The 57,671-nt window shown below is 65.6% G+C and carries 27 protein-coding genes (1 of these 27 cut by a window edge); 17 read left to right on the top strand and 10 right to left on the bottom strand.

Annotated features, from left to right (window positions below; translation table 11 throughout):
- From G6N51_RS01545 to G6N51_RS01530, 4 genes are all read right to left on the bottom strand, one after another.
- Nucleotides 1-10,624, bottom strand: partial view of a non-ribosomal peptide synthase/polyketide synthase gene (locus G6N51_RS01545; RefSeq protein ID WP_163750612.1) — the beginning only. 14,054 nt of this gene lie to the left of the window's left edge; 10,624 of the gene's 24,678 nt are visible here — the first part of the coding sequence; its start codon is at nt 10,622-10,624; the stop codon falls past the left edge of the window.
- Nucleotides 10,625-11,032: 408 nt separating this feature from the next.
- Nucleotides 11,033-18,679, bottom strand: a complete 7,647-nt coding sequence (locus G6N51_RS01540) for an amino acid adenylation domain-containing protein (protein ID WP_083173559.1) — start codon at nt 18,677-18,679, stop codon at nt 11,033-11,035.
- On the bottom strand, nt 18,676-28,920 hold the full coding sequence (locus G6N51_RS01535) for an amino acid adenylation domain-containing protein (protein WP_083173566.1): 10,245 nt from the start codon (nt 28,918-28,920) through the stop codon (nt 18,676-18,678). The genes G6N51_RS01540 and G6N51_RS01535 overlap by 4 nt, the downstream gene beginning before the upstream one ends.
- Before the next feature lie 40 nt (nt 28,921-28,960).
- Complete coding sequence (locus tag G6N51_RS01530; protein WP_047323580.1) at nt 28,961-29,191, bottom strand: MbtH family protein; 231 nt, start codon at nt 29,189-29,191, stop codon at nt 28,961-28,963.
- A 957-nt stretch (nt 29,192-30,148) separates the two neighbouring features.
- Here G6N51_RS01530 and G6N51_RS01525 point away from each other — a divergent pair.
- The 8 genes from G6N51_RS01525 (at nt 30,149) to G6N51_RS01490 (ending at nt 41,155) form a co-directional block, all read left to right on the top strand.
- Nucleotides 30,149-30,580, top strand: coding sequence for an MmpS family protein (locus tag G6N51_RS01525; RefSeq protein WP_232078506.1), 432 nt, complete (start codon nt 30,149-30,151; stop codon nt 30,578-30,580).
- On the top strand, nt 30,577-33,477 hold the full coding sequence (locus G6N51_RS01520) for an MMPL/RND family transporter (RefSeq protein ID WP_083173558.1): 2,901 nt from the start codon (nt 30,577-30,579) through the stop codon (nt 33,475-33,477). Before G6N51_RS01525 ends, G6N51_RS01520 begins: the two co-directional genes overlap by 4 nt.
- 159 nt (nt 33,478-33,636) lie before the next feature.
- Nucleotides 33,637-36,549 carry an MMPL/RND family transporter gene (locus tag G6N51_RS01515; RefSeq protein WP_083173557.1) on the top strand — a complete coding sequence of 971 codons (2,913 nt, stop codon included), beginning with the start codon at nt 33,637-33,639 and terminating at the stop codon, nt 36,547-36,549.
- Nucleotides 36,550-36,727: 178 nt separating this feature from the next.
- Entirely contained in the window at nt 36,728-37,675 is a 948-nt protein-coding gene (locus tag G6N51_RS01510) for an ATP-binding cassette domain-containing protein (protein ID WP_083173564.1), read from the top strand.
- Nucleotides 37,672-38,412 (top strand): ABC transporter permease, encoded by a 741-nt coding sequence (locus tag G6N51_RS01505; RefSeq protein WP_083173556.1) that lies wholly within the window; start codon nt 37,672-37,674, stop codon nt 38,410-38,412. The genes G6N51_RS01510 and G6N51_RS01505 overlap by 4 nt, the downstream gene beginning before the upstream one ends.
- Before the next feature lie 29 nt (nt 38,413-38,441).
- Nucleotides 38,442-39,203 (top strand): ABC transporter permease, encoded by a 762-nt coding sequence (locus G6N51_RS01500; RefSeq protein ID WP_180134415.1) that lies wholly within the window; start codon nt 38,442-38,444, stop codon nt 39,201-39,203.
- Between the two features lie 70 nt (nt 39,204-39,273).
- Complete coding sequence (locus G6N51_RS01495; protein ID WP_083173555.1) at nt 39,274-40,338, top strand: glycosyltransferase; 1,065 nt, start codon at nt 39,274-39,276, stop codon at nt 40,336-40,338.
- A 10-nt stretch (nt 40,339-40,348) separates the two neighbouring features.
- Nucleotides 40,349-41,155 (top strand): glycosyltransferase family 2 protein, encoded by an 807-nt coding sequence (locus G6N51_RS01490; RefSeq protein ID WP_083173554.1) that lies wholly within the window; start codon nt 40,349-40,351, stop codon nt 41,153-41,155.
- A gap of 9 nt (nt 41,156-41,164) precedes the next feature.
- Here G6N51_RS01490 and G6N51_RS01485 read toward each other — a convergent pair whose 3' ends face one another.
- From G6N51_RS01485 to gmd, 3 genes are all read right to left on the bottom strand, one after another.
- On the bottom strand, nt 41,165-41,896 hold the full coding sequence (locus tag G6N51_RS01485; protein ID WP_083173553.1) for an FkbM family methyltransferase: 732 nt from the start codon (nt 41,894-41,896) through the stop codon (nt 41,165-41,167).
- A 110-nt stretch (nt 41,897-42,006) separates the two neighbouring features.
- Nucleotides 42,007-42,969 carry a GDP-L-fucose synthase family protein gene (locus G6N51_RS01480; RefSeq protein ID WP_083173552.1) on the bottom strand — a complete coding sequence of 321 codons (963 nt, stop codon included), beginning with the start codon at nt 42,967-42,969 and terminating at the stop codon, nt 42,007-42,009.
- Nucleotides 42,970-42,974: 5 nt separating this feature from the next.
- A complete protein-coding gene (gene gmd, locus G6N51_RS01475) occupies nt 42,975-43,997 on the bottom strand; it encodes a GDP-mannose 4,6-dehydratase (RefSeq protein ID WP_083173551.1) in 1,023 nt (340 codons plus the stop codon).
- A gap of 397 nt (nt 43,998-44,394) precedes the next feature.
- On the opposite strand from gmd, the gene G6N51_RS01470 reads away from it, so the two are divergent.
- Entirely contained in the window at nt 44,395-45,894 is a 1,500-nt protein-coding gene (locus G6N51_RS01470; protein WP_083173550.1) for a glycosyltransferase 87 family protein, read from the top strand.
- 907 nt (nt 45,895-46,801) lie between these two features.
- Here G6N51_RS01470 and G6N51_RS01465 read toward each other — a convergent pair.
- On the bottom strand, nt 46,802-47,692 hold the full coding sequence (locus G6N51_RS01465; RefSeq protein WP_083173549.1) for a class I SAM-dependent methyltransferase: 891 nt from the start codon (nt 47,690-47,692) through the stop codon (nt 46,802-46,804).
- Between the two features lie 445 nt (nt 47,693-48,137).
- On the opposite strand from G6N51_RS01465, the gene G6N51_RS01460 reads away from it, so the two are divergent.
- From G6N51_RS01460 to G6N51_RS01425, 8 genes are all read left to right on the top strand, one after another.
- The gene (locus G6N51_RS01460; protein WP_158086244.1) at nt 48,138-48,275 is read left to right on the top strand and encodes a hypothetical protein; all 138 of its coding nucleotides are present in this window, start codon (nt 48,138-48,140) and stop codon (nt 48,273-48,275) included.
- Complete coding sequence (locus tag G6N51_RS01455) at nt 48,272-49,156, top strand: glycosyltransferase family 2 protein (protein ID WP_083173548.1); 885 nt, start codon at nt 48,272-48,274, stop codon at nt 49,154-49,156. Before G6N51_RS01460 ends, G6N51_RS01455 begins: the two co-directional genes overlap by 4 nt.
- Nucleotides 49,157-49,313: 157 nt before the next feature.
- A complete protein-coding gene (locus G6N51_RS01450) occupies nt 49,314-49,976 on the top strand; it encodes a class I SAM-dependent methyltransferase (RefSeq protein ID WP_083173547.1) in 663 nt (220 codons plus the stop codon).
- A gap of 482 nt (nt 49,977-50,458) precedes the next feature.
- Nucleotides 50,459-51,232, top strand: a complete 774-nt coding sequence (rfbF, locus tag G6N51_RS01445) for a glucose-1-phosphate cytidylyltransferase (RefSeq protein WP_083173546.1) — start codon at nt 50,459-50,461, stop codon at nt 51,230-51,232.
- Nucleotides 51,220-52,308, top strand: a complete 1,089-nt coding sequence (gene rfbG / locus G6N51_RS01440; protein WP_232078505.1) for a CDP-glucose 4,6-dehydratase — start codon at nt 51,220-51,222, stop codon at nt 52,306-52,308. Before rfbF ends, rfbG begins: the two co-directional genes overlap by 13 nt.
- Nucleotides 52,293-52,856, top strand: coding sequence for a dTDP-4-dehydrorhamnose 3,5-epimerase family protein (locus tag G6N51_RS01435; RefSeq protein WP_232078153.1), 564 nt, complete (start codon nt 52,293-52,295; stop codon nt 52,854-52,856). The genes rfbG and G6N51_RS01435 overlap by 16 nt, the downstream gene beginning before the upstream one ends.
- On the top strand, nt 52,853-54,076 hold the full coding sequence (locus G6N51_RS01430) for a class I SAM-dependent methyltransferase (protein WP_083173543.1): 1,224 nt from the start codon (nt 52,853-52,855) through the stop codon (nt 54,074-54,076). The genes G6N51_RS01435 and G6N51_RS01430 overlap by 4 nt, the downstream gene beginning before the upstream one ends.
- Before the next feature lie 72 nt (nt 54,077-54,148).
- Nucleotides 54,149-54,982 carry an NAD-dependent epimerase/dehydratase family protein gene (locus G6N51_RS01425; RefSeq protein ID WP_083173542.1) on the top strand — a complete coding sequence of 278 codons (834 nt, stop codon included), beginning with the start codon at nt 54,149-54,151 and terminating at the stop codon, nt 54,980-54,982.
- Nucleotides 54,983-55,118: 136 nt separating this feature from the next.
- Here G6N51_RS01425 and G6N51_RS01420 read toward each other — a convergent pair whose 3' ends face one another.
- Both G6N51_RS01420 and G6N51_RS01415 read right to left on the bottom strand, forming a co-directional pair.
- Nucleotides 55,119-56,078, bottom strand: coding sequence for an NAD-dependent epimerase/dehydratase family protein (locus tag G6N51_RS01420; protein WP_083173541.1), 960 nt, complete (start codon nt 56,076-56,078; stop codon nt 55,119-55,121).
- 3 nt (nt 56,079-56,081) lie between these two features.
- Nucleotides 56,082-57,083 carry a glycosyltransferase gene (locus tag G6N51_RS01415; RefSeq protein WP_083173540.1) on the bottom strand — a complete coding sequence of 334 codons (1,002 nt, stop codon included), beginning with the start codon at nt 57,081-57,083 and terminating at the stop codon, nt 56,082-56,084.
- Nucleotides 57,084-57,671 lie beyond the last annotated feature (588 nt).

Below are 57,671 nucleotides of genomic sequence, written 5' to 3'. Positions count from 1 at the left end.
CATCCTCGGTCCACCGCTCAGCGAGCGAGAACACCAAATCCATCCGGGCGCTTCGCGTGTCGGTAGACAGCGGGGTGACCTGCAGATCGCCGAGGGCCAGCTCGGCGAGGTCGACGTTTTGCCAGGCGAGGACGACCTGGATCAGGGGGTGGCGGCTGAGGCTGCGGGCCGGGTGCAGCCGTTCGACGAGGACCTCGAAGGGCACGTCCTGGTGTTCGTAGGCGGCCAGGCTGCGCTGTCGCACCTGATCCAATACCTCGGCGACCGTGGGGTTCCCCGACAAATCGGTGCGCAATACCAACGTGTTGACGAAGAATCCGACCAGCTCATCAAGCGCGGGATCACGACGCCCGGCGATCGGAAAACCCACCGCCACATCCGAAGTCGCTCCCAGCTTGGCCAATAAGACCGCCAACGCGGACTGCACCACCATGAAACTGGTCGCATTATGCCCAGCGGCCACCTCACTCACTCGTTGTTGCAACTCCGCGGGCCACTCCACCGCCACCCGCGCACCCCGGTAATCGGCCACCACCGGATACGGCCGGTCCGTCGGCAACTCCAGGCGCTCCGGCATCCCCGCCAACGCATCCAGCCAATACGCCAACTGCGCGGCGATCGCGCTACGCGGGTCATCGAGGTCGCCGAACTGCGCGCGTTGCCACAACGTGTAATCGACGTACTGGACCGGCAATTCAGCCCACCCCGGCGCCCCACCGGCACACCGGCTGGCATACGCCACGCCTAGATCACGCACCAACGGCGTAATCGACCACCCATCGGCAGCAATATGATGAGCCACCGCCACCAACACATGCTCACCCGCACCCACCCGGAAGAGCGTCGCCCGCAACGGAAGCTCAACCGCCAAATCGAACGAGTAACGCGCAGCGGCCTCGACGGCTTCCTCCAGTCGGCTCGCCGACCATCCGTCGGTGTTCACCACGTCCCATCCGACGCGGGTTTGCGAGGGCGGCAGGACGACCTGCTGCGGGGTTCCCTCGGGTGCGGAGAACACCGTCCGCAGGGTTTCGTGGCGGGTCACCACGTCGTCCAACGCGGCGCGCAATGCGTCGGCGTCCAGCGTCCCGACCAGGCGCAGCGCTGCGGCCATGTTGTAGACCGGTGACGGGCCCTGCAATTGGTCGAGGAACCACAACCGGCTCTGGGCGAACGACAGCGGGATCACCGCGGGCCGGGGGCCGGCCACCAGCGGCGCGAGGCCGCCTCCGCCGCCGCCGATGCGGGGTACCAGCTGCGCCACCGTGGGCGCCTCGAACAGGGCGCGCACCGAAAGGGCGGTAGCGAAGCCGCTATTGATCGCCGCGATCACGCGCATGGCCGAGAGCGAGTCGCCGCCGATGTCGAAGAAAGAGTCGTCCACTCCGACCCGTTTGAGACCCAGGACTTGTGCGTAGATGCCGGCCACGATTTCTTCGGTGGGGTTGGTCGGCGCGCGGTACCCGGTGTCGGTGTATTCGGGTGGGGGTAGGGCGCGGGTGTCGAGTTTGCCGTTGAGGGTGGTGGGCAGGTCGGCGAGGGTGACCAGGGCGGCCGGGATCATGTAGCCGGGTAGGCGCTGGGCCAGCGCGGCGCGCAGCGCGGTCGGTTCGGCGGTGCCGGTGAGGTAGCCGACCAGGCGCTTGTCGCCGGGGCGGTCCTCGCGCACGATCACCACGGCCTGCTCGACCCCATCCAGGCCGGCCAGCGCCGCGCGGATCTCGCCGACCTCGATGCGGTACCCGCGGATCTTGACCTGCTCATCGGCGCGCCCCACATACCGCAACTGGCCGTCGGGGCCCCAGCACACCAGGTCCCCGGTGCGATACATCCGCTGCCCGGGCCCGCCGAACGGGCACGCCACGAACCGCGACGCGGTCAACCCCGCCCGACCCAGATAGCCCAGCCCGACCCCGCGCCCGGCGACATACAACTCCCCGACCACCCCGACCGGCACCGGCCGCAACCAGCCATCCAGCACGAACAACCCCGCCCCGGGTACCGCCGACCCAATCGCCGGCGCCCCCGACCTGGCCACCAACGGCGCGCTGGCCGAAGCCAAGATCGTGGTCTCGGTCGGCCCGTAGACGTTGACCATCACCCGCCCCGGCGCCCAGCGATCCACCACCTCCGCGGGCACCGGCTCGGCCCCGATCACCAAGGCCATCCCCTGCAAACCCTGCGGCGAGAGCATCCGCACCGCCGCCGGGGTCTGACTCAACACCGTCACCCGCTCAGCAACCAACAACGCGTGGAAGTCCTCGGGCGAACGCGCCACCGCCTCGGGCACCACCACCAGCCGCCCCCCATGCAGCAACGCCCCCCAGATCTCCCACACCGAAAAGTCAAAGGCATACGAATGGAACTGGCTCCACACCTGCGCGCGCGTCAACGCCACCCCCACCGCCGCCGCGTCGAACAACCGCGTCACATTGGCGTGGCTCACCGCCACCGCCTTGGGCACCCCGGTCGTCCCCGAGGTGTAAATGATGTGCGCCACCTCATCCGCGCCCGGCGGCGGCGGCGCGCTCACCGGCTGGCGCTGCAACACCGGATCGGCCACATCCAACACCGGCAGGCCATACCCGGCCAGCTTCTCGACCAACGCGCCGGTGCTCACCACCGCCACCGGCGCGGTGTCAGCCAGCATGAACTCCACCCGCGCCGCCGGCAACCCCGCATCGATCGGCACATACGCCGCCCCCGACTTGAGCACCCCCACAATCGCCACAATCGCCTCAACCGAGCGCGTAAACATCACCCCCACAGCGCAACCCGGACCCGCACCCACACCGATCAACCAGTGCGCCACCCGACTCGACGCCTCATCCAACTCGCCGTACGACACCGACCGACCCCCACAGGTGACCGCCACCGCCCCAGGCGCACGCCCCACCTGAACGGCAAACAACGCCGGAATCGACACCCCCGGCGGTGCGGGCCGACTGAGCTCGTGTTGGTTGCCGAGGGCACGCAGGCGGGCATGCTCGGGCTCGTCGAGCACGTCAACGGCAGACAGGGGCCGGGCCGTGTCGGTCGTCAACGAAACCAACACGCGGCGCAGCCGCTCGACCAACGCCTCGACGGTGCCGGCGTCGAAAACGTCGGTGCGGAATTCCACCGCCCCACCGATGCCGGCGGGCTGGTCGTCGTCGGTCCAGCGTTCGGCCAGCGAGAACACCAGATCCGTGCGGGCCGTGCGCGTGTGCAGGGGCAGTGCAGTCACGCGCAGATCGCCCAGGCTCAGTTCGGCCGGGTTGTCGTTCTGCCAGGTCAACATGACCTGCACCAGCGGATGGTGAGTGAGGCTGCGGGTGGGGTTGAGTCGTTCCACCAGGACCTCGAACGGCACGTCCTGGTGCTCGTAGGCGGCGAGGCTGCGCTGCCGCACCTGCGCCAATACCTCTGCGAGAGTGGGGTTTCCGGTCAGATCGACGCGGAGCACCAAGGTGTTGACGAAGAGGCCCACCAGGTCGTCGAGCGCCGGATCGCGCCGGCCGGAGATCGGAAAGCCCACCGCCACATCCGCGGTCGCACTGACTTTGGCCAGCAGCACCGCCAGGGCGGCTTGGACCACCATGAAGCTCGTCGCATTGTGCTCGCGGGCAGTCTCGCGCACCCGTTGCTGCAACTCCGCCGGCCACTCCACGGCCACGCTGGACCCGCGATAGTCGGCCACCGGAGGGTAGGGCCTGTCGGTCGGTAGCCGAAGATGCCCGGGCAGCTCGGCCAAGGCCTGTTGCCAGTAGCGCAGCTGGCCGCCGACGGGGCTGTCCGGGTCGTCGAGTTCACCCAGGCTGGCCCGCTGCCACAGCGTGTAATCGATGTACTGCACCGGCAGCGGCGCCCACGCCGGCGCTTCACCCGAACACCGGCTGGCGTACGCCGTCCCGAGATCGCGCACCAGCGGGGCCAGCGAGGAGCCATCGGCGGCGATGTGGTGGACGGCGGCCACCAGTACGTGCCGGTCGGGTCCGACCCTGAAAAGCTGGGCGCGCAAGGGGACTTCGGTGGCCAGATCGAATGTGTGGCGCGCCGCGGCCTCGACGGCCGCGTCGAGACGGCCCGCCGGCCACGCGCTGGCGTCCACCACCCGCCAACCGAAGTCGGCGCGCTCGGCGGGGATGACCACCTGCTTCGGGGTTCCCTCGGGTGCGGCGAACACCGTGCGCAGGCTTTCGTGTCGGGCCACCACATCGCCGAGCGCCGCCCCGAGCGCCTCGACATCCAGGCGCCCGTCGAGCTGCATCGCCGCGGCCATGTTGTAAACCGGTGACGGCCCCTGCAATTGATCGGTGAACCACAACCGGTTCTGAGCGAATGACAACGGCACCACCGCCGGCCGCACCCCGGGCACCACCCGGGCGGGCCGGCCCCCACCCGCCCTGAGCCGCGGCGCCAACTGGCGAATGGTGGGCGCCTCGAACAGGGTTCGCACTTCGAGGTGGGCGTCCAAGCCGGTAGTGATCGCAGCCACCAAACGCATGGCCGACAACGAGTCCCCGCCGAGGTCGAAGAACGATTCCTCGGCCCCGACGCGCTCCAGCCCCAGCACCCGGGCGTAGATGTCGGAGAGGATTTCCTCGACCGGGGTGGCCGGGGGCCGGTATTCGCCACCTTCTTGGTAGTCGGGTGGGGGCAGGGCGCGGGTGTCGAGTTTGCCGTTGATGGTCAGCGGCAGTTCCTCGAGCGCGACGACCGCGGCCGGGACCATGTAGGGGGGCAACCGATCGGCCAACCGCGCGCGGATCGCGGCCGGGTCGGCGGCCCCGGTGACATAAGCGACCAAACGCTTTTCGCCGGGGCGATCCTCACGCACGACCACCACCGCCTGCGTGACGCCATCCAAACCGGTTAACGCCGTGCGGACTTCGCCCAACTCGATGCGATACCCCCGAACCTTGACCTGCTCATCGGCCCGCCCCACATACCGCAGCTGCCCATCGGCACCCCAACGCACCAAATCCCCCGTGCGATACATCCGCGACCCGACCCCACCAAACGGACACGCCACAAACCGCGACGCCGTCAACCCCGATCGGCCCACATACCCACACGCCACCCCACGCCCGGCCACATACAACTCACCCACCACACCCACCGGCACCGGATTAAGCCACGCATCCAACACGAAGAAGCCCAGGTGCGCCAACGGCACACCGATGGGGCTGGCGCCGCTGTCGACGTCCCCGTCGACGATCCTGCGGAACGAGGCGTGCACCGTGGTCTCGGTGATGCCATACATGTTGATCAGCCGCGGCAGCCCCGGCCGGTTGCGCAACCACTTACCCAGCCGCTGCGGTTCCAGCGCCTCGCCGCCGAAGACCACGGTCCGCAGCTTCAGCTGCCGGCCCAGCTCGGGCGCGAGCGCGTAGAACGCCGAGGGCGTCTGGCTGAGCACGCTGACCTGTTCGCGAATCAGCATGGCGTGCAGTTCTTCTGGCGAGCGCACGACGACGTCGGGCACGATCACCAGCCGGGCACCGCGCAGCAGCGACCCGAAGATCTCCCACACCGAGAAGTCGAACGCCAACGAGTGGCACTGCGACCAGACCCGCCCGAGCGCCAGCTCGTCATTGACGGAATCGAGCAGTTCCGTGACGTTGCGGTGCGCTACGGCCACGCCCTTGGGAACCCCGGTCGTGCCGGACGTGTAGATGATGTAGGCGATGTCCTCGGGGGACGGCGCGGGCAGCGCGTCGCTGGGTCGAGTCTCGGCGGCGGGGTCGTCGATATCGATGACGGCCAGGTCGGTTTCGTCGAGCCGCGACCGGACGTCCGCGGCGGTGACGGCGGCGATCGGGGCGGCGTCGGCGAGCATGAAGTCGATTCGCGCCGTGGGCAGGCCCGGATCGACGGGCAGGTAGGCCGCCCCGGTCTTGAGCACCGCCAGGATCGCCACCACCGCCTCGGCACAGCGCTCGGCCACCAGCGCCACACACTCCCCCGGACCGGCACCGTACTCAACGAGCAGGCGCGCCAACCGATTCGACGACTCATCGACCTCCCCATACGTCCACGAACGCTCCCCGAAGCTGATCGCCACCGCCTCGGCGTCGCGAACCACCTGAGCGGCGAACAACTCCGGAATCGACACCCCCACCGGCACCGGCCCACCCAACACCGCCCGATTACCAACCACCCCAAGACGGGCACGCTCACCGTCATCGAGCACCTCAATCGACGACAACAACCGCGCCGGATCACCGGTCATCGCCACCAACACCCGACGCAACTGCTCGACCAACCCCTCCACCCGGGCGGTGTTGAACACATCGGTACGAAACTCCACCGCCCCACCGATCCCCGCCGGCCGACCATCCTCGGTCCACCGCTCAGCGAGCGAGAACACCAAATCCATCCGGGCGACTTGGGTATCCAACGGCACCGGGCTGGCTTGCACGTCTCCCAACGTCAGCCCGGCGGCGGGGCCGCTGTGCTGCCAGGGCAAGTTCTGCCAGGCGAGGACGACCTGGATCAGGGGGTGGTGGGTGAGGCTGCGGGTCGGGTGCAGCCGTTCGACGAGGACTTCGAAGGGCAGGTCTTGGTGTTCGTAGGCGGCCAGGCTGCGCTGGCGGACCTGGGCGAAGACCTCAGCCACGGTCGGATTTCCACCCAAATCGGTGCGCAATACCAACGTGTTGACGAAGAATCCGACCAGCTCATCAAGCGCGGGATCACGACGCCCGGCGATCGGAAAACCCACCGCCACATCTGAAGTCGCTCCCAGCTTGGCCAATAAGACCGCCAACGCGGACTGCACCACCATGAAACTGGTCGCATTATGCTCACCGGCCACCTCACTCACTCGTTGTTGCAACTCCGCGGGCCACTCCACCGCCACCCGCGCACCCTGGTAATCGGCCACCACCGGATACGGCCGGTCCGTCGGCAACTCCAGGCGCTCCGGCATCCCCGCCAGCGCATCCAGCCAATACGTCAGCTGCGCGGTGATCGCGCTATGCGGGTCATCGAGGTCGCCGAACTGGGCGCGTTGCCACAACGTGTAATCGACGTACTGGACCGGCAATTCAGCCCACCCCGGCGCCTCACCGGCACACCGGCTGGCATACGCCACGCCTAGATCACGCACCAACGGCGTAATCGACCACCCATCGGCAGCAATATGATGAGCCACCGCCACCAACACATGCTCACGCTCGCCGACCCGAAAGAGCCTTGCCCGCAACGGAATCTCAACCGCCAAATCAAACGAGTAACGCGCAGCCCCCTCGACGGCCTCGGCCAGCCGGTCGGCCGGCCACCCACTGGCATCCACGACTTGCCACCCGAAATCGAATTGCCCCACGGGGACGACCACTTGCCGCGGGATGCCGTCGGGCGCGACGAAGACGGTGCGCAGGCTTTCATGCCGCGCCACCACGTCGGCCAGCGCCATCCCGAGCACGTCGGCATCCAGGCGTCCGCGCAAGCGCAGCGCCACCGCCATGTTGTGCACCGGCGACGACCCGTGCAATTGATCGAGGAACCACAACCGCGACTGGGCGAACGACAACGGCACCACCCCGGGGCGCACACCGGCCTCCACCCGCGGCAACCAGCCCGCCCCCTCGTGCAGGCGGGGCGCCAGCCGGCGAATCGTCGGTGTCTCGAACAAGGCCCGCACCGAAAGGTTGGCATCGAGGCTGGCATTGATCGCGGCGACCAGACGCATGGCCGACAGCGAATCCCCGCCCAGATCGAAGAAGGAGTCGTCGGCCCCGACCCTGCCAAGGCCAAGAACCTTTGCGTAGATCCCGGCGAGGATCTCTTCGGTGAGGGTGGCCGGGGCGCGGTAGCGATCGGTGTCGGTGTATTCGGGTGGGGGTAGGGCGTGGGTGTCGAGCTTGCCGTTGAGGGTAAGGGGCAGGGATGCCAACGGGACGATCGCGGCGGGGATCATGTAGTCCGGGAGCCGCTCGGCCAGCGCGGCGCGCACCACGGTCGGTTCGGCGCCGCCGGTGAGGTAGGCGACCAGCCGCCGGTCGCCGGGGCGGTCCTCCCGGGCGATCACCGCCACCTGTTCGACGCCCTCCAAAGCTGTTAGCGCCGTGTGGATTTCCCCCAACTCGATGCGGTACCCGCGGACTTTGACCTGTTCGTCGGTCCGTCCCACATATCGGAGCTGCCCATCGGAGCCCCACCACACCAAATCCCCCGTCCGATACATCCGCGTCCCCACCCCGCCAAATGGACACGCCACAAACCGCGACCCGGTCAACCCCGCCCGGCCCACGTAGCCCACACCGACCCCGGCTCCGGCCACATACAGCTCGCCGACCACGCCGGCCGGCACCGGGCGCAACCAGCTGTCCAGCACGAAGAACGCCGCGCCCGCCACGGGCGCCCCGATCGCCGGCGCCCCCGAACCCGCCACCAAGGGTGCGCTCTTGGCCGCCCACATCGTGGTCTCCGTGGGCCCATACACATTGACCATGACTCGCCCCGGCGCCCACCGGTCCACCACCGCCGCCGGGCACGCTTCGGCCCCCACCACCAACGCCGCCTCCACCCCCTGCGGCGACAACGCTCCCGCCGCGGACGGCGTCTGCGTCAACACGGACACCCGCTCGCCAATCACCAACGCCTGCAGGTCGTCCGCGCACCGGACCACCGCATCGGGCACCACCACCAGGTGCCCCCCGTGCAACAGCGCCCCCCAGATCTCCCACACCGAAAAGTCGAAAGCCAACGAATGGCACTGCGACCACACGTGTCCCGTCGCCAGCAGCCCATCACCGGCCAACGCCTCGAACAATTGCGTGACGTTGCGATGAGTGACCGCCACGCCCTTGGGGAGCCCCGTCGTACCCGACGTGTAGATCACGTGCGCCACGTCATCGGCGCCCGGCCCCACCACCGCGGCACACGACTGCTCCTCGATCGCCGGATCGTCAAGGTCGATCACCGGCCCGGAAAACCCGCCCAACAGCGACCGTAACCCGGCTGAAACGATCACCACCACCGGCGCGGCGTCGGCGAGCATGAACTCCACCCGCCGCACCGGCGACCCGGGATCGATCGGCACGTACGCCGCCCCCGCCTTCAGTACCCCCAGGACCGCAATCACGGCCTCCCCGGAGCGCTCCACCACCAGTCCTACGCACGCCCCCCGGCCCACACCACTGTCAATGAGCCGGCGCGCCAACCGGTTCGACGCCTCATCGACCTCGCGATACGACCACGACCGCGCCCCGCACGACACCGCCGCGGCCCCGGGCGCGCGACCCGCCTGAACCGCAAACAACTCCGGAATCGACGCCCCGGAAACCACGGGCCGGCCCAACCCGTCCCGCTTGCCCAAGGCGGCCAGCCGATCATGCTCGGACTCGTCGAGCACATCGATGGTCAGCAACCGCCTCGTCGTGTCCGCCGTCAACGCCACCAGCACGCGCTGCAAGCTTTCCGCCAACTGGGCGACGTCGAGGCGGGAAAACGGCCCCCACGCGCCCGCCGTGCTGAGGAAAAGCCGGTCACCATCGGTGGAAAAGATCAAACCGAAGCCACTCGCCTGGCCGGAGTTGGTGTACGACGCGGAGGCGGTGACACCGCCGAACGGCAAGGTAAATGCGGACGGGATGAAATTGACGCTCACCCGCTCGGCCGGCCCCGCCGGCCCACGGGCTTTGCGCTCCAGCGCTTGCACCGGAAACCGTTGGTGCTCAACGGATTCCCGAATACGTGTGTCGACCTGTCGGCAGAACTCGGCGACGCTGAGCTGTGGCGCGACGCGCAACACCAGCGGCACCACGCCGGCCACCATGCCGGGGAGGGTTTTCGACTCGGGAAGCACGCGCCTGTTGACCGGGAAGTCGAGGACCACCTCCGAGCCGTGTCCGCCCCACCCGCGCACCAACAACGCGCATGCGGCGGTGATGACCGACGTTTGGGACACGCCCCACACCTCAGACACCTTGTTGACCCGGCGCAGGATGCCCGAGTCCAACGCGACCGGCGCGGACGGCCACGGATCCCGTTCCCCGGTGGGCGGCCCACGATGTGGGCCGGCGTCGTCCGCGGGGAGGTGCTGAGCCCAGTAGGCCTCGTCGTTGCGGTAGTCGCCGGACCCTTCGTACTTCGCCTCGCAGTCGACCAGATCCCGCAGTGAGCCGAAGACGGCCGGCGGGATGGGGGCGGCGGAGACGATGGCCGAGTAGATGGAGGCGATGCGGTGCCCGACGAGCGCGACACCGGTTCCGTCGATGACGATGTGGTGGCAGCAGGCGAACAGGTGGAATTCGTCGGCACGGGTCTGGAAAAGGGCGAATCGGAACAGCGGGCCCGAGAGCGGCATGGGCGTTCGCTGGATCGACAGCGCCATCCGCCTGGCTTCGTCGACGGCGTCGCGCGATGCGGTCAGGTCATGGAAGGCCAGTTCGACGTCCGGATAGTCGACCGCCCGTTGGAAGACCTGGCCATCCGCCTCGACGAAAGAGGCCCGGGTGGGTTCGGCTTCTTCGATGGCCTGGCGGATCGCCCACTTCAGGGCATCACGTTCAACCCTGCCGTCGATCGTGACGAAGAGTCCGATCTGCCATTCCGTGCCGGAGTGGCCCGTCTCGTGGGCCAGCCAGATGTCTAGTTGTCCGCGAGTAAGCGGAAGTGCCCGGTCACCAAGCTCCATCCAACTTCCCAACCATAGGGCTCACCCTTGAAACCCCCGGTTGACGGCCGCTCGACCGAACTCCTCCGCAATGCCTGTCCGGTTCCGCTAATACATATCCGGCGCGGTCCGTGGCGGATCCTCGCCGCTGTTGCCACTCGTCGCCGCTAATGAGGCAGAGCTGCCGATGTCGTCGTCGAATGGGCCGACGAGCACAGTATCTCCGTCAACTTAGTCAACATAAGTGCAACAGTCCGAAAGGTTAGTCGACGGCGGGAGGGTTGCGCTAGAGGTTTCGAAAAAGTCCCAGCAACCTGTCAGTGACTCCTGTAAGAGATCGCAAAAGATACGGAAGGAATGTTTCGACCTCGGAAACCGACTACGCGACTCGGGACGGTCCCCGCGGGACCGTCCCAAATCGCGTGCGCGTTAGAGCAGGCCCAGCAGCTGCAGGTCGGTGACGTACTTGACGATCACCGGCGGCGAGATGTGCGGGATGTCGTTGTCGGCGCCGATCTTGGCTTCCTGCACCGCCGCGCGGAACCGGTCGGCCGGGGCGAATGACCCGCTGGCCGGCTCCGGCGCTTGCAGCTGGTTGTAGCCCGGGACCTGCAACATCTGCAGTACCGAGTGCTTGCGCTGGTGTTCCGGCAACTCGCGCAGTGCGGCCTCGAAGCGTTGCAGCCACTCGCCGAAGTCGTCGACCCGCTCGATCGGGTAGCCGGCCTCGATCAGCCAGTCGACGTACTCGTCGATGCCGACGCCGTCGTCGTGGGGGTTCATCACGTGATACGTCTCGAACCCCTCCACCACCTGGGTGCCCAGCGTGGTGATCGCCTCGGCCACGAACTCCACCGGCAGCGCGTCGAAGTGCGCACGTTGCCGGTTGCCCTGGGCGTCGAGCTGATAGAACGAGCGCGGCGCGATGCCGGTGGCCACCAGGCTCAGCACCATCCGGGTGAACATGTCCGACAGGTTGAACTGGCCGGCGTAGCTGGTGTCGGACAGGATCATGTCGGATCGGAACACCGAGACCGGCAGCCCGCACAGGTCATGGGCTTCCCGCAGCAGCACCTCGCCGGCCCACTTACTGTTGCCGTAGCCGTTGGCGTAGCTGCCGTCGATCTTGCGAATGGGGCTGATGACCCGGATGTCGGCGTCCTCGGTGAACGCCGCGGGGTCGATCTGGCGGCCCACATCGGAGGTCGACACGTAGGCGTACGGCTTCAGCTTGGTCGTCAGCGCCACCCGGATCAGTTCGGCGGTGCCGGCGACGTTCGGACCGAACAGCTCGCTGTAGGGCAGCACGCCGTTGACCAGAGCCGCCGAGTCGACGATCAGATCCACGGTGTCGGCCAACCGCTGCCACGTCGGCTCGTCCAGGCCGAGGTTCGCCGCGCCCTTGTCGCCGGCCACGACCTCGAGGTGGTCGGCGGCCAGCTCCTGGAAGTACCGCAACAACTTCGGGTCACCGCTGTCGAAGGTCTTCTCCAGCCGCTGGCGCGCCTCCTCGTCAGAGCCGGCCCGCACCAGACAGATCAACTTGCCGTCGACCAGCTCCAGCTGCTCGAGCCACTGCAGCAGAAGATAACGCCCCAAAAAGCCCGTCGCCCCGGTCAACAGGACCGTCCGAACCTCCGGACCCGGGCCCGGCAACGACGGCGCGGCGCTCAGCGTCGCGGCATCGATGAACTTGTCCAACGTCAGATCACTGGCGTACACCTGGGTCGCGTCGCGGCCGTGCACCGAGGCGAAGCTGGCCGCGCCACCCTCGTCTTCGTCCGCACCGCTGGCGTCGCGCTCCGCCCGTTGGCCGAGGCGTCGCACCGACTGCGCTTCGAACAGGGTGCGCACCGAGAGGTTGGCGTCGAGGGCCGTGTTGATCTCGGCGATCACCCGCATCGCGGAGAGCGAATCGCCGCCGAGGTCGAAGAAGGAGTCCTCGACCGAAACCCGCTGCAGCCCAAGGACTTCGGCGAAGATTTCGGCCAGGGTCTCTTCCAGCGGGGTGGCCGGGGCCCGGTATTCACCGGCGGTCTTCTGGTACTCGGGTGCGGGCAGGGCCCGCTTGTCGAGCTTGCCGTTGACCGTCAGCGGCAGCGCGTCCAGCACCACGATCGCAACGGGCACCATGTAGCCCGGCAGCCGGTCGCCCAACCGGGTCCGGATCTCGGCCGGGTCGGCGGTGCCGGTGATGTAGCCCACCAGCCGCTTGTCGCCGGGCCGGTCCTCGCGGGCGATCACCGCGGCCTGCTCCACCCCGTCCAAACCGGCCAGCGCGGCCTGGATTTCGCCGAGCTCGATGCGGTAGCCGCGGATCTTGACCTGCTCGTCGACCCGGCCCAGGTACTGCAGTTGGCCGTCGACGCCCCAGCGCACCAGGTCGCCGGTGCGATACATCCGTTGTCCGGGCGCACCGAACGGGCAGGCCACAAACCGCGAGGCCGTCAGGCCCGCGCGGCGCGCATAGCCGGCGGCCACACCGCGGCCGGCGATGTACAGCTCGCCGACGACGCCCTGCGGGGCCGGGCGCAGCCACTTGTCCAGCACGAACAGCGCCGCCCCCGGCACCGGGGCGCCGATCGGGGCTCCCGTCTCCGCGGTCAGCGGCGCGCTCATCGCCGCGTACACCGTGCCCTCGGTCGGGCCGTAGGCGTTGATCATGACGCGGCCCGGCGCCCACCGGTCCACCACCTCGGGTGGGCAGGCCTCGCCGGCGACCACCAGCGCGGTCGATTCCAGCCCCTCCGGCGAGAGCATTCCCACCGCCGACGGGGTCTGGCTGAGCACCGTCACGTTCTCCTCGACCAGCAAGGCGTGCAGGTCCTTCGGGGAGCCGGCGACGGCCTCGGGCACCACGACCAGCCGCCCGCCGTGCAGCAGCGCGCCGAAGATCTCGTGGACCGAGACGTCGAAGACCAGGGAGTGCCACTGCGCCCAGACGCCCGGGTCCGGCAGGTCGGCGTGCAGTCTCTCCAGCAGTTGGGTGGCGTTGTGGTGCGTGACCGCAACACCCTTCGGGACACCTGTGGTGCCGGACGTGTAGATCAGGTACGCGATGTCCTGCGGCGACGGTGCCGGCAACGGCGTGGCGGGCTGGTCGCCGATCGACGGGTCGTCGACGTCGATGACCAGCAGGTCGGAACCCTCCAGCCGCGACCGCAAGTCGGCGGTCGTGAGGGCGGCGACCGGCGCAGCGTCGGCGAGCACGAACTCGATCCGCGCCGCCGGGACAGCAGGGTCGATCGGCAGGTACGCCGCCCCGGTCTTGAGCACGGCCAGGATCGACACAATCGCCTCGGCCGACCGGGAGAACAGCAGGGCGACGCTGTGGCCCGGGCCCGCGCCGTGCTCGGCGAGCAGGTGGGCCAACCGGTTGGCCGCCTCATCGAGCTCGCGGTAGGTCATCGAGCGGCCCTCGAACGTCAGCGCCACCGCCTCGGGAACGCGGGCCACCTGCCTGGCGAACAACGCCGGGATCGACTTCGCCGCCCGCACCGGCGCGGTCAGCACCGCTCGGTTGCCCCACTCGTCGAGGCGGGCACGCTCGTCGCCATCCAGCACATCCATGGCCGAGAGCCGCTGGCTGGTGTCGGCGGTCATGGCCCCCAACACCCGCTGGAATCGCTCGATCAGCGACTCGATCCCGGCGGTGTCGAACACGCTGGTGTCGAACTCGACGCGCAGGCCGAGTTCACGGCCCGGAAGCGCCATCACCGAGAGCGGGTAGTGGTTGTATTCGCGGTTGGTGACGTCGGTGATCGCGAGCTCGTGGAAGCCCAGCGGCACGCTGGTGTCGATCGGGTAGTTCTCGTACAGGAACAGCGTGTCGAACAGCTGGTCGTGGCCGGTAACGCGGTGTATCTCGTTCAGCGCCAGGTGCTCGTGCTCGATCGTGTCGTTGTGGGCGCGCTGCAGCTGTTGCAGCAGCTCGGACACCGTGGTGCCCGCGCTGACGTGCGCGCGCACCGGCACCGTGTTGATCAACAAGCCCACCATCGACTCGGCGCCGGCCAGATCGGCCGGCCGGCCGGAGACCGCGGTGCCGAAGGCCACGTCGTGCTGGCCGGTCAGCCGCATCAGCAGCTGCGCCCAGGCCGCCTGCAGGACGGTGTTGATGGTCGTGTGGCACGAGCGGGCCAGCTCGCCCAGCGCCCGCGTCGTCTCCGCGGGCAGCCGGTACGACTCGACGCCGCGCCGCCCGAGGCCCAGCCGGGCCGGCGGACCGACCAAGGTGGGGGTGTCGAACCCGGCCAGCACCTCGGCCCACGCGGCCCGGGCGGCCGTGCGGTCCTGGGCCGCGAGCCAGGTCAGGTAGCTGCGGTAGGACGCGGGCGCGGGCAACCGCTCCCCGTAATAGCTGGTCAGGATCTCCCGCAGCATGATCGGCAGCGACCAGCCGTCCATCACGATGTGGTGGTTGGTCAGCACGAACCGGTGCCGGTTGTCGGCGGTGCGGATCAGCGCGGCCCGGAAGGCGGGCCGGTTGGCCAGATCGCTGACCGCCCCGCGTTCGGCGGCGCAGAGCTGTTCGATCTTCTCGTCCGGGTCCAGGTCTTCGGCCCCGAGCTGGACGTAGCGCCACGCCATCACGGGGTCGGCCGGTATGACCTGCACGGGCTCGCCGAACTGGGGGCAGAACCGGGCCGCCAGGTTGGGATGCCGGTCGACGACGGTGTGGACGGCCTCGCGCAACCGGTGCGCGTCGAGGTCACCGGTGACGGTGATCCCGAGCTGCACCGCGTACACGTCGTCGCCGGGGTCGTGCGCGAAGCTGGCATGGAAGAGCAGCCCCTGCTGCAGCGGGGTCAACGGCAAGACGTCGGCGACGGTGTACTGCTGGCAGAGGTCGTCGAGCTGCTGCTGGGTCAGCCGGGCGGGGGCGACGTCCGACGGGGTCAGCCCGCCACCGCCGCTGCGCACGTGCGCGCAGATCCCGGCGAGGGCCTCGAACCACAACTGGCTCAGCCGGCTGACCTGCTGGTGGTCCAGCGCCGAGGGCGCCCACGTCCAGTTGGCCTGCAGGTGCGGGCCGGCCTCGGTGTCCATGGTTCCGGCGTTGAGGTCGACGGTGTGCATCAACGGCATGGGCAGCGCCGCGCTGGCGGCGCCGGTGAACGACAGGCTGTCCTGGCTGATGCGCCACATCTCGCCGGGCAGATCCGCCGCCGCACCCAGCCGGCCCAGGTAGTTGAACCCGATCACCGGGTCCGACCCGTCCAGGTCGACCTCGGTGTTGACGTACCGCAGCAAGCCGTAGGTCAACGGGTCGGGCAGCGCGCGCAGCTGTTCCTTGGCCTTCTTGACCAGCAAGCCGAGCGCGGGGTCGCCGGCCATCACCTGGGTCCAGTCCAGCTCGCCGACGGTCAGCGCGACCGGGTACTTGGTGGTGAACCAGCCCACGGTGCGGGACAGGTCGACGTGCGGGCCCAGCTCCTCGTGGCGGCCGTGGCCCTCGACGTCGATGCCGATCGGGGCGCCGGTGCCGACGAAACGCGCCCAGGCCAACCCGAACGCGATGAGCAGGATGTCCTGCACCCCGGCGTGGAATGCCGCGGGGACCTCGCCCAGCAGCATCCGGGTGGTATCGACGTCCAGCGACACCGACAGCTGCTTGGCCGTCTCGTAGGTGTCGACGTCGGGGCGCACCGCGGGCAACAGCGCCGGGGTCGCCGCGACCTGCCGCCAGGCCTCGGCCTGGGCGACGACCTCGGGGCGCTGGGCGTGCTCCTCCAGCATGGCCGACCACCGGGCGAAGGACGTCCCGCCCGTGGGCAGTGCCACCGGCTGGCCGCTGTGGTGCTGGGCCCAGGCAATGTTCAAGTCTTCCAACAGGATTCGCCACGACACGCCGTCGACGGCCAGGTGGTGGATCATCAGCGCCAACTGGGCCGTCGATTCGGCCCACACGGCGCGCAGCATGATCCCCGCCGCGGGGTTCAGCTGCGAGCGCGCCGCCACCAGCGTCGCGTCGGACAGCGCGTCCACGGTGTGCATGCACGAGTCCGCCTCGACCGCACCCACCTCGGGCACGTGCAGCGACCAGCCGCCGGCGCCGTCGTCGTCGACGCGCATGCGCAGGGTGGCGTGCCGGTCCAGCAGCGACTGCAGCACCACCTGGACGTCGTCGCGGGTGACGCCGGCGGGGGCCTGCACGACCATGGTCTGGTTGAACTGGTCGGTGGGGCCGTCGACCTGCTGGAGCCAGCGCATGATCGGGGTGGCGACCACCGGGCCGGTGCCCTCGTCGACCACGTCGTCGTCGGAGGCCACGCCGGCGACCCGGGCCAGCCGGGCCACGGTCTGCTCGACGAAGACGTCGCGCGGGCGGCACACCACGCCGGCGGCGCGGGCGCGGGCCACCACCTGCATGGACAGGATGCTGTCGCCGCCGAGGTCGAAGAACGAGTCGTCGACGCCCACCCGCTCCAGCCCGAGGACCTGGGCGTAGATGGCGGCCAGGGTCTCCTCGACGGCCGTGGTGGGGGCGCGGTATTCGCCGTTGGTCTTCTGGTACTCGGGGGCGGGCAGGGCCCGCTTGTCGAGCTTGCCGTTGACGGTCAGCGGCAGCGCGTCCAGCACCACGACCGCGGCGGGCACCATGTAGCCGGGCAGCCGCTCACCGAGCCGGGCGCGGACCTCGGCCGGGTCGGCGGTGCCGGTGATGTAGCCGACCAGCCGCTTGTCGCCGGGGCGGTCCTCGCGGGCGATCACCGCCGCCTGCTCGACCCCGTCCAGCCCCGCGAGCGCCGTCTGGATTTCGCCGAGCTCGATGCGGTAGCCGCGAATCTTGACCTGCTCGTCGGCGCGTCCCAGGTATTGCAGCTGGCCGTCGACGCCCCAGCGCACCAGGTCGCCGGTCCGGTACATCCGCGTCCCCGGCGCTCCGAACGGGCACGCGATGAAGCGCGACGCCGTCAGACCCGCCCGGCGCACATACCCGGAGGCCACGCCGCGACCGGCGATGTACAGCTCGCCGACGACGCCCTCGGGCGCCGGGCGCAGCCACTTGTCCAGCACGAACAGCGCCGCCCCCGGCACGGGCGAGCCGATCGTCGGCGCCCCCGATTCGGCGCTCAGCGGCGCGCTCATCGATGCGTACACCGTGCCCTCGGTCGGGCCGTAGGCGTTGATCATCACGCGCCCCGGCGCCCAGCGGTCCACCACCTCGGCCGGGCAGGCCTCGCCCGCCACGATCAGCGCCGTCGAGTCCAGCCCGTCCGGCGACAGCATCCCCACCGCCGACGGGGTCTGGCACAACACGGTGACCTTCTCGGCGACCAGCAGCGCGTGCAAGTCGTCCGGGGAGCCGGCGACCGACTCGGGCACCACGACCAGGCGCCCGCCGTGCAACAGCGGACCCCAGATCTCCCACACCGACACGTCGAACACCAGCGAATGCCATTGCGACCAGACACCGGCCTCCGGCAGGTCGGCGGGCAGCTTCTTGAGCAACTGGGTGACGTTCTGGTGGGTGACCGCGACGCCCTTGGGCGTTCCGGTCGTGCCCGAGGTGTAGATCATGTAGGCGATGTCCTCGGGGGCCGGGCCCGGCAGCCCCGACGTGGGCTGTTCGGCCACCGCCGGGTCGTCGACCTCGACGACCAGTAAGTCGAACCCGTCCAGCCGCGACCGCAGCTCGGCCGTGGTGACCGCGGCGACCGGCGCCGCGTCGCCGAGCATGAACTCCATCCGTGCGGCCGGGACCGCCGGGTCGATCGGCAGGTAGGCCGCCCCCGTCTTGAGCACCGCCAGGATCGACACGATCGCCTGGGCCGACCGCGACTGCAGCAGCGCCACGCACGCACCCGGGCGCGCCCCGTGATCGGCCAGCAGGTGCGCGAGCCGGTTCGCGGCCTCGTCGAGTTCCTGATACGTCAGCGAGCGGCCCTCGAACGTCAGCGCCGGCGCCTCGGGGACACGCGCGACCTGCTTCGCGAACAATGCCGGGATCGACGCAGCCCCCATCACCGGCGCGGTCAGTACCGCCCGGTTACCCCACTCGTCGAGGCGATCGTGCTCGCCGCCATCCAGCAAGTCGATCGACAACAATCGCCGCCCCGCGCCGACGGTCATGCCTGCTCCTCCAGATCTGCGGTCATGGCCTCCAGCACGCGCCGGAACCGTTCGACCAACCTCTCGATTCTGCCCGTGTCGAAGACTTCTGTATCGAATTCGACGCGAAGACCTAGTTCGTGACCCGGAACGGCCTGCACCGAGAGGGGGTAGTGGTTGAATTCCCGGTTGGTAAAACCATCAATCGCCAGCTCGTCGACGGCCGACAACGCGGCGGTGTCGATCGGATAGTTCTCGTACACGAACATGGTGTCGAATAATTGGTCGTGTCCCGTTACACGATGGATTTCGTTCAGTGCCAAATGCTGGTGTTCCAGCGTGTCGTTGTAGGCGCTTTGTAGCTGGTTGAGCAGGTCGGCGATGGTGGTTTCGGCGCCGATCGTCGCCCGCACCGGCACCGTGTTGATCAGCAGTCCCACCATCTGGTCCGCGCCGGCCAGATCGGTCGGCCGTCCCGACACCGCTGTGCCGAAGGTCACATCGTGCTGGCCGGTCAGCCACATCAGCAGCTGCGCCCAGGCGCCCTGCAGCACGGTGCTGACGGTGGTGTGGCACGACCGGGCGAGCTCGCCGAGCGCCCGCGTGGTCTCCGCGGACATCTGGAACGAGGAGACGGCCCGCGGCCCGAGGCTCATCCGGCCGGGCGGCCCGACCAGCGTGGGGGTGTCGAAGCCGGCCAGCACCCGCCGCCACGCGGCCTGGGCGGCGCCGCGGTCCTGCACAGCCAGCCAGTCGACGAACTTGCGGTAGGGCACCGGGGCGGGGAGCGGCACGCCGTAGTAGGCGGCGAAGATCTCCTGCAGCAGGATCGGCTTCGACCAGCCATCGAGCACAATGTGGTGGTTGGTCAGCACGAAGCGGTGCCGGTTGTCGGCGGTGCGGATCAGCGCGGCCCGGAACGGCGGGCGCTCCGCCAGGTCGCACACCGCGGCCCGCTCGGCGGCGCACAGCTGCTGGATCTGCTCTTCGGGCTCGAGGTCTTCGGCGTCGAGTTCGACGTACCGCCACGCCAGCGCGGGGTCGGCGGAGAGCACCTGCACGGGCTCGCCGAAGTCTTCGATGAAGTGGGCCACCACGTTGGGATGCCGCTTGATCGCGGTATGCACCGCGTCGCTCAACCGGTGCGGGTCGAGGGCGCCGCTGACGCTGATGTCGAGCTGCACCGCGTAGAGGTCGTCACTGCCGTGCGCGGTGCCGGTGTGGAACAGCAGGCCCTGCTGCAGCGGGGTCAACGGCAACACGTCGGCGACCGGGTAGCGCTGGCACAGCTCGTCGATGTCGCGCTGGGTCAGCCGGGCGGGGGCGAGGTCGGACGGGGTGAGCCCGCCGCCACCGCTGCGGACGTGGCTGCAGATGCCGCTCAGGGCGTCGAACCACAACTCGCTCAGGCGGCCGACCTGGACCTCGTCGAGCGCCGAGCGCGCCCAGGTCCAGTTGGCCTGCAACAGCGGGCCGCCGGCGGTGTCCAGGGTGCCGGCGTTGAGCTCGACGGTGTGCGGCAACGGCATGGGCACCGCCGTCGCCGCGCCGGCCGACGCCAGGCTGTCCTGGTCGAGCCGCCAGAAGTCGCTGGTGAGCTCGGCGGCGCCGCCCAGCCGGCCGAGGTAGTTGAACCCGATCACCGGGTCCGAGGCCTCCATGTCCACGTCCGGATTCAGGTAGCGCAGCAGCCCGTAGCTCAGCGCGTCCGGCAGGGCGCGCAACTGCTCCTTGGCGTCCTTGACCAGCGCCCCCAGCTCCGCCTCACCGGCGACGACCTGTCCCCAGGACAGCCCGCCGACCTTCAGCGCGACCGGGTACTTGGTGGTGAACCACCCCACCGTGCGGGACAGGTCCACGGTCGGCCCCAGCTCCTCGTGGCGGCCGTGGCCCTCGACGTCGATACCGATCGGCGCGCCGGTGCCCACGAACTGCGCCCAGGCCAACCCGAACGCGATCAACAGGATGTCCTGCACCCCGGCGTGGAACGCCGCGGGCACCTCGCCCAGCAACAACCGAGTGGTGTCGGCGTCCAGCGCCACCGACAGCTGTCCCGCGCTGACGTAGGTGTCGATGTCGGGCGCCACCGCCGGCAGTGGCGCCGGCGTCGACGCGATCTGGCGCCACGCCTCGGCGGTCTCGACGACCTCCGGCCGGCGCGCGTGCTCCGCCAGCAGCGACGACCACCGGGCGAACGACATGCCGCCCACCGGCAACGCCACCGGCTGCCCGCTGTGGTGCTGGGCCCAGGCAATATTCAAGTCTTCCAACAGGATTCGCCACGACACCCCGTCGACGGCCAGGTGGTGAATGACCAACGCCAGCTGGCCGGTGGAGGGGACCCACACCGCCCGCAGCATGGCGCCGCTGGCCGGGTTCAGCTGCGAGCGTGCCGTTGCCAGGGCCGCGTCGGACAGCGCCTCCACGGTGTGCACGCACCCCGCGGCGTCCACCGCGCCGACCTCGGGCACCCGCAACGACCAGTCCCCCGCGCCGTCGTCGTCGACGCGCAGGCGCAGCATGGCGTGCCGATCCAGCAAAGCCTGCAGCACCAACACCACGTCGGCCTCGCTCACCCCGGCCGGGGCCTGCACCACCATGGTCTGGTTGAACTGCTCGACCGGACCGTCGACGCTGTGCAGCCAGCGCATGATCGGGGTCGCGACGACCGGGCCGATGCCCTCGTCGACCACGTCGTCGTCGGAGGCCAGTCCGGCCACCCGGGCCAGCCGGGCCACCGTCTGCTCGACGAAGACGTCGCGCGGCCGGCAGACCACACCGGCCGCCCGGGCCCGGGCGACGACCTGCATCGACAGGATGCTGTCCCCGCCGAGGTCGAAGAACGAGTCGTCGACGCCGACGCGCTCGACCCCCAACACCTGGGCGTAGATCCCGGCCAGGATCTCCTCGATGGCCGTGCTCGGGGCGCGGTAGTGGTCGGCGTCGGAGTATTCCGGTGCGGGCAGCGCGCGGGTGTCGAGTTTGCCGTTGACCGTCAGCGGCAGCGTCTCGAGCACCACCACGGCGGTGGGCACCATGTAGGTCGGCAGCCGCTCGCCGAGCCGGTTGCGGATCTCGGCCGGGTCGGCGGTGCCCGTCACGTAGCCCACCAGCCGCTTGTCGCCCGGACGGTCCTCGCGGGCGATCACCGCCGCCTCGTTGACCCCGTCCAGCGCGACCAGGGCCGCATGGACCTCGCCGAGCTCGATGCGGTATCCGCGGATCTTGACCTGCTCGTCGGCCCGCCCCAGGTACTGCAGCTGGCCGTCGGCGCCCCAGCGCACCAGGTCCCCGGTCCGATACATCCGCGCGCCGGCCGCGCCGAACGGGCACGCCACGAACCGCGTCGCACACAGCCCCGACCGGCCCACGTATCCATACGCGAGCCCGCGGCCGGCCACATACAACTCGCCGACGACACCCTCGGGCACCGGCCGCAGCCAGCCGTCCAGCACGAAGAAGCCCAGGTGCGCCAGCGGCCCGCCGATGGGGCTGGCATTGCTGTCGACGTCGCCGTCGACGATCTCCCGGAACGAGGCGTGCACCGTGGTTTCGGTGATGCCATACATATTGATCAGTCGCGGCAGGCCGGGGTGGTGGTGCATCCACTTGCCCAGCTTTCGCGGCTCGAGGGCCTCGCCACCGAACACCACCGTCTGCAGCTTCAGCTGCTGGCCCAGCTCCGGCGCCAGGGAATCCGCGGTCTGCAACGCGTAGAACGCCGACGGCGTCTGGCTCAGCACGCTGACCTGTTCGCGGACCAGCATGGCGTGCAGCTCTTCCGGCGAGCGGACCACCGCGTCGGGCACGATCACCAGCCGGCCGCCGTACAACAGCGACCCGAAGATCTCCCAGACCGAGAAGTCGAAGGCCAGCGAGTGGCACTGCGTCCACACCTGCCCCAGCGCCAGCTGGGCGTCCAGGGACTCCAGCAGCTGGGTGACGTTGCGGTGCGGCACCGCCACACCTTTGGGGGTGCCGGTGGTTCCGGACGTATAGATGATGTAGGCGATGTCGTCCGGCGACGGCGCGGGCAGCCCGTCGGTGGGCTGGCTCGCGACGGCGGGGTCGTCGAAGTCGATGATGTCCACGTTCGACCCGTCCAGCCGCGCCCGCACGTCCGCGGTGGTGACCGCGGCAATCGGGGCGGCGTCGCCGAGGACGAACTCCATGCGCGCCGCGGGCACCGTCGGGTCGACCGGGAGGTAGGCCGCCCCGGTCTTGAGCACCGCCAGGATCGCCACGACGGCCTCGGCGGTGCGCGGGAACAGCACCGCGACCCGCTCCCCCGGCCCGGCGCCGCGGCTGACCAGCAGGTGCGCCAACCGGTTGGCCGACTCCTCGACCTCTCCGTAGGACCACGACCGGTCGCCGTCGGTGATGGCCACCGCCTCGGGCGCACGGGCCGCCTGCGCGGCGAACAGCTCAGGAATGGAGAGGAGCTTGGGCGCCGGCTCGGCCAGCATCGCCCGGTTGCCCCAGTCGTCGAGCCGGTGCTGCTCGGCGGCGTCGAGCAGGTCGATCGAGGACAGGCGCCGCGAGGGATCGGCGGTCATGGCCACCATCACCTGCTGCAACCGCTCGATCAGCGTGTCGATGGCGGCGGCGTTGAACACCTCGGTGTCGAATTCGACGCGAAGGCTCAGTTCGTGACCCGGCGAGGCCACCACCGACAGCGGGTAGTGGTTGTACTCCCGGCTGCTGAAGTCGGTGACGGCCAACTCGCGGACGCCCAGCAGCGCGCCCGCGTCGATCGGGTAGTTCTCGTAGAGGAAGAGGGTGTCGAACAGCTGGTCGTGGCCGGTGACGCGGTGGATCTCGGGCAGCGCCAGGTGCTCGTAGTCGACGGTGTCGTTGTGCAGGCGTTGCAGTTGGTCGAGCAGGTCGGCGACGGTGGTGGTCGCGGTGATCCGCGCCCGCACCGGCACGGTGTTGATCAGCAGGCCGACCATCGCGTCCGCGCCGGCCAATTCGGTGGGCCGCCCGGAGACCGCGGTGCCGAAGGCCACGTCATGCTGGCCGGTCATCCAGGTCAGCAGCTGCGTCCACGCGCCCTGCAGCACGGTGCTGATGGTGGTGCGGCACGAACGGGCCAGCTCGCCCAGCGCCTTGGTGGTCTCGGCGGGCAGGTGGAAGGCGGCTACGCCCCGACGGCCGATCTGTCCGGGCGGACCCACCAGGGTGGGGGTCTCGAAACCGGCCAGCGCCTGGGCCCAGGCCTCCTGTGCGTCGGCGCGGTCCTGACGGGTCAGCCAGGTGACGAAGCTTCGGTACGACGGGGCGGCCGGTAGCCGCTCCCCGTAGTAGCTCGCGAAGATCTCCTGCAGCAGGACGGGCAGCGACCAGCCGTCCACCACGATGTGGTGGATGGTCAGCACGAACCTGTGCCGGTCGGGCGCCGTGCGGATCAGAGCGGCCCGAAACGACGGCTGATCGGCCAGGTCGCACACCGCGGCGCGCTCGTCGGCGCACAGCCGCTCGACCTGCTCGTCGACGTCGCCGCCGTCGAGGTCGACATAGCGCCACGCCATCTGGGGATCGGCCGGAATGACCTGCACGGGCTCGCCGAAGTCCTCGGTGAACCGGGCGACCAGGTTGGGGTGCCGCTTGACGGCGGTGTGGACCGCCTCGCGCAGCCGCGCCGCGTCGAGGGCACCGCTGATCGTGATGCCCAGCTGCACGGCGTACAGGTCGTCGGTGTCCTGCGCGAAGGCGGTGTGAAACAGCAACCCCTGCTGCACCGGGGTCAGCGGCAACACGTCGGCGACACCGTCCTGCCGGCAGAGGGCGTCGAGTTGCTGCTGGCTGAGGTGGGCGGGAGCGATGTCCGACGGGGTCAACCCGCCGCCGCCGGCCCGGACGTGGGCGCAGATCCCGGCGAGCGCCTCAAACCACAACCGGCTCAACCGGTTAACGCGCTCCTCGTCGAGCGCCGAAGGCGCCCAACTCCAGTTGGCCTGCAGGTGCGGGCCGGCCTCGGTGTCCATGGTGCCGGCGTTGAGCTCCACCGTGTGCGTCAGCGGCATGGGCACCGCGGTGGCCACGGCCGCCACGGCCAGGCTGTCGGGGCTGACCCGCCACAGGTCGTCGGAGAGGTCGGCGCCCGCGCCCAGCCGTCCGAGGTAGTTGAACCCGATCACCGGGTCCGGCCCGTCGAGGTCCACGTCGGCGTTGAGGTAGCGCAGCAGCCCGTAGGTCAGGCCGTCGGGCAGGGCGCGCAGCTGCTCCTTGGCGGCCTTGATCACCGGCCCCAGCGCGGCCTCGCCGGCCACCACCTGCGACCAGTTCAGCCGGCCGCCATTGAGGGCGACCGGGTACTTGGTGGTGAACCAGCCCACGGTGCGCGACAGGTCGACCCGGGGAGCCAGTTCTTCCTGCCGCCCATGGCCTTCCACGTCGATGGCGATCGGCGCCGCACCGGTGCCGAGGAATTCCGCGAACGCCAGCCCGAAGGCGATCAGCAAGATGTCGCCGACGCCGGCGTGGAACGCGGCGGGCACCTCACCGAGCAGCAGCCGGGTCGTCTCGACGTCCAGCGCGGCCGACAGCTGACCGGCGTTCACATAGGTGTCGGCGTCGGGTTGCACCGCCGGCAACGCGGCCGGGGTGGCCGCCACCTGCCGCCACTCGTCGGCCCGGGCCACCACGTCGGACCGGTGGGCGTATTCCTCGAGCAGCGACGACCACCGGGCGAACGACGTGCCGGGCGCCATCAATGAGATGGGCTGCCCGCTGTGATGCTGGGCCCAGGCAATGTTGAAGTCTTCCAACAGGATTCGCCACGACACCCCGTCGACGGCCAGGTGGTGGATGATCAACGCCAGCTGACCCGTGGGCTCCGCCCACGCCGCGCTGACCATCAGCCCGGCGGCCGGGTTCAACCGCGACCGCGCCTCCGCCAACGCCTCGTCGGACAACGTCTCGACGGCGTGCACGCAGCCGCGCGCGTCCACCGCACCGACCTCGGGCACCTGCAGCGACCAGCCGCCCGCGCCGTCGTCGTCGGCGCGCAGCCGCAGCGCGGCATGGCGATCCAGCAGCGCCTGCAGCACCGCCACCACGTCGGCCTCGGTCGCGCCCGCCGGGGCCTGCACCACCATGGTCTGGTTGAACTGCTCGATCGGGCCCTCGATGGTGTGCAGCCACCGCATGATCGGGGTGGCGACCACCGGCCCGACGCCGTCGTCGGCCGCACCGCCCGCGCCGTCGACCGCCACCTCGGCCACCCGGGCCAGCCGGGACACCGACTGCTCGACGAACACGTCGCGTGGGCGGAACAGGATGCCGGCCGCGCGCGCCCGGGCCACTACCTGCATCGAGAGAATGCTGTCGCCGCCGAGGTCGAAGAACGAGGCGTCCACCCCGACCCGGTCCAGGCCCAGCACCTGGGCGTAGATGTCGGCCAGGACCTCCTCGACCGGGTCCTCCGGCGCGCGGTATTCGGCGGTGGCGTATTCGGGTGCGGGCAGGGCGCGCTTGTCGAGCTTGCCGTTGCCGGTCAACGGCAGGGCCTCCAGCACCACCACCGCGGCCGGCACCATGTACGGCGGCAGGCGGTCGGCCAGCGCGGCGCGGATCGCGGCCGGGTCGGCCGTGCCGGTGATGTACCCGACCAGGCGCTTGTCGCCGGGGCGGTCCTCGCGGGCGACCACGGCGGCCTGGTCCACCCCGTCGAGGCCCTTGAGCACCGATTGGATTTCACCGAGTTCGATGCGGTAGCCGCGGATCTTCACCTGCTCGTCGGAGCGGCCGAAGTATTGCAGCTGCCCGTCTTCGCCCCAGCAGACCAGATCGCCGGTGCGGTACATCCGCGCGCCCGGACCGCCGAAGGGGTTGGCGACGAACCTAGAGGCCGTCAGGCCGGCGCGGCGCACGTATCCGATCCCGACGCCGCGGCCCGACAGATACAGCTCGCCGACCACGCCCACGGGCACCGGCTGCAGCCACTTGTCGAGCACGAACATCGCCGCGCCGGATATCGGTGACCCGATCGGCACCACGGCCGAGCCTGGGGTCAGCGGCTTGCTGATGGACGCGCACACCGTGGTTTCCGTCGGGCCGTACGCGTCGATCATCACGCGGCCGGGCGCCGCCCACCGATCCACCACGTCGGTCGGGCAGGCTTCGCCGGCCACCACCAGCGCGGTGGACTCGAGACCCTCGGCGGGCACCATCGCGACCGAGGACGGGGTCTGGGTGAGCACGCTGACCTTCTCCGCGACCAGCAGGTCGTGCAGGTCTTCGGGGGAGCTCGCCACCGACTCGGGCACCACCAGCAACCGGCGCCCTCGCAGCAGGGCGCCGAAGATCTCCCAGACCGAGAAGTCGAAGGCCGAGGAGTGGCATTGCGTCCACACCTGCCCCTTGGGCAGGCCGGCGTCGAGCGATTCGATCAGCCACGTGACGTTGAGATGAGGAATCGCAACGCCTTTGGGGGTTCCGGTGGTTCCGGAGGTGTAGATGATGTAGGCGATGTTCTCCGCGGCGGGCGCGGGGAGCGGTGTGCTGGGCTGGGCGTCGACGGCCGGGTCGTGGACGTCGACGACCAGCAGGTCGTGCCCGTCCAGCCGCGAACGCAGGTCCGCGGTGGTGATGACCGCGCTCGGCGCCGCGTCGGAGAGGACGAACTCCATACGGGCCGCGGAGTGCGCGGGGTCGATCGGCACGTAGGCCGCGCCCGTTTTCAGGACCGCGAGCATGGCCACGATCGCCTCGGCGCAGCGGGGAAACATGACCGCGACGCATCCACCCGGGCCGACGCCGTGATCCGCCAGCAGGTGCGCCAGCCGGTTGGAGGCCTCGTCGAGTTCGGCGTACGTCAGCGACTTGGCGGAGCAGGTGACCGCCGGGGCATCGGGCGAGCGCCGCACGTGTTCGGCGAACGCCACCGGGATCGACACCGGCGGCGGGACCGGCTCGGTCAGGGCCGCCCGGTTGCTCCATTCGTCGATCTGGGCCGGCTCGTCGGCGGCCAGCAGGTCGATCGAGGACAGCCACCGCTCGGGGTCGGCGGTCATCTCCTCCAGCACCTGCTGCATGCGCGCGGCCAGGTCGGCCACGCCGAAGTCGGCGAAGGGCTGCCCCGGTCCCGCGGTGCTCAGGAAAAGCTGGTCACCGGCGCCGAGGAAGAACAGGCTGAAGTGCCCCACGGGCCCGTGGTTGGTGTACGTCGCCGTCGCCGGGGAACCGGCGAGGTCGAGCGTCAGTCGCATGGGAAGGAAGTTGATGCCGACCCGGTTCGCAGCCTGCCTCAGGCCGTCGCTCTCCAGGGTGTGCACGGGGAACCGCTGATGGTGCAGCAGCTCCCTGATTTTTATGTCGACGTGTTTGCAGAAGTCGGCAACCGTGGCCGTGGGCGAGGTGTTCAGCACCAGCGGCACCACCCCGGCGAACATCCCGGGAATCGTCTTCGACTCCTGCCGCACGCGCCGGCTCACCGGGAAGTCGAGCGCCACCTCGGAGCCGCTCCCGGACCAGGCGCGCACCAGCAGCGCGCACGCCGCGGTGGTGACGGAGAACCGGCGGATACCCAGTCTCTTGGACAGCTCCTTGATCCGGGTGGTGACGGACGGGTCCAACTGGACGGACGCGGACGGCGAGTAGTGGTCTTTGCCGCTCGCGCGGTCGGCCGGCCGGTCAACCCATGCGGTCTCCGGTGGGAGGTTGTTGCTCCAGTACGCCTTGTCTTCCTGGTAGTCGGAGGACGCCTCGTATCCTGACTCCAGGTCGACCAAATCCTGCGCCGAGCCGAAATACGCATCGGGAATGGGCTTTCCGGCCATCATGGCCGAATAAATTGTGGCAACGCGACGGGCCACCAGCGCCATACCCAATCCGTCGATTGCTATGTGGTGGCAGCAACCGAACAAATAAAACTCGTCAACCCCCGTTTGGAATAACACGAATTGGAACAGCTGCCCGTTCAATGACATGGGCGTGCGCTGGATCGACGACGCCATCGCGCGGGCTTCCTGCACGGGGTCGGGCAGGGACGTCAGGTCGTGGAAGGCGAGCTCGACGTCCGGGTAGTCGATCGGCTTCTGTACCACCTGGCCGTCGACCTCGAAGAACGACACCCGGCCGGCCTCGGCCTCCGCGACGGTCTGGGTGAGGGCGCGCCCGAGGGCGTCGCGGTCAACCGGACCCGCGATCTTGATCAAAAGCCCGAGCTGCCACTCCGTGCCGACGAAGCCCGTTTCCTGCGAAAGCCAGATGTCAAGCTGCCCGCGCGTCAGCGGAAGCGGGTGCGCACCATCTCCCATCGACTCCCCCAAACCTCCACCCGCCCCATACCCCGACTCTTTACTGGTCAAAACCCCGGCCCGTTGCGAGCTTGTCGCGCAGACTCTTTGGCCGAATGTCGGGCCAGTTCTGTTCGATGTACTCCAAGCACGCAGCGCGGTCGGTCTCGCCGTACACCACTCGCCAGCCGGCTGGAACATCGGCGAAGGCCGGCCACAGGCTGTGTTGCTCCTCGTCGTTCACCAAGACGAAAAAGCTGCCGTTGTCGTCGTCGAATGGGTTGATGCTCACAGTTCTCCAAGCTGCTAGTTGACACGAGTGGAACCGCTCCAAACCCTACTGGAGGCACCAGCGCGCGTCCGTGGTTTGGACAAAGTTTCGGGTGTTACCTTCAGGCTCTTAACGCCGCCTAAAGATTGGGCCGGTGCGAGGCTGCGCAGCTGCCGCCGTTGGCAGCTGTGACCTGTAGCAATGGCGCACCGGTGCGGTTCGCGATTGGGCGCGGTCGACCTTCAAGGACGATGAAGTTTTGGTGGTTGTCGCCGCCTAGGATACCGGCCCTGGAGCCGCCGCGAAAATCACCGCGAGGCGACCGACGGCCGAGGGCGACCGCGGCGGAGGTCGGCGGCACCGGGTCGCCACGGAAATACCATCGCGAACCCATTGACTACGGGCGGTCATCGTCGTTAGCTGACCGGGGCTGTTGATCACTCAGCAAGCCTTGGCCACCGGGCCGACCTCGGGTGGGAGGATGCTATTTCGGACCGAGTGGGCCGCCCGGTGACAACCGGGTTAACCATCAGGGCCGGCGAAACAATAAAGTGCCGTTACGCACGCGGTATGCATTACGATCCCGTATCTCGTCGGAGAAGGGCTGATACGGAGACGATTGGCGTGGTTTACTCATGGAGACCTGGTCGCGCTCCCCGGGGGCGGGGCTCGTATGAGGTGCCGAAGCACGACTAGTCTGCGACGTACACCGCATTCGAAGTGTCCACACCCGGCGTATCGCTTCCGACGTGTAACGGGTTCGCCGGGCAGGCGGAATAACAAGAGACGTGCAAACGGGTAGAAGGGGGTGCGGTGACCGAACCCGACCTGCGGGCCCGGCCCGACGGCGCGAGGGAAGGCCGCGACAGTGGCCAGCGGCCTGGTCGCCGGCGGGGCTTTTTGGGCATCGGTCGCAAAGCCCCCGCCGGACCTCAGAGGCCAATTGGGCGGCAACAGACTCATCCCCGCGGGGCGGGGATGATCGCCGCGCTGAAGCGGCTGTGGATCCCGTTGCTTATCGTGGTGGTGGTCGCCATCGGAGGGATGACCGTCGCGCGGCTGCACGGCATCTTCGGCTCCGAGAAGCGCGAGTCGTATGCCGACACCCGGATCAAAGACACCAAACCTTTCAACCCGAAGCACATCAGGTACGAGATCTTCGGTCCGCCGGGGACGACTGCCGACATCAGCTATTTCGACGTCGACGGCAACCCGGTGCACGTCAACGGACAGCCCGTGCCGTGGTCTTTCGATATTTCGACGACGCTGCCATCGATCTTGGGAAACGTTGTGGCACAGGGTAATAGCGACACGCTCGGCTGCCGCATCGTGGTCGACGGTGTCGTCAAAGCCGAGAGGGTTTCGCACGAATTGAACGCGTTCACCTACTGCATGCTGACGGCCACATGAGCGACGTGCAGAGCGACCCGCATATGGAGAATGGCCGCCACGCAAGGCCATTCATTGCGCGGGCGATCCATGCGCTTTCCATACCCATCATCTTGGGATGGCTGGGGATCGCCGTCGTCATTGCCTTGGGCGTTCCACCGCTGGAAAAGGTCGAGGCAGAGAACGCGGTCCCGCTGAGTCCCGTTGCCGCACCGTCGTTTAAGGCGATGGCGCACCTCGGGCAGGACTTCAAGGAAACCAACTCCGGCGCGCTGGCGATGATCGTCCTGGAGAGTCAGCAACCTCTCGGCGACGAAGCGCACAAGTACTACAACCAGTTGATTCGTGAGTTGCGAGCCGACAAGCACGTGCAGAACGTCCAGGACTTCTGGGGCGATCCGGTCACGTCGAAGGCTGCGGAGAGTTCCGACTCGAAGGCCGTCTATGTGCAGGTTCAACTTGCCGGCACGCAGGGTGGGGCCGCGAGCGATGCATCGGTAGCGGCGATTCGACAAATAGTGGCGCGGACACCCACGCCGAACGGATTGAAGGCTTACGTAACCGGCCCGGCGCCAACAGTGGCGGACATGAACATCGCCGGTCAGAAGACCGTCATGCTGGTCACCGTCACCAGCCTCGCGGTGATCTTCATTACCCTGCTGCTGGTCTATCGATCGGTGACGACCGTCATTCTTTTGTTGCTGATGGTCGGGCTTCAATTGCAGGTGTCACGTGGAATAGTCGCTTTCCTAGGGCATCTCCAGCTATTGGGCCTCACCACGTTCGCCGTCAACCTGCTGGTCGCCGCGGTCATCGCAACGGGAACCGACTACGGCATCTTCTTCGTCGGCCGATATCAGGAAGCACGACAGGCCGGCGAGGACCGGGAAACGGCTTTCTACACCACGTTCGGCAGTGTAGCCAAAGTCGTGTTGGCTTCGGGTTTGACGATCGCCGGGGCGGTTTTCTGCCTCAACTTCACCCGATTGCCCTATTTCCAGCCACTGGGCATTCCCTGCGCCATCGGCATCACCGTCGCGGTTCTGGTGGCCCTCACGCTCGCGCCGGCGCTGCTCGTGGTCGGGGGCCGTTTCGGACTGTTCGACCCGAAACGGGTGATCACGACCCATCGGTGGCGGCGGATTGGCACGGCCATCGTACGGTGGCCGGCGCCCATTCTCATCACGACCTTAGCGATAGCACTGATCGGTCTAATAACTCTGCCGAATTACAACCCCAGCTATGACGATCAGAAATTCATCCCCGACGACATTCCCGCGAGTGTGGGAAATGCCGCCGCACAGCGGCATTTCCCTCAGTCGCGCACGATGATGCCCGAGATTCTGCTGCTGGAGAGCGACCACGATCTGCGCAACCCGGCCGACATGATCGTCTTGAACAAGGTGGCCAAGGGCGTCCTCGCGGTCCCGGGCGTTTCCACCGTGCAGTCGGTGACCCGGCCCGAGGGGATCCCGCTCGAGCACACGACGATCCCCTGGATCGTGAGCATGTCGCAGGCGAGCCAGCAGGTGAACATGGCGTTCCAGAAGGACCGCATGGACGACATGCTCAAGCAGGCCGAAGAACTATCGAAGATGATCCAGGTCATGCAGCACATGTATGGCCTGATGAAGGAGCTTGTCGCGACGACCCATCACATGGTTGGCAAAACGCATGAGATGCAGGAGATCACGAATGATCTGCGCGACAAGATTTCCGATTTCGAGGATTTCTTCAGGCCGGTTCGCAGTTACTTCTACTGGGAGCGGCACTGCTACGACATTCCGGTCTGCTTTTCGTTGCGATCCATATTCGACGCGCTCGACGGCGTCGACGAGATAACCGACAAGCTCAAAGAATTGGTGGCGGACCTGGATCAGCTCGACGTGCTGCTGCCGCAGATGGTCATCCTGCTGCCGCCCATGATCGAAAGCATGCAAAGTATGCGGACCATGATGCTGACCATGCACAGCACCATGGCCGGCGTCATGGGCCAGATGGAATCGCAGGGCAATAATTCGGCCGCGATGGGTCAGGCGTTCGACGCGTCCAGAAACGAGGACTCGTTCTACCTGCCGCCGGGAATCATCAATGACTCGGAGGCCTTCAAACGTGTGGAGAAAATCTTTATGTCGCCGGACGGAAAAGACGTCCGGATGCTCATTTCGCAAAAGGGCGATCCGGCGACGCCCGAAGGCCTTTCCCGCGTGGAACCCATCAAGACGGCGGCCGAAGAGGCGCTCAAGGGAACCCCGTTGGAAGACGCCAAGATCTATCTCACCGGCACCGCCGCGATCACGAAAGACATCGTGGACGGCTCCAAATGGGATCTCTTGATCGCGGGGGTCGCCGCGATCTGCCTCATTTTCATCATCATGCTGATCATGACGCGAAGTTTCATCGCCGCGCTGGTGATCGTCGGCACGGTGTTGCTGTCAATGGGCGCATCGTACGGGCTGTCCGTGCTCGTCTGGCAGTATCTTCTCGGCCTGCAACTGCACTGGACGGTGCTATCGACGTCCGTGATCGTCCTCCTGGCGGTGGGTTCGGACTACAACCTGCTGCTGGTCTCCCGGATGAAAGAGGAGCTTGCCGCCGGTATCAACACCGGCATCATCCGGGCGATGGCCGGGACCGGCAAGGTCGTCACCAATGCGGGCCTGGTGTTCGCGTTCACCATGGCTTCGATGGGTGTCAGCGACTTGCGCAGCGTCGCCCAGACGGGCACGACGATCGGGTTGGGTCTGCTGTTCGACACTTTGGTCGTGCGCGCGTTCATGACGCCGTCTGTCGCTGCGTTGCTGGGACGCTGGTTCTGGTGGCCGCAACGCGTGCGTCCGCGACCCGCCAGCTCGTTGCTACGGCCGTTAGGCCCCCGTCCGTTGGTGCGCTCGCTGTTGCTCAAAGAGCCGCTCTAACTGCCGGACTTCCACTTTCAGCACAGGCATAGCGACCGTGGGGAACATCGTGACACAGGACAACAGGGACGGCATTCGCCGCTGCGCCGAAGTGGACGGTGTGGTCAAGGCTGTGATGAGCCCGCAGCGGCGGAATGCCGCGGCGGCGTTGAGGGCCGCATGAGCACCGAAACCGGTCGAGGGCCGTTCTTCGCCCGGAGCATCCGCCGGTTCTCGGTGCTCATCGTCCTGGCGTGGGTCGCGCTGACGCTGCTGGTGACTTTCGGTGTTCCCTGGCTGGAGACGGTGGGCCGAGAGCATTCCGTGCCATTGGCTCCCCAGGACGCACCGGCGGTCCAGGCGATGCAGCGTATGGGCAAGGATTTCAAGGAGTCCGATTCGGACAGCATTGCAATGATCGTGCTGGAGGGGCAGCAGCGCCTCGGGGACGACGCTCACAACTATTACGACCAATTGGTCCGTGCGCTAAAAGCCGACCCGAAGCATGTCGAGCATGTCCAGGATCTATGGGGAGACCGGCTGACGGCGGCGGGTGCCCAGAGTGACGACGGCAAGGCCGTCTACGTGCAACTCAACCTGGCCGGCAACCAAGGCACCACCCTCGGTCAGGACTCCATCGCCGCGGTCCGCAGTATCATCGCGCATACCACGCCGCCGCCGGGGCTCAAGGTCTATGTCACCGGTCCATCAGCGCTGTTGTCGGACATGCAGCAGGCCGGTGACGGATCCATTCTGAAGATGACCGCGGTGGGCGCGCTGATCATTTTTGTGGTGCTGCTCTTCGTGTACCGGTCGGTCCTCACCGTAATTTTGTTGCTGGTCACCGTGGGAATCGAGGTCCTTGCGGCCCGCGGAATCGTCGCCTTTCTCGGCGATCACAGTCTCGTCGCGCTCTCCACTTTTGCCGTCAATCTGCTGGTGGCGCTTGCGATGGCGGCCGGAACCGACTACGCAATCTTCTTCTTCGGCCGTTACCAGGAAGCGCGCCAGGCCGGCGAGGACCGGGAAACGGCCTTCTACACCACCTATCGTGGCGTAGCCCCCGTTGTCTTGGGCTCCGGCTTGACGATCGCCGGGGCGATGTTGTGCCTCGGCTTTACCCGCATGCCCATCTTCCAGACCATGGGTGTGCCGTGCGCCGTGGGCATGCTCGTGGCGGTCGTGATCGCGCTTACCTTGGTTCCGGCGGTTATCACTCTCGGGAGCGGTTTCGGGCTCTTCGACCCCAGACGGGTTCTCGCCTTCGGTCGATGGCGCCGGATCGGCACGGCGATTGTCCGCTGGCCCGTACCCATTCTCGCTGCGACTATAGCGGTGGCCGTGGTCGGGCTGGTGACCCTGCCCGGCTATCAGACTAGCTACAACAACCGCTTCTACATGCCCAACGACATTCCCGCCAACGTCGGGTACGCGGCCGCCGATCGTCATTTCTCTCAAGCGCGGATGATGCCCGAAATCGTGATGATCGAATCGGACCACGACATGCGCAATCCGGCGGATTTCCTCGTCTTGCACAGACTGGCTAAGGCGATATTCAAGGTTCACGGCATCTCCCGGGTGCAGGGCATAACCCGACCCGAGGGCACCCCAATTCAGCACACGTCAATACCTTTCTTGATGCAAATGCAATACGCGGTGATGCAGCAAGATCAGACATACATGAAAGCCCGCACTGCAGACATGCTGAAGCAGGCGGACGTATTGTCCTTCCAAATTGCGTCGATGAAGCGCATGTACGCACTGCAAAAGCAGATAACGGCTATTACGCATGAGTCGATCGCCAAGACGAAAGAAATGCGTGACGTTATATCCGACCTCAGAGATCACTTTTCGGACTTCGAGGATTTCTTCAGGCCGCTCCGAAGCTATTTCTACTGGGAACGGCATTGCTACGACATCCCCATCTGCTGGGCTATGAGGAATATATTTGAGGAACTCGACGGTATCGACACGCTGAGCGATAAACTCGACGAACTTATTGTCGATCTGAACAAGATGGACGCGCTGCTGCCAAAACTGCTCGAGGTTTTTCCGGTGTCGATCGCGGTTGCCGAGGACGCGCGGAACATGCTGCTGACCAGTTACAGCACCATGAACGGAACCCTCGGCCAGATGAACAACCAGAAAGAGAACGCCACCGCCATGGGGGCGACGTTCGACGCCGCCAAGGACGACGATTCCTTTTATCTGCCGCCCGACATCTTCAAGAACGAGGATTTCAAGCGCGCGATGAGCCAGTTCTTGTCGCCGGACGGAAAAGCGGCGCGATTCATCATTTCCCACAAGGGCGATCCCGCGTCACCAGAGGGTCTCGCGCGTATCGACAAGATACGGACGGCGGCCGAGGAGGCGCTCAAGACGACCCCCCTGGAGCCGTCCAAGATCTACATCGCCGGCACCGCATCGACATTCAAAGACTTCCGCGATGGCTCCACCTACGATCTGTTCATCGCAGGAGTGGGCGCACTCTGCCTTATTTTCATCATCATGCTGATCATCACGCGAAGTTTCGTGGCCTCACTGGTAATCGTCGGCACTGTGGCACTTTCGCTCGGCTCGTCATTCGGTCTGTCCGTACTGATCTGGCAATACATCCTTGGCATAAATTTGTACTGGATGGTGCTGCCAATGTCTGTGATCGTCCTTCTGGCGGTGGGGTCCGACTACAACCTGTTGCTGGTGTCCCGGATGAGAGAGGAAATAGCCGGCGGTATCAACACCGGCATCATTAGGGCGATGGGCGGTACCGGTAAGGTCGTGACGAACGCGGGCCTGGTGTTCGCATTCACGATGGCCGCAATGGTGGTCAGCGATTTGCGGATCATCGGTCAGGTGGGTACCACCATTGGTCTAGGGCTGTTGTTCGACACGTTGATCGTACGCTCGTTCATGACACCGTCTATCGCCAGGCTGCTCGGACGTTGGTTCTGGTGGCCACAGATAGTTCGTCCGCGCCCCGCCAGTCAAATGCTTCGGGCTGAGGGGCCCCGTCCCCTGGTGCGATCCCTGTTGCTACACCGAAGGTTCGCCGACGATACGCCTACAACGGAAATTCCAAGGCCTTCGGTTTAATTGGTCTTGGCGATCTGCCGTCGTCGCAGGCGGCGAATGAGCTCGCGCGGGCAAACCAATTCTGCTTATTCACCCGCGGCAGCCGCACACAGCGAAAACCGGCGACGGTGCGGCCGGCAGTGTCATGTACTACCCGAACGGTCAACACGGGGGCATTCCGCATGAAATACTCACCACTGTGAGCCCATTGGCGATTGAGGTTGTCGGCCTCACAAAGACATTCGGGCAAAGCACGCCGGCGCTGCGTGGCGTCGACTTCTCGGTTCCGGCGGGGACGGTATGCGGCCTGCTCGGCCACAACGGCGCCGGCAAGACGACCACCATCAACATCCTTTCCACGCTGATCCGGCCGAGTTCGGGCCATGCCACCGTTGCCGGATATGACATCATCCGTCAGTCCGCCCAGGTGCGTGCCAGCATCGGGATGGCCGGCCAGTCCACCGCATTGGACCCTTTGCTCACCGGCCGAGAGAACCTGGTGTTGTTCGGGCGGCTGCGGGGTCTCCGCCGCAAGCAGGCCAAGGCTCGCGCCGACGAGCTGATCGATCAGTTCGACCTCGAGGCGGCCGGCGACCGGCGGGTATCCACATACTCCGGAGGCATGTGGCGGCGCGTCCACCTTGCCAGCGCATTGATGGTGCCCCCGAAGGTGCTGATCCTCGACGAGCCGACCACAGGGCTGGACCCGCGTAGCCGTCGCGCCGTGTGGTCGCTGGTGAGCTCGTTGGCCCTGCAGGGCATGACCGTGCTGCTTACCACGCAGTACTTGGAAGAAGCCGACGTACTCAGCGATTCGATCGTTGTCATCGACCACGGACAGGTGGTGGCCAGCGGCACCGCCGAGGACCTCAAGCGCAGGGCCGGTGGCAGCTATTGCCAGGTGACCCCGGCGAATCCTGCCGACTTACCGCAGGTCGCGGCGGCACTGACCGGGCTCGACGGGATCGACGTCGACGGCGAGGCCAATTCGGTCTCGCTGTTCGCCCCGGACGGAGTAACCACGCTGGCTGAGGTGTTTCGCAGGGTCGACGCACTGGGCATCGAGCTCGCCGACATCTCGCTGCGCAAGCCCTCACTGGACGAAGCGTTCCTGCACCTCACCGAACGGTCCGTGGCTCAGTCATGAGCGCATTGGCCGCCCTTACCGAACGCTCGCTGATGGCCTCCGCGCGCGACGGCGGGTTGGTTTTCGAGATAATGTCTCCCGTTGCGTATCTAGCCGGCTTCACTGCGGCGCTGCATGGTCTGGTCGAAACGCAGCGCATGACTTATTCACAGTATTTGGTTCCCGGCGTCGTCGCCCAGTCCGTGATCTTCGTCGCGCTGCTCACCGCCGATCGCGCGGCACGCGACCGCCTGACTTCGCTCGGTGAGCGTTTGGCGACTCTCCCGATCGCCGCAGTAGTCCCCGTAAGCGCGCGGATGGTCGCCACCCTGATGCGGGGGGCGCTCGCCCTCACGGTCGCAATGGTCGCCGGCTACGCGTTCGGTTTCCGGATCACCGGTGGAGCGGGGTACGCGCTGGCCTTCGTGCTCATCGCGTTGCTGTTGTGCCTGGCCGTGGCGCTGGGGGCCGATGCGATGGGCTCGAGCGCCAGAAGTATCCAGGGCGCCACCCAGCTCCTGTTCGTCCCACAGCTCATGCTCTTCATGCTGTCCACCGGAATTGCCCCGGAGAGCACATTCCCCCAATGGTTACGCCCGTTTGTCCGCAACCAGCCCGTGTCGCAGGTCGCCGAGACGCTGCGCAACCTGGCCACCGGCCGGGTTGTCTCTGGCAACCTAGCCATCAGCCTCGCCTGGTGTATGGGCATGGTATTGGTCTTCGGTGCGATCACGCTGCGGATGCAGAGGCGGACCTAGTGACAACGCAGCCGGGAATCCAGGGCTCGATGCTGGCCCAGAGCTGGGTGCAAGCGGGTCGACTCCTGACCCGGTGGCAGCGGGACCGAGCGGTGCTGATGGGTTCGCTGGTCTTGCCGATCTGCCTTCTCGTCACCTACAAGGTGGTGCTTGGCGAGCGGGTACATCAGGTCACCGGCGTCGAGAGCATCTACGGCCTGGTCCCGGTGAGCGCGGTGTTGTCCGCGCTATTCGGCGCTTTCAGCACCTCGGTCGGCATACAGCTCGAGCGCGAATCCGGGCTGCTCAGCCGCATGTGGGTGCTACCGATACACCGGGTGAGTGCGCTCGCCGGACGGATCGCCGCCGAGGCCGCGCGGGCACTCCTCGGGACGATTCTGATCACCGCGCTGGGAGTGGCGCTGGGCCTGCGGTTCGCACACGGCTGGGCCACGGCACTGCTTTACATTCTGATACCGCCAATCGTGGTAATCGGATTCACGGCGCTGGTGATGGCGCTTGCCATCCGTGCGAATGGTCGCACCGTCATGACGTGGCTGGCGGCCGGTACGGTCTCGCTGGCATTCCTCAATCCCGGCACGACCCCGATCGGGCTGTTCCCGGACTGGCTTCGTCCACTTGTTCGCATGCAACCGATGTCGCCACCGATAGAGGTGATGTGGGGACTGGCCCACGGCGGCCCCCTCCTCCAGCCTCTGGAGATGACTCTCCTCTGGGCGGTCGTGCTGTTAGCGCTGTTCATTCCGATGGCCCTGCGCGGCTATCGTTTCGCGGCCGAAGCCAACGCGTGAGGCGTTTCGACATCGCAATGCACCACGGCACCAAGGTCGTTGGCTCGGCTCACCCAATGAGGTTTCCGCGGTGAACGAAAGGGCGGCGGCAAACTCACCCAAAGTCAGCATCGTGACCACCACCCACAACCAAGAGGCTTACGTCCGAGAGGCATTCGACAGCTTTGTCACCCAGCGGACCGATTTCGCGATGGAGATCATCGTCGCCGACGATGCCTCGACTGACGCCACCCCGGGGATCATTCGGGAGTACGCCCAGCGCTACCCGGAATTGTTCCGGCCGATCTTCAGACCCGAGAACCTGGGCCTCAACAAGAACCTGGTGGGTGCCCTGTCGCTAGCGCGGGGCGAGTACGTCGCACTGTGCGAGGGAGACGACTTCTGGATCGATCCACTTAAGCTGAGCAAGCAAGTCACGTACCTCGACCAACACCCGGGGACGGCCGTGTGCTTCCACCCGGTGCGGGTGATGTGGGATGACGGTTCTGCCAAAGACTCGAAGTTCCCACCGGTGTACTTACGCGGCAACTTGACCGTCGACGCCCTGATCTTGATGAACTTCATCCAAACCAACTCCGTCGTCTACCGCCGTCTCGAGCGCTACGACGACATCCCCGCCGACATCATGCCGCTGGACTGGTACCTGCACGTCCGGCACGCTGTTCACGGCGAAATCGCTATGTTGCCGGAAACGATGGCCGTCTACCGCCGCCATTCTGAAGGCATGTGGCATAACCAGGTCGTGGACCCTTCCCAGTTCTGGCTGACGCACGGCCCCGGTCATGCGGCGACGTTCGATGCCATGTTTGACCTCTTCCCGGGCGACCCCGCGTGCCAAGAGCTCATCACGGTGATGGCTGACTGGATCCTGCACCAGATCGCAAAGGTCCCGGGCCCGGAAGGTCGCGCCGCGCTCGAGAACACCATCGCACAGCATCCGCGGTTCGCAATGCTGGCGCTGCAATACCGCTGGGCGACGCCCACGCGGCGGCTCAACATTTTGAGACGAAGGCTGGCTGCCGTTGCGCCCAGCCGAAGAGGGCTGGTCGATGTTTGGCCGTCCGGCTCCAGAAGCCGAACCGGGACCACAAGGGGCACAAGGAGTTCCGTGCGGCAGGGCGGCAAAGAATGCTAGGAGGAAGTTGGTGACTTCGGCTCCGACCGTCTCAGTGATAACGATCTCCTTCCGCGATTTCGATGGGCTCAAGCGGACGGTCGACAGTGTGCGGGCCCAGCGCTACGGCGGTCGCATTGAGCACATCGTGATCGACGGCGGATCCGGTGACGATGTGGTGGCGTATCTATCAAAGACTGAGCCGGGATTTGCGTATTGGCAGTCCGAGCCCGACGGCGGAAGGTACGACGCGATGAACCAGGGCATCGCCCACGCGTCCGGCGATCTGTTGTGGTTCATGCACTCCGGAGATCGTTTTTCCGATCCGGACGCGGTCGCTGCGGCCGTGGAGGCGAGCTCAGCTCATGGACCGGCACGCGAAGCGTGGGGCTTCGGCATGGATAACCTCATCGGTCTTGGGCGCGTGCGTGGCCCGATCCCCTTCAGCATCCGAAAGTTCCTCGCCGGCTGGCAGGTGGTTCCGCACCAGGCATCATTTTTCGGGTCCTCGCTTGTCGAGAAATTGGGCGGCTACGACCTCGATTTCGGAGTCGCCGCCGACCAAGAATTTATTTTGCGCGCCGCTTTGCTTCGCGATCCGATCACGGTACGACGTGTGTTATGCGACTTCGACACCACCGGAATTGGCACTAACCGCCACCCGAGCGAGGTCTTTCATGATTTGCGTCGCATGTGGGACATGCACGAACGCTACCCGCTGGCCGGACGAAAGATCTCGCGCGCGTATCTACGCACCTGGGAATACTACCTTCGCTTCTTAGAATTCGTGTTCACGAAGGTATCGAAAGCACGAGCACGGCAGAACTCAAGCGAGTAACCGCCAGTACTAACTACCTTCACGGAAGAAGATGCCGTCAGCCTGCAGCATTCGGCCATCGCGAGGATCGGTGAAGCCGGGCAGCAGCCCGGTCAATGTGAAGCCCAGTGAATAGACCACGTCGAGCGCCTCGCGAATGAGCATGCCACCTTCGTACAGGGGCAAAAGAGACAGTTCGATTTGCATGCCCACACAACGGTCACTCACCGTTTCTTGAGCTCCGGCAATAACTTGCTTCTCGAACCCTTGGACGTCGATCTTCAGGAAAAGTTTATCCGCAGGCTGCAGCAAGTCATTCGCCACAGTGTCAAGCCGGTGCATCGGAACCTCTTCTGTTCCAACATAATTCGCCGGCGGAAAAGCGTCCTGATGACTCTTCAACATGGGCAGGACGGAACTGCTTGCGCCCGCATTGCCGGCGACATTTATCGAAATCGTGCCGTCGACCTCACCCAAGGCACATCGCCGGCAATCCCAAAGCGGATCCTTCGATGAATTGCGTTCCAGCAGCGCAAACGGTCCCGATAGCGGTTCGAATGAGATGATGCGGCCCATGTAGGCAGCCATCCGGAGCTCCGTAGCGTATTGGCCAGAGTTAGCCCCGACATCAAAAACCACGCTCACTCCGCGCGAATCAAGTTGCTTTACGAACTGACGCTTAGCGCCTTTGTCAGAATAAGGGCGCGACACTTCGAAGGTGGTGCTACGTGCAATCAAACCCCCGCGGCGGAACAAATCCACGACGTCACATTAACACGCAAGCACCGGTCGAAGAAGAAGTGCGGCGGCGGACGTTACCACCCGCTCGGCGCCCCGCAAGGGTGACTCAATAGGACCGCGGCCGGACGCATTCATTTTCGCGCCGCGCCGGCGTTCGCGCGATACCAAGCCACCGTTGCCTCGATGCCGTCCCGCAGTGCGACCTGCGGGGCCCATCCCGCCTCCCGCAAGACCGAAACGTCCAACAGCTTCCGCGGCGTTCCATCCGGTTTAGTTGCGTCCCAACGGGTTTCGCCAGTAAACCCCACTGCGGTGGCGACCATGTCAGCGATCTCGCTGATGGTGTGGTCGATGCCGGTGCCAACGTTGACATGGTTAGGACCGTCGAAGTGTTCGAGAAGGTAGAGACACGCGCTCGCCAGGTCGTCGACGTGCAGCAACTCACGGCGGGGAGCTCCGGAGCCCCAATTGGTCACCTCGTCCGCACCACTGGCTCTGGCCTCCTCATATCGTCGAATGAGCGCCGGCAGGAGATGCGAGCCTGAAGTGGAAAAGTTGTCACCGGGTCCGTAGAGATTGGTGGGCATCGCCGAGATCCACGCCAGTCCCCACTGGCGCCTGACCGCCTGTACCTGAAGTATGCCGGCAATCTTGGCAATGGCATATGCGTCGTTGGTAGGTTCCAGGGGCCCGGTCAACAACGCGCTCTCTTGGATGGGTTGTGGGGCGAATTTGGGGTAGATGCACGAGGACCCCAAGAACAGCAGCCGCGGCACCCGCGCGGCCACGGCGGCATCGAGCAGGTTGACCTGAATCTGCAGGTTTTCGGACAGGAAGTCCGCCGGGTAGGTGTCGTTCGCCAGAATGCCGCCGACACGGGCGGCGGCGTCGATGACCACCTTCGGCCTAGTGTGCAGAACGAAGTCGAACGTCGCGGCGCGATCCGTCAGGTCGAGTTCCTCGTGGGTCCGCAGAAGGAGATTGGTGAATCCTTCGGCCTCAAGCCTGCGTAACACGGCGGACCCGACCAGCCCGCGGTGCCCGGCAATGTAGACCGGCGATGCGCGATCGAGGACTCTGACCAAATTGTCCACTCCCCTCAGCTCCAAGCTGGTAGCACGGGCCTGTCGATCCACGGCTTGCCGTCACACTCCAAGGCCGCGATGTCCGCGTCGACCATGATCCGCGCCAGCTCGCTGGTGTGTACGGATGCCTTCCACCCCAACGATTCAGCGGCCTTCGTCGCGTCGCCCACCAGCGAATCGACTTCGGCGGGGCGTAGATAGCGGTCGTCAAACTTCACGTGCTTTTGCCAATCAAGTCCCGCATGGTCGAATGCGGTTTGAGCGAACTCCCGCACGCTGTAACCGCGCCCCGTCGCCAAAACGAAATCGTCGGGCTCATCGGCCTGCAACATCCGCCACATACCCTCGACATACTCCGGCGCATAACCCCAGTCGCGGACAGCATCGAGGTTGCCCATGTAGACGTCTGACTGGACGCCGGCCTTGATGCGCGCGACGGCCCGAGTGATCTTTCGGGTAACGAATGTCTCACCGCGCCTTGGCGATTCATGGTTGAACAAGATGCCGTTGACCGCGAACAGCCCATATGCCTCGCGATAGTTGCGCGTCACCCAGTAGGAGTAGACCTTTGCAGCGCCATACGGGGACCGCGGATAAAACGGCGTCCGCTCGCTCTGTGGTGGCGGTGACGCGCCGAACATCTCCGAGGAGGAGGCCTGATAGAAGCGACACTCCACTCGGGAAAGTCGAACGGCTTCGAGCAGTCGGATGCATCCCATCCCCGTGGTGTCGCCAGTATGAACCGGTTCGTCGAAGCTGACGCGCACATGCGACTGTGCCGCAAGGTTGTACACCTCGTCGGGGTCGATGGTGCTCAGCAAGGTCACCAACCGCGTGCCGTCGGTCAGGTCCCCATAGTGCAAGAACAATCGCGCGCCCGGTTGGTGTGGGTCGACGTAGAGATGATCGATCCGCGACGTATTGAACGTTGAGGCTCGGCGGATCAGCCCGTGGACCTCGTACCCCTTGATCAGCAGGAGTTCAGCCAGATAGGAGCCGTCCTGGCCGGTGATTCCGGTTATGAGCGCTCGTTTCACTAAAACCCTATTTTCGTCGGTGCCTGCTCATCACCACATCTCCCCCGCGCCTCGCGCGCCGGTCTCACTCCTCGTCGTACGTGTGTGACACCGCGGGGCACGATCGCTGTCAATACTAGATGCTCAGCTCACGCAAACGTGCGCGATGGTATTGCCAATACGCCAGGAAATATATCGATTGCAGCGGCGTGCGTCTGCCGGAACACATCCGGCCGAATTCCTTGTGTTTGAGCAGTCTTTGCGCGAAACTCAATCCGCTGACCTGGCGCGCGCCTACCGCGCCTCGTGTTGCAGCCCGCCGAAGGGGTTGCCGCGGCTCACGCTTAGGGCCCGGATGTGGGCGCACGAGGGCCCCTGCTCACGCGAACAGTTTCGTGCTGAACCGAGGAGAAGGCAGATGACTCAACCCGACGGGGCACCGCAAGGCCAGGTCGAGCGAAGCCGGAAGCGGTTCGCGGCAATCACCGGCGAATCTGAGCGGACCATCCTGCTCGGCATCATCCTGCTGGCGACGGCGGTTTCGGCGGCACTGGGCTACATCCTCACCCAGTACTACTCAGCCGACGTGGTTTCCTCTCTTGTGCACCCTCCCGAGGACTGCCTCGGCAACTGGGGGACGAAGATCGGTAGGCACTGCTTCAGCGACTACGGAATAGTGGTGGACGCCGGGGCGCGGCCCGACCCCTGGGGCATGCTGCTGCTCCCGGGTCACCAGGCGGGGGGAATGGTGTACCCCGCGGCTGGAATGCTCCCGCAACTATTGTTCGGGCTTCCCGCAAAATGGCTGGGTGCACCGCAATTGGGGCTGATCTTTTATCTGCTCGCGCTGACGGCCGCTGTCCTTGCTCCTGCGGTCTGGGCGGCCAGGGGAACACGCGGGCTGGAACGGGTCGTGGTCTTTTTGGCGTTGGGTGCCGCAGCCATCCCAGCGTGGATGGTGGTCGATCGGGGCAACTCGGCGGGCTTCGTAGTCCCGGTCGCGCTGGTTTTCTTGATAGCGTTGTGCCGACAGCGGTGGGGACTGGTGGCGGTCATGGTTGTCTTGGTCGCGCTCGTGAAACCCCAATTTTCCGTCTTGGCGGTGGCATTGTTGGCGGCTCGGCAGTGGCGTTTGGGCGGCCTCGCGCTCGGTGGGGTCGCGATCTCCAATCTCGCTGCGTACTTGCTGTGGCCGCGAGATTTTCCGGAGACAATTGGACGGTCGATCCACAACCTTCTCGCCAAAGATAATCCCTTCCAATGGCTTGTAGGACAGCAGAATGTGTCCTTTGGCAAAGCGCTCCTGATGGTCCCAGACACCATCAAGCTTAACCAAACGGGCGGTAAAGTGCCGGACGGCTTCCTCGCTGGCCCGCGATCGCTGATCGGGTATGCCGTCCTAGCGCTTGTAGTCGCCTCCGTGGTTGCGTTGGGGCGGCGCATTCCGCCCGTCATGGCGGGCATCGTCCTGTTGGCCACCGCAGCGCTCTTCCCCCCTCTGGTCATCCGCTACTACCTAATATTCGTATTGCCAGTCGCTGCGCTCATCGTCCGAGACCCCGACGGACCGCCCGGTACTGGGATATTTGAACGGCTTGCACGCGACGGCGGCCGCCGTCGTGCGGTCGGCATCTGCGTGAGTTTGGCTGTTGCGCTTAGCATCGCTCAGATCCCCGCAGGCCCGCCAGCCCCTTCACCGGTCTCAGGACAGCCAGGAGTGAGCAGGTTAATTGTTATCACCACAGTGGGTTGGGCGCCGATCTTGTGGCTCATCGCGATCGCGGTGATCATCGTCTCCTACGCACGGAGACCGGCCGTCTCACATGGCTGTGCCGGTGACCAAGGGCCAACACCGACGGGGCCCCCGGATACGGCTGTCAGCACCTCCTCTTGCGCATCCGAGCCGATGACGGAGTGATCGCCACAAAAGACGGGAGTCTGCCGAGAAGACTTGCGATAGCAAGGCTTTGGGCTCAAAATTTGCCTTTCGCGTAATCGATGATGTCGCCGCCTAATCCGTTCATCGGACCACGCGACCAGATTCGTTCAACCGCAACTTCGGTATTCGCCCACGCCGTCCGGCCCGAGTCGCCCTGCCCGGGCGGGGCGGCCGACCCTATCTCGCACAGACTGGCAGAGCACCAGGCCCAAATGTGAACCTGCTCAGGCTGAGCGCAAGCCTGGCCGTCGGGAGTCTGGCGAGCACACGGTCCGGCCGGTCTTGACCGGACCCACTGCCTTATCGGCGGCGGGCCAGCCTCAACGCCTCAAATCCCCCGAGTTGCTGAGCAGCCGGTGAGATATTGCCTTCTCGCAAAGATGACGCTGCGGCGGTTCTAATCAAGACTTGTCGCTTGATCGCCCGGCAATTTCGTAACACCGCCGTGACCGACCGGTGTGACAGCTGGCGCGCTCAACGTGCGCGAGGTACTTGGCCTGAGCCGTCGGGGCGCCGCACCAGCAGGAGAAGTGCCGTTGGCCGAAGCCGTTCAGCAGCGTGGTAGACGCACGACGATTAGCTGAGCTGGCCGCAGTTGCTGAACCGGCCGCGAGGCTGGCGATCCCGCGCGTATCTATGGGGCCCGAGAAGTTACCTAGGCTGTCGCAGGCGCGCACCACCAGCGACGCCCCGCACGCCGGGCACAGTCTGCGCGCAACGGACGTTTGACGTCGTGCAGGATGGGCCCATCTGGCCGAAGACCATTCCACGACGGTGCTGCGCCAGACACCGATGGTCTGGCTGGTGTTGGCTGCGAGCTTGCAGGCGCTGCGCTGCTTGCAGGTGGGCTGCTTGCGCATCCGCGTGCGTGGAGCCACCCGTGCAGTCACCCGCGGACGCGCCCCGCAAATACGATCTGTGCCCCAGTACCATCGTCGGCGCCTAGGTAGGCCTCCGGTTCGAAGCCCGCCTCGCGCACATAATCGATGATGTCGCGCCCGAACTCGGTAAACGTCAGCAAATCGGCCCCGACCGGAATGAACCGGTAAGCCCCACTGCCCCTACCGTGGTAAAGCGCCGGCATCAGGTGCACGAGTTCGCCGTCCTCGCCAATTTGGGCCCGTGCTTTCGTAGTTGCGCGCGTCCATACGACCGGGACCGTGAAGACATGACGACCTCCAGGCCGAAGTACCCGCCGCGTCTCGGCTAGTGCGGCTCGGAAGTCGTGGACGTGCTCCAGAGTGTCTGACGACAGGACGAGGTCAAAGGCTGCATCGGGGTAGGTAAGACGACAAATATCTTCGTTTCGGGCGCCGTCGATTATCTCCCCCAGTCGCTGCGGTCCCCGGTAATCGGAGAACATAAGTCGCGGGAGCCGTCGCAGCAGGGCATGCAGGGACCCGAGCGAGCCGATCGTGTTTACCTCGGCGACGGCGAGATCGCGGAATGTCGGGTCCTCGATCAGTTCAGCCAACGACCCACACCCGGGCGGACCGTAGAGCCCGACAAGTACCTCGGCGATCCGCCTCACCCTCAGGTTGCTGCAGCAGAACCGGCAGAACATGCTCTCGCGCCGGGTATAGGCGCGCGACACCCTGGGATCGGCCCAAAACGCACGCAAGTCGTCAGGGATGGTCCAGGAATTGAGGACGAAAACAGTATTGGCGCCGCAGGCTACGCATCGTCCCTTCTCGTCGGCGCGGCGGTCGCGCAGCGGGCGCAGGTTGAGCAGCACGGGCCGCCCGAACCGGGCTTTCACCGTCGCCGCTACGCTCACCTCGGAAAGGCTCCCGTCGGCACCGCCAGAGGGGAAACAACCGGCGCCATGGCAGTGAGATCGTAGGTGGCGCTCACGTCACCAGCGCCTCGCCGATACTTACTGCTCGCAGTGGCGAACCAGGCCGTCAACCAACCCCGCATAGGAACATTGATCGCCGCATTCGGTGCTGGTTGGGTACGGTCGTCGAAGGGCACCTCAGCCAGAATCGCCGCATCGTATACGGGCACAGCCGTGAAAGTTACCATGACTCGCCCTCCGGTCCCCAAGCGGTGTTCGCAGTGTAGATGCATATCCGTAGTTGTGTTGATCCATTACCTTGGATGCTCGCACGATATGCGGGAAGCCGAGCGGCAGAATTGGGTAGGAATTGAATTATTGACCATGACTTCGGCGCTTCGCCCGGCGCCCCATCGGTTCGGGCACCCTGCTATAAGGAGACCATGTGCTCTCGGAGCTCCTCTGGCTGCCGCAGCTGGCCATCGTCACGGTGGCCGCGGTGCATAGCTGGCCCACTCATCGGGACTTGTCATTCCGCCGTAATCTCGAACTCGGCTTGGCCGAGCAGGAGGCAGTGCCGTGACACCATCGGTATCGGTCGTCGTGCCGGTGTACAACTGCGTCGCGTTCATTGATGCGACCATGCAGTCGATTTTGACGCAGACGTTCAGCGACTTCGAACTGCTCGTTTCCGACAACGCGTCCACCGACGGCACGTGGGAGGCACTGCAGCGTTATACCGTCGACCCTCGGGTCCGCCTGAGCCGACACGCCTCCAACATCGCAGCAACGGCCAACTTCAACGCCGTCACCGGCCTCGCCAGCGGCGAGTTCGTCAAACTGGTCTGCGCCGATGATCTTCTGTACCCAGACTGCCTGGCGGTACAGGTGGCGGCGTTGACGGCGCACCCGTCGGCAGCGCTCGCCGCATGCACCATGGACGTCATCGACGCCGCGGGGAGAAAAGTGTTGCGGCGCCGCGGGCTCGCAAGGTTGCGCGGCGAGGTCGCCGGCACTGAGGCTATCCGCCGAACCGTGGTCGCTGGCACGAATATTTTCGGCGCGCCGGCGTGCGTAATGTTCAGGCGCGTCGCGCTAGTCGACGCAGGCGGCTGGAATGCTCGCTCCTCGTTCGTCCTGGACCTGGCGACCTACTGCGCCGTGTTGCTTCATGGCGATCTCTTTGCCGTCCCCCTGCCGCTTGCAGCGTTCCGGCTGCGCCGGTCGCAGTGGAGTGAGGAGCTGCAGCGGACTCGATCCGACCACCACGATGTCGTTGATTTACAGCGTGAATTGGCCGCGGCCCTGCCAGGTTTGATCGGTCGGCGCCACCTCATACTCGGCGGTGCGCGAGCCCGGCTGAATGCCCTCGGACGGCGCGTGATGTACCGCCGGCTGGCACGGCGCTTGGACTCCGGCAACGCTGCCACGACGACTGCGGCGATGCCGTCCGACGGGTGCTGATGTTGCATCGCTGAGCTGTGTCGCAGTAATGGCATAGCGTCGACGCGGCATTCGGGTAGTTAAGCAATCACCGCGAGCCTTTGTGGCTGGTTGGCGGGTAACCCGTGGAGCGGCATGGCACGGCGCACGCGCCTTGAACGGAAAGCCATAGCGGCGCATGTGTGGTGGCGATGATGCTAGGCTGCCAACTGTGTCCACGCCTAGCGTGATTCGCCGCGGGATTCACGCCCTTGCAGCTGAGCCCCGCACGTTCGATCTCCTCCGGTGGATTCTCGAGGCAGGGTACCGAAGCGAGAAGGATGTCCTGCGCAGAGAAGGAATCGCTAACGCGGCATCGATCCTCGATCTAGGCTGCGGGACTGGTGTTATGGCGAACGCTTTCCGCCCCGAAAGTTACGTCGGCGTGGATATGAACGCCCGCTACATCGCGCGGGCCCGGGCCACGAAGAACCATTACCGTTTTGAGGTTGCGGACGGGCGTGCGTTGCCATTCGCGGATGGCTCTTTCGACGCAGTGGTTATTACCGGCGTAATACACCACCTAGATGACGCTTCCGCGCGAAGTCTCCTACAGGAAAGCCGTCGTGTCCTTGTGCCGGGGAGCGGCGTCCTGGTGATCAGCGAGCCCGTACCGACGCGGAACCGATGGAACTTGGTTGGGCGCCTTGTCGTCCGGCTCGACGAAGGAGATTTCATCCGCTCTTCAGAGCGCTACCTCGAGATGGCCTGTGATGTCTTTGGCCATGAGGCTATCCGCCACTATCCGATCTCGAGTGGGGTGTCCGACCGCGCGGTGGTTGTGGCCCACCGCGCCGCATAACGGTGCGGAGCTTACTTGACCGAAGTTCCGTAATTTGCGCTCGTCCCTACCCAGGAAGTGAAGAGTGGGACTGCATACCCTAGAGGTAGGTAGCAGCATACGGGCTCGGCCGTCGATCACCGGGCGCCAGCCCAGTGAGTGATGTCAGCTGTCATGTCGTTGACGACGCGTGAGTCGAAGGTTAACCAACCAAGGTTTGTCTCGCGGTCGGGCCGTCGGGGCGATCGAATTCGGTGTACGCTGACCGCGTGTCCCGCTGATTACTGTGCCGTTGTTGGGGCAGCATGATTACACTCGTGCGTACCGAAGCGACCTGGAGCGCGAGGCCAGGAGCACCTAACCGTTGGGGTTTTCCTTCTCATTCATCGTGTTATGAAGAATATGACTGTCACAGCTAAAGGTAACTCGCGTTACTCCTGTGGATTAGCAAATGGTGCGACGAATTGGTCGAGTTGGCACCATCTCGAGCAGACGCTGATCCAATGAAAGCCGTATTACTGGCAGGCGGTGCAGGGACTCGCCTGAGGGAGGAAACCAGCATCCGCCCTAAACCGATGGTGGAAATTGGCGGACGGCCGATCCTGTGGCACATAATGAAGCTCTACTCTCAGCATGGTATTAACGATTTTGTCGTTTGCTGTGGCTATAAGGGTTACGTCATCAAGGAATATTTCGCCAACTATTTCCTGCACATGTCGGACGTGACTTTTGATATGTCCATTAACAAAATGGAGGTACATGTGCGCCACGCAGAACCCTGGCGAGTAACGCTGGTAGATACTGGTGAAGACACGATGACGGGCGGGCGTCTCAAACGCGTGGCAACCTACATTCAAGACGATGAGGCTTTCTGCTTCACCTACGGTGATGGGTTGAGCGACGTCAACATCGGCGCGAGCATCGAATTCCACCGCCAGCACGGGCGTCACGCCACGGTTACCGCGGTGCTTCCGCCTGGGCGATACGGGGCCATCGAGTGCGAGGGCGACCAAGTCACGCGCTTTGTCGAGAAACCGCGTGGCGATGGCGGACTCATTAATGGTGGCTTTTTTGTCCTGTCGCCCGCGGTACTCGATTACATTGAGGGCGACGAGATCTCTTGGGAAAGCGCGCCATTGGCTCGTCTCGCCGCCGACGGCGAAATGATTGCCTTCAAGCATTCTGGCTTCTGGCAGCCTATGGACACACTCCGAGACAGGAATCTGCTCGAAGAACTATGGAGTAGCGGCAAAGCGCCGTGGAAATGCTGGCGTTGAACGCTTTCGGAACCGCATATCGCGGGCGCCGGGTCTTCGTCACTGGCCACACAGGCTTCAAAGGCAGTTGGCTGTGTCTTTGGCTGCATGCGCTGGGATCTGACGTCGCTGGGCTTGCATTGGACCCATCGTCCGAACCAAGCCATTGGGACCTACTGAAGCTATCCATGGCCGATCATCGCATCGACATTCGCGATGAAGCGGCAGTCCGCGAGGTCTTCGCTGCGGAGAGGCCGGAGATCGTCTTCCATTTGGCAGCCCAACCGTTGGTCCGTCGGTCGTACCACGAGCCGGTCGCTACATGGTCCACCAATGTCATGGGCACGGTGCATGTACTCGAGGCCGCCCGTCACACACCAAGTGTGCGTGCTGTGGTAGTCGTCACGACTGACAAGTGCTATGAGAATCGCGAATGGCCTTGGGCCTACCGCGAACGGGACCGCCTGGGCGGCCGCGACCCCTACAGCGCGTCTAAGGCCGGCGCCGAGTTGGTCGCCGCGAGCTACCGAAATGCGTTTCTCCAGCAGCCCTCGGCTCCGCTGCTCGCAACTGGCAGGGGCGGCAATGTTATCGGCGGCGGTGACTGGTCTGAGGACCGACTGATCCCAGACCTAATGCGTTCCCTCGTCGCTGGAGAGCCAGCAGTCATTCGGTCGCCGCGCGCAACGCGCCCCTGGCAACACGTGCTGGATTGCCTCAGTGGGTACCTGCTACTGGGTGAGCGGCTACTGGCGGGTGACATCACGGTTGGCGATGCGTGGAATTTCGGCCCGGACGGGGAAGGGAACCGTACGGTTGAGCAAGTGCTAGGAGACTTTGCTCGCTCGTGGCCAGATCTTCGGTGGCAAGCTGCATCCAGTCCGCAGCCACACGAGGCGGGCTTGCTGCAGCTCGACACAGCCAAGGCGAAGATGCATCTCGGCTGGCGTCCCGTCTGGAATCTTGAAAAGGCAGTCCACCACACGGCCGACTGGTATCGCCGATGGCTGGAACTCGGTCAAGTGGCGAGCGCGGACCAACTGGACGCATACATCACAGATGCGGTGGCATCGGATTTGGCTTGGGCAACAACATGAGGATCCTCGACACCCCGATCCCCGACCTGAAACTTGTGGAGTCCTTGCCGCATTACGACGAGCGCGGCGCATTCATCCGCATCTTCTGCGCCGACGAGCTTGAGCCCGTGCTGGGACAGCGCCAAATCGCGCAGATTAACCACTCCAGAACCAACCGTGCCGGGGCCATCCGGGGCATGCATTTTCAACACCCGCCACATGCGGAAATGAAATTGGTCCGCTGCCTTCGCGGCCGAGTGTGGGACGTCGCGGTTGACCTGCGAACGGGATCGTCCACGTTCTTGCAGTGGCACGCGCAGGAACTCGCACAAGACAAGGTCCAAATGCTTGTCATCCCAGAAGGATTCGCCCACGGCTTCCAGACATTAGAGCCTGACAGCGAGTTGTTATACCTGCACACCGCGTTTTACCACCCGCCCGCCGAGAGCGGGCTACGTCACGATGACCCCCGCCTAGCCATTACCTGGCCATTGCCACCTGAGGACATTTCACCGCGCGACCTATCCCATCCACTCCTGGACGCCGACTTCATAGGAGTCGCGTTATGAAATGCCGACACTGCGGTACGCCAGTGGAGCACACCTTTGTGGACTTGGGCTTTGCGCCTCCGTCCAACGCGTACCTGGAGGCCGAAGACCTGTGCAACCCGGAAGTGCACTATCCACTGCGCGTAAAGGTGTGTCACCAGTGCTGGCTGGTGCAGACCGAGGACTACGCCCGCGCCGAAGAATTGTTCAGCGCCGACTACGCCTACTTCTCAAGCACTTCGAGCAGTTGGCTCGATCATGCGGCCGAGTATGTAGCCATGATCACCAGGCGCCTGCAACTTGGACCTGAGAACTTCGTCATCGAAGTGGCCTCCAATGATGGCTACCTACTGAAGAACTTCGTCGCAGCAGGCATCCCCTGCCTAGGCATCGAGCCCACAGCGGGCACAGCGGCAGCCGCTGAGGCGCTGGGAATCCCAGTCAGGCGGGAATTCTTTGGCGGAACCTTCGGACGCCAACTGGCTGATGAAGGGCGGCACGCAGATCTGATCGTCGGCAACAACGTGTATGCCCACGTACCTGACATTAACGACTTTACCCGCGGGCTGGCCACCGTGCTGAAGCCCAAAGGCGTCGTCACTCTTGAGTTTCCGCACCTGATGCCGATGATTGAACAGACCCAATTCGACACCGTCTATCACGAGCATTTCTCTTACCTGTCGCTCACCACGGTGGCCCGCATCTTTGCCACAGCTGGCATCCGTGTGTGGGACGTGGAGGAACTGCAAACCCACGGCGGCAGCTTGCGTGTGTACGGCTGCCACGTCGAGGCGCCGATCGCCACTACGGATCGCGTCGGTGCGCTGCTATTGCGTGAGGACCAGTTTGGGATGACGCAGCTTGAGACCTACACCGAGTTTCAGAAGCGTGCCGATCGGGTGAAGGACGATCTCTTAGCTTTCCTAATCGAGCAGAAGCGCGCCGGCCGGCGCGTGGCAGCCTATGGAGCCGCCGCGAAAGGTAACACGCTGTTGAACTACGCCGGTGTGCTACCGGATTTGCTGCCGTACGTGTGCGATGCTGCGGCATCCAAGCAAGGAAAATTCATGCCAGGGAGCCATATCCCTATCACCTCACCAGCGGCGCTGCGGGAGAACCCACCGGACTATGTCCTCATCTTGCCCTGGAACATCGCTCGTGAGGTGCGGACCCAATTGGCTGACCTTGTCCGCAGCGGCACGCGTTTCGTGACGGCGGTCCCCAAATTAAGCGTGCAGTGAAGTTTCGCATCACTTACACGAAGCGGTCGACCACGAGATCGACATACGCTCTGGACCCGAGCTGAGGTTGTCGTGACCGTTACCTTAACCGGAGCAACGGGATTCGTCGGAAGGCAGATCCTGCGCAATCTCCTCGAACGGGGCTGCTCGGTGAGGGTGCTCGTTCGCAACCCGTCCTGTATTGATGAGGTCCCGGCACGTGGAGCGCTAGAGGTCGTGAACACGCCCGACTTGTTTGCCGAATCGACCGGCCGACTGGAAGAGTTGCTAGAAGGATCGGAAATCCTGGTGCATGCGGCTTGGTATGCGGAGCCGGGCAAATACCTCACGTCCTCACTGAACCTTTCGTGCCTCACTGGCACGCTCAACCTGGCCTCCGCATTTGCGACGGTCGGGGGCAAGCGATTCGTTGGCATCGGAAGCTGCGCCGAGTACGACTCTTCAGCAGGCTTGATGACGACCGATACCCCGTTGGCACCGAATACTTTGTATGCCGCCTGCAAGGCGTCGGCCTTTCAGGTGCTCCGTTATTTCTTGGGCGGGGAAGGCATGAGCTTTGCCTGGTGCCGGATCTTCTACTTATACGGGGAAGGCGAAGATGAGCGGCGATTGGTGCCATACATTCGCAGGCAACTAGCGGCCCGCCAGGAAGTGTTCCTCACCCGCGGCGACCAGGTGCGCGATTTTCTCAATGTGAAAGACGCCGCTCGGATGATCGCCGATGTCGCACTGGGGCAGCATCAGGGGGCGGTGAACATCTGCTCAGGTGAACCGGTGACCATTCGACAACTCGCCGAAAGTATTGCGGACGAGTACAGCCAGCGTGCACTGTTGCGTTTTGGGGCAAGGCCCGAGAACGCTTTTGACCCGCCCCGGATTGTCGGAGTGCGAAAAGACGTGCGATGAGTGGCGTGGCCTCAGCTTTAGAAGCACCCGGCATTTCGGGATCTTCCTGAATCCGGATGTACGAGTCCACCCAAGAGGTGCGCACCCGTCCCGGCTGTCAATAATCGCCAGATTTCAGGATGGCCGGCGGCCTAGTCTAAAGGGCGGCCTTTTGGCGAGAATTATTCAGCACAGGTTCCGATACCCGGAGGCGCACACGCCACAGTACATCGTCGTACACGCGTTTGACTGTCACGGGAAACGGCGTGATCGCCACGCCCCGGAAATCATGCGGAAAGTCAGTGTAAAGCCGCAGGTCTCTAACATGATAATGCGATGACGGGCTGGTCCCCAGCGCGATGCGGACCGTACGGTGCGCAACCTGTTGCACCGTCCGTACGACAGCGCAGACGGACACAGGCCGTTGAGATGAAATGTTGCGTAACACCGGCGTCAGCGGCTGGTTGCGCACGGTATTCTCGACCAGCGTGCGAGCCATCGCGGCCGCATCATCCACGTACAAGTAGTCGCGGAGCGTCTCCATCGGCACGAAAACATTTAGCGATTGTCGTGTGACGGCGGCCCGGCACAGCTGACTGACGAGACCTTGATGTTTCATCAGGTTCTGACCAGGCCCGACGAGATTTGAGAACCGTCCGATGACCACGGGGACGCAGCCTCCGAGCGTCGTCTGCAAGATCTCCTCCTGAGCGAGTTTCGCCTCGCCGTAGGGGCTGAGCGGCCGCGGCGTCGTCGACTCACTAAATGGTGGGTGAGTCGAGCCGGCATAGATACCGCCCGCGGAGGATGAGAGGAAGAACGCACCGCGACCGTCTGGCCGAAAGTCGCGCATTCTTGTAACTAGGTGAGACATGACGCTTGTCTCAGTGTCTAGTTGGTCAGCCGTGGAGCCGATGACGCCGCTGCCGGCCGCCCAAATAACCGACCAATCGCCGTTTCTGGCCGCTCGGACGAATCGCTCAAGATCGGAGTCGAGCGCGGCGACCGCCGCATCGTGGTCTTCCCATGGCACCGGAAGTCCCATGAATCTCTGGCCAATCGCCCGCGACACGGCGCTGCCGAGCAGTCCGCCGCGACCCACGACCCAGGTAAGCACTCGTCAGTCCGCCGGGCCATCGAAGATGTCACCGGGATCGCGGACGATGACGTACACCGGTTTGCCCATCGCCATACTGGCCGAAGCGGCGATATACTCGGCGATGATTCCCAGCGCGAACAAGACGACTCCTCCGAGGACAAGCACCGCCACGAACACCGATGTCCACCCCTGCACGGTGATACCTCCGACCGCTTTCTGGATCACGCTATAGATCGCCACGCCCAAACCGAGAAGGGCGAACAGAATGCCCATCATGGACACGAAGCGCAGCGGGCGGGTACCCGAAGAGACAACGAGCCGCCAGAAATGCGAGACCAAGCGCCGGAAGGTATACGCACTAGCGGGTCGTCCTTCTTGGCGCATCAATACCGGACAGGTTGAGGGGTCGGCGACAACCCAAGACAAAGCGACGTCAAGAAACACGCCCGCGCCAGCGTAGGCGGCGACACTTCGTCCGGCCTCGCCGAGGATCAGTCGATAACTGTTGAAGGCCCTTAGCCCTTCGGACGACACCAGCACGTGCAAGAACAGCCACTTCGTTAGCCAAGACGAAGCGTTGCGGAAGCCACCGTGGGGTGGTCGGTTCTTCGGCGAGGCGTACACGAGTTGTGTGCGATCCCGGTATGCCTTGTCGAGAAAGTCGCCGATATATGCCGGATCGTGCTGTCCATCCTCGTCCATCGTGACGATCCAGTCGCCGCCTGACGACGTCATACCCGCGAGGGTGGCGGCATGTTGTCCGAAGTTGCGGGACAGCCATACCGGGCGGACCCATTCGTCGCTTGCAGCCAGCTCACGGACGACGTCGTCGCTACCGCGAATACCCCGATCCCACACGAGGAGCACCTCGTCGACGCGGAACTGACGACCGCCGGCGGTTTCCTGTATCGAACGGAGTTGTCCAAGCTCCTTCACCACGTGGGGCAAGGTCGCCGCTCCGTTGTAGACCGGAATCACGACGCTGACCGAGTCCACACGGGTTAATTGACGTTCGCCAGTCACGCGTTGCCTCCCCAGCGGGTTCAGTGAAGTAACTCTACTGATGGCCAACTGAGTAACTCACGTTAATTATGATATTCGTGACCACATCTGGGCCGCACGATCACCAAGCGCTGCCCGTCCAAAACGCCATAGCCGATTGCGGCGCTGCTACGCGTACGAAATGGCCTGACCACTAACGGCGATATCACGATCACCCACAGGGGCGCGCGTTTCGATGCACTCCCGACAACACATGCCGATCTCGGGTTCGCCTTGGTCCACTAACGTCGCGTCCGAGCATCCCCCAACCCCTTCTGCAACTCCTAGACCCACCAGCCCCGGGTTCTGGGGATGGTACCGACATATTTGGGTCGGCGGCGGCTCTTGGGGAAGGGTATGGCATCTCAGCTTAGGACAAACCGGGTGACGCCGCTTGTGGTCCAGCACGAACATTTGCCGTCGCCAGCCATCAACGTGCGCGGCCGGCGCTTCGAGGTCGTCGACTCGATCGGGCTGGCCATACCCGGAGCGTGGCCAGCCAGCAGTCAGCGCCCAGGCTAGCAATGGGATGTCCGCTCCAGCCACACGCGCAGTGATGCAGTTTCGCTG

Source organism: Mycobacterium paraseoulense (assembly GCF_010731655.1).
GTDB lineage: Bacteria > Actinomycetota > Actinomycetes > Mycobacteriales > Mycobacteriaceae > Mycobacterium > Mycobacterium paraseoulense.
Note: the sequence above shows the minus strand (reverse complement) of the source record. Positions and strands in the feature narration are given on the sequence as shown.

Coding starts and splice junctions, on each gene's coding strand:
- G6N51_RS01525 (WP_232078506.1), top strand. CDS start 30,149: ATGATCGCCGCGCTGAAGCGGCTGTGGATCCCGTTGCTTATCGTGGTG.
- G6N51_RS01520 (WP_083173558.1), top strand. CDS start 30,577: ATGAGCGACGTGCAGAGCGACCCGCATATGGAGAATGGCCGCCACGCA.
- G6N51_RS01515 (WP_083173557.1), top strand. CDS start 33,637: ATGAGCACCGAAACCGGTCGAGGGCCGTTCTTCGCCCGGAGCATCCGC.
- rfbG (WP_232078505.1), top strand. CDS start 51,220: ATGCTGGCGTTGAACGCTTTCGGAACCGCATATCGCGGGCGCCGGGTC.
- G6N51_RS01430 (WP_083173543.1), top strand. CDS start 52,853: ATGAAATGCCGACACTGCGGTACGCCAGTGGAGCACACCTTTGTGGAC.
- G6N51_RS01470 (WP_083173550.1), top strand. CDS start 44,395: ATGACTCAACCCGACGGGGCACCGCAAGGCCAGGTCGAGCGAAGCCGG.
- G6N51_RS01450 (WP_083173547.1), top strand. CDS start 49,314: ATGTGTGGTGGCGATGATGCTAGGCTGCCAACTGTGTCCACGCCTAGC.
- G6N51_RS01540 (WP_083173559.1), bottom strand. CDS start 18,679: ATGACCGTCGGCGCGGGGCGGCGATTGTTGTCGATCGACTTGCTGGAT.
- G6N51_RS01505 (WP_083173556.1), top strand. CDS start 37,672: ATGAGCGCATTGGCCGCCCTTACCGAACGCTCGCTGATGGCCTCCGCG.
- G6N51_RS01500 (WP_180134415.1), top strand. CDS start 38,442: ATGCTGGCCCAGAGCTGGGTGCAAGCGGGTCGACTCCTGACCCGGTGG.
- rfbF (WP_083173546.1), top strand. CDS start 50,459: ATGAAAGCCGTATTACTGGCAGGCGGTGCAGGGACTCGCCTGAGGGAG.
- G6N51_RS01535 (WP_083173566.1), bottom strand. CDS start 28,920: ATGGGAGATGGTGCGCACCCGCTTCCGCTGACGCGCGGGCAGCTTGAC.